The organism is Ruminiclostridium cellobioparum DSM 1351 = ATCC 15832 (assembly GCF_000621505.1).
GTDB classification, from domain to species: domain Bacteria; phylum Bacillota; class Clostridia; order Acetivibrionales; family DSM-1351; genus Ruminiclostridium; species Ruminiclostridium cellobioparum.
Genome location: NZ_KK211293.1, coordinates 141505 through 196616, shown reverse-complemented (window position 1 = coordinate 196616; position 55112 = coordinate 141505). Strand labels below are relative to the sequence as shown.

The 55112-nt window shown below is 42.4% G+C and carries 45 protein-coding genes, 1 pseudogene and 1 riboswitch; of the genes and pseudogenes, 6 read left to right on the top strand and 40 right to left on the bottom strand.

Annotated features, from left to right (window positions below; translation table 11 throughout):
• Positions 1 to 399 precede the first annotated feature (399 nt).
• The 12 genes from T344_RS0124480 to T344_RS0124420 all read right to left on the bottom strand — a co-directional run bounded on the left by T344_RS0124480 (position 400) and on the right by T344_RS0124420 (position 12200).
• Positions 400 to 789 (bottom strand): DUF5071 domain-containing protein, encoded by a 390-nt coding sequence (locus tag T344_RS0124480; protein WP_027630891.1) that lies wholly within the window; start codon positions 787 to 789, stop codon positions 400 to 402.
• Between the two features lie 331 nt (positions 790 to 1120).
• A complete protein-coding gene (locus T344_RS30100) occupies positions 1121 to 1762 on the bottom strand; it encodes a helix-turn-helix domain-containing protein (RefSeq protein ID WP_051572239.1) in 642 nt (213 codons plus the stop codon).
• 243 nt (positions 1763 to 2005) lie between these two features.
• The gene (locus T344_RS0124470; RefSeq protein WP_027630890.1) at positions 2006 to 2842 is read right to left on the bottom strand and encodes a sialate O-acetylesterase; all 837 of its coding nucleotides are present in this window, start codon (positions 2840 to 2842) and stop codon (positions 2006 to 2008) included.
• Positions 2843 to 3209: 367 nt separating this feature from the next.
• The gene (locus tag T344_RS0124465; protein ID WP_027630889.1) at positions 3210 to 3701 is read right to left on the bottom strand and encodes a pyridoxamine 5'-phosphate oxidase family protein; all 492 of its coding nucleotides are present in this window, start codon (positions 3699 to 3701) and stop codon (positions 3210 to 3212) included.
• 317 nt (positions 3702 to 4018) lie between these two features.
• Positions 4019 to 4606 (bottom strand): TlpA family protein disulfide reductase, encoded by a 588-nt coding sequence (locus T344_RS0124455; protein ID WP_027630887.1) that lies wholly within the window; start codon positions 4604 to 4606, stop codon positions 4019 to 4021.
• A gap of 11 nt (positions 4607 to 4617) precedes the next feature.
• Complete coding sequence (locus T344_RS0124450) at positions 4618 to 5283, bottom strand: cytochrome c biogenesis CcdA family protein (protein ID WP_027630886.1); 666 nt, start codon at positions 5281 to 5283, stop codon at positions 4618 to 4620.
• A gap of 63 nt (positions 5284 to 5346) precedes the next feature.
• Positions 5347 to 5631: an ArsR/SmtB family transcription factor gene (locus T344_RS0124445; RefSeq protein WP_027630885.1), complete on the bottom strand. Its 285-nt coding sequence runs from the start codon at positions 5629 to 5631 to the stop codon at positions 5347 to 5349.
• 225 nt (positions 5632 to 5856) lie between these two features.
• A complete protein-coding gene (locus tag T344_RS0124440) occupies positions 5857 to 7719 on the bottom strand; it encodes an ABC transporter transmembrane domain-containing protein (RefSeq protein ID WP_034863033.1) in 1863 nt (620 codons plus the stop codon).
• Positions 7716 to 9476: an ABC transporter ATP-binding protein gene (locus T344_RS0124435; RefSeq protein ID WP_027630883.1), complete on the bottom strand. Its 1761-nt coding sequence runs from the start codon at positions 9474 to 9476 to the stop codon at positions 7716 to 7718. The genes T344_RS0124440 and T344_RS0124435 overlap by 4 nt, the downstream gene beginning before the upstream one ends.
• A gap of 148 nt (positions 9477 to 9624) precedes the next feature.
• Entirely contained in the window at positions 9625 to 10068 is a 444-nt protein-coding gene (locus T344_RS0124430) for a MarR family winged helix-turn-helix transcriptional regulator (protein ID WP_027630882.1), read from the bottom strand.
• A 146-nt stretch (positions 10069 to 10214) separates the two neighbouring features.
• Complete coding sequence (locus T344_RS0124425) at positions 10215 to 11117, bottom strand: PHP domain-containing protein (protein ID WP_027630881.1); 903 nt, start codon at positions 11115 to 11117, stop codon at positions 10215 to 10217.
• Between the two features lie 75 nt (positions 11118 to 11192).
• The gene (locus tag T344_RS0124420; RefSeq protein ID WP_027630880.1) at positions 11193 to 12200 is read right to left on the bottom strand and encodes an ROK family protein; all 1008 of its coding nucleotides are present in this window, start codon (positions 12198 to 12200) and stop codon (positions 11193 to 11195) included.
• Positions 12201 to 12404: 204 nt separating this feature from the next.
• Here T344_RS0124420 and T344_RS0124415 point away from each other — a divergent pair, with 204 nt between their 5' ends.
• On the top strand, positions 12405 to 13247 hold the full coding sequence (locus tag T344_RS0124415) for a prenyltransferase (protein WP_027630879.1): 843 nt from the start codon (positions 12405 to 12407) through the stop codon (positions 13245 to 13247).
• 10 nt (positions 13248 to 13257) lie between these two features.
• Here the strand turns inward: T344_RS0124415 and T344_RS0124410 are convergent, their stop codons facing one another.
• From T344_RS0124410 to T344_RS0124345, 14 genes and pseudogenes are all read right to left on the bottom strand, one after another.
• Positions 13258 to 14247, bottom strand: coding sequence for a metallophosphoesterase (locus tag T344_RS0124410; protein WP_027630878.1), 990 nt, complete (start codon positions 14245 to 14247; stop codon positions 13258 to 13260).
• A 109-nt stretch (positions 14248 to 14356) separates the two neighbouring features.
• Positions 14357 to 15700, bottom strand: a complete 1344-nt coding sequence (locus tag T344_RS0124405; protein WP_027630877.1) for a nitrogenase component 1 — start codon at positions 15698 to 15700, stop codon at positions 14357 to 14359.
• Between the two features lie 105 nt (positions 15701 to 15805).
• Positions 15806 to 17326 carry a nitrogenase component 1 gene (locus tag T344_RS0124400; protein ID WP_027630876.1) on the bottom strand — a complete coding sequence of 507 codons (1521 nt, stop codon included), beginning with the start codon at positions 17324 to 17326 and terminating at the stop codon, positions 15806 to 15808.
• 293 nt (positions 17327 to 17619) lie between these two features.
• Positions 17620 to 18432, bottom strand: coding sequence for a hypothetical protein (locus T344_RS0124395; protein WP_027630875.1), 813 nt, complete (start codon positions 18430 to 18432; stop codon positions 17620 to 17622).
• Between the two features lie 315 nt (positions 18433 to 18747).
• Positions 18748 to 19929 (bottom strand): LysM peptidoglycan-binding domain-containing protein, encoded by a 1182-nt coding sequence (locus T344_RS0124390; protein ID WP_027630874.1) that lies wholly within the window; start codon positions 19927 to 19929, stop codon positions 18748 to 18750.
• A gap of 186 nt (positions 19930 to 20115) precedes the next feature.
• Positions 20116 to 23691, bottom strand: a complete 3576-nt coding sequence (locus T344_RS31795) for a PA14 domain-containing protein (RefSeq protein ID WP_027630873.1) — start codon at positions 23689 to 23691, stop codon at positions 20116 to 20118.
• Positions 23692 to 23874: 183 nt separating this feature from the next.
• Positions 23875 to 24581: pseudogene (locus T344_RS30625) on the bottom strand (ABC transporter ATP-binding protein); the annotation flags it as partial.
• Positions 24582 to 24647: 66 nt separating this feature from the next.
• Positions 24648 to 24779, bottom strand: coding sequence for a helix-turn-helix domain-containing protein (locus tag T344_RS30620; protein WP_084331334.1), 132 nt, complete (start codon positions 24777 to 24779; stop codon positions 24648 to 24650).
• Positions 24767 to 26497: an ABC transporter ATP-binding protein gene (locus T344_RS0124370; protein ID WP_027630871.1), complete on the bottom strand. Its 1731-nt coding sequence runs from the start codon at positions 26495 to 26497 to the stop codon at positions 24767 to 24769. The genes T344_RS30620 and T344_RS0124370 overlap by 13 nt, the downstream gene beginning before the upstream one ends.
• Positions 26494 to 28311: an ABC transporter ATP-binding protein gene (locus T344_RS0124365; RefSeq protein WP_027630870.1), complete on the bottom strand. Its 1818-nt coding sequence runs from the start codon at positions 28309 to 28311 to the stop codon at positions 26494 to 26496. Before T344_RS0124365 ends, T344_RS0124370 begins: the two co-directional genes overlap by 4 nt.
• 117 nt (positions 28312 to 28428) lie before the next feature.
• Entirely contained in the window at positions 28429 to 29391 is a 963-nt protein-coding gene (locus T344_RS0124360) for a helix-turn-helix domain-containing protein (RefSeq protein ID WP_027630869.1), read from the bottom strand.
• Positions 29392 to 29533: 142 nt separating this feature from the next.
• Complete coding sequence (locus T344_RS0124355; protein WP_027630868.1) at positions 29534 to 30373, bottom strand: TIGR03943 family putative permease subunit; 840 nt, start codon at positions 30371 to 30373, stop codon at positions 29534 to 29536.
• A gap of 115 nt (positions 30374 to 30488) precedes the next feature.
• Complete coding sequence (locus T344_RS0124350) at positions 30489 to 32105, bottom strand: permease (RefSeq protein ID WP_027630867.1); 1617 nt, start codon at positions 32103 to 32105, stop codon at positions 30489 to 30491.
• Positions 32106 to 32117: 12 nt separating this feature from the next.
• The gene (locus tag T344_RS0124345; protein ID WP_027630866.1) at positions 32118 to 33107 is read right to left on the bottom strand and encodes a CobW family GTP-binding protein; all 990 of its coding nucleotides are present in this window, start codon (positions 33105 to 33107) and stop codon (positions 32118 to 32120) included.
• Positions 33108 to 33421: 314 nt separating this feature from the next.
• Between T344_RS0124345 and T344_RS0124340 the strand changes: the two genes are divergently transcribed.
• The 5 genes from T344_RS0124340 to T344_RS0124320 all read left to right on the top strand — a co-directional run bounded on the left by T344_RS0124340 (position 33422) and on the right by T344_RS0124320 (position 40287).
• Positions 33422 to 33661 carry a FeoA family protein gene (locus T344_RS0124340; RefSeq protein ID WP_004623788.1) on the top strand — a complete coding sequence of 80 codons (240 nt, stop codon included), beginning with the start codon at positions 33422 to 33424 and terminating at the stop codon, positions 33659 to 33661.
• 91 nt (positions 33662 to 33752) lie between these two features.
• A complete protein-coding gene (gene feoB / locus T344_RS0124335; RefSeq protein ID WP_027630865.1) occupies positions 33753 to 35915 on the top strand; it encodes a ferrous iron transport protein B in 2163 nt (720 codons plus the stop codon).
• 164 nt (positions 35916 to 36079) lie between these two features.
• Positions 36080 to 37288, top strand: coding sequence for a YibE/F family protein (locus T344_RS0124330; RefSeq protein ID WP_027630864.1), 1209 nt, complete (start codon positions 36080 to 36082; stop codon positions 37286 to 37288).
• A 218-nt stretch (positions 37289 to 37506) separates the two neighbouring features.
• Positions 37507 to 39594, top strand: coding sequence for a ribonucleoside triphosphate reductase (locus T344_RS0124325; protein ID WP_027630863.1), 2088 nt, complete (start codon positions 37507 to 37509; stop codon positions 39592 to 39594).
• A gap of 6 nt (positions 39595 to 39600) precedes the next feature.
• Complete coding sequence (locus T344_RS0124320) at positions 39601 to 40287, top strand: anaerobic ribonucleoside-triphosphate reductase activating protein (protein WP_027630862.1); 687 nt, start codon at positions 39601 to 39603, stop codon at positions 40285 to 40287.
• Between the two features lie 18 nt (positions 40288 to 40305).
• Here the strand turns inward: T344_RS0124320 and T344_RS0124315 are convergent, their stop codons facing one another.
• The 14 genes from T344_RS0124315 to T344_RS0124250 form a co-directional block, all read right to left on the bottom strand.
• Positions 40306 to 40923 (bottom strand): ABC transporter ATP-binding protein, encoded by a 618-nt coding sequence (locus tag T344_RS0124315; protein WP_027630861.1) that lies wholly within the window; start codon positions 40921 to 40923, stop codon positions 40306 to 40308.
• Positions 40913 to 41833: an oligopeptide/dipeptide ABC transporter ATP-binding protein gene (locus T344_RS0124310; protein WP_027630860.1), complete on the bottom strand. Its 921-nt coding sequence runs from the start codon at positions 41831 to 41833 to the stop codon at positions 40913 to 40915. The genes T344_RS0124315 and T344_RS0124310 overlap by 11 nt, the downstream gene beginning before the upstream one ends.
• A 14-nt stretch (positions 41834 to 41847) precedes the next feature.
• On the bottom strand, positions 41848 to 42636 hold the full coding sequence (locus T344_RS0124305; protein ID WP_422784869.1) for an ABC transporter permease: 789 nt from the start codon (positions 42634 to 42636) through the stop codon (positions 41848 to 41850).
• 89 nt (positions 42637 to 42725) lie between these two features.
• A complete protein-coding gene (locus T344_RS0124300; protein WP_027630858.1) occupies positions 42726 to 43718 on the bottom strand; it encodes an ABC transporter permease in 993 nt (330 codons plus the stop codon).
• A 32-nt stretch (positions 43719 to 43750) separates the two neighbouring features.
• A complete protein-coding gene (locus T344_RS0124295) occupies positions 43751 to 45361 on the bottom strand; it encodes an ABC transporter substrate-binding protein (protein WP_027630857.1) in 1611 nt (536 codons plus the stop codon).
• Positions 45362 to 45525: 164 nt separating this feature from the next.
• Entirely contained in the window at positions 45526 to 45972 is a 447-nt protein-coding gene (locus T344_RS0124290; RefSeq protein WP_027630856.1) for a hypothetical protein, read from the bottom strand.
• 226 nt (positions 45973 to 46198) lie between these two features.
• Positions 46199 to 47185 (bottom strand): C40 family peptidase, encoded by a 987-nt coding sequence (locus tag T344_RS0124285; RefSeq protein WP_027630855.1) that lies wholly within the window; start codon positions 47183 to 47185, stop codon positions 46199 to 46201.
• Positions 47186 to 47320: riboswitch (cyclic di-AMP (ydaO/yuaA leader) on the bottom strand.
• Between the two features lie 169 nt (positions 47321 to 47489).
• A complete protein-coding gene (locus tag T344_RS0124280) occupies positions 47490 to 48425 on the bottom strand; it encodes a DUF2935 domain-containing protein (protein ID WP_004623815.1) in 936 nt (311 codons plus the stop codon).
• A gap of 208 nt (positions 48426 to 48633) precedes the next feature.
• Positions 48634 to 49188, bottom strand: a complete 555-nt coding sequence (locus T344_RS0124275) for a rubrerythrin family protein (protein WP_027630854.1) — start codon at positions 49186 to 49188, stop codon at positions 48634 to 48636.
• Positions 49189 to 49268: 80 nt separating this feature from the next.
• Positions 49269 to 50084, bottom strand: a complete 816-nt coding sequence (locus T344_RS0124270; protein WP_027630853.1) for a family 1 encapsulin nanocompartment shell protein — start codon at positions 50082 to 50084, stop codon at positions 49269 to 49271.
• A gap of 83 nt (positions 50085 to 50167) precedes the next feature.
• Positions 50168 to 50551 carry a demethoxyubiquinone hydroxylase family protein gene (locus tag T344_RS0124265; protein WP_027630852.1) on the bottom strand — a complete coding sequence of 128 codons (384 nt, stop codon included), beginning with the start codon at positions 50549 to 50551 and terminating at the stop codon, positions 50168 to 50170.
• A 43-nt stretch (positions 50552 to 50594) separates the two neighbouring features.
• Positions 50595 to 51446, bottom strand: a complete 852-nt coding sequence (locus tag T344_RS0124260; RefSeq protein ID WP_027630851.1) for a thiamine pyrophosphate-dependent enzyme — start codon at positions 51444 to 51446, stop codon at positions 50595 to 50597.
• A gap of 2 nt (positions 51447 to 51448) precedes the next feature.
• Positions 51449 to 53125 (bottom strand): 2-oxoacid:acceptor oxidoreductase subunit alpha, encoded by a 1677-nt coding sequence (locus T344_RS0124255; RefSeq protein ID WP_027630850.1) that lies wholly within the window; start codon positions 53123 to 53125, stop codon positions 51449 to 51451.
• Between the two features lie 251 nt (positions 53126 to 53376).
• Positions 53377 to 54972, bottom strand: coding sequence for a dockerin type I repeat-containing protein (locus T344_RS0124250; RefSeq protein WP_051572237.1), 1596 nt, complete (start codon positions 54970 to 54972; stop codon positions 53377 to 53379).
• Positions 54973 to 55112: the final 140 nt, after the last annotated feature.

Below are 55112 nucleotides of genomic sequence, written 5' to 3'. Positions count from 1 at the left end.
AAAGTATTATAATTAAAATAATACTGATTAAAATACAAATCTTTTTCCACGTCAAATTTATTATTCTATATTTAGCTAGAAGTCTCTTTTCTCCGGTCTGAGTTATACCCATAGATATCTCCAGTATATATGCTTATTTCAAATTCTATGTCTATTATCTTTCATTTTACAACTTAAGACCATATAATGGAATATAATTGCTGCATTAAGCCAATGTATCTGAGTACAGCTTATAAATATATAATTTATAGGCAGTTATATGGATAACGGTCAATTTCTCTGTGCTATTCATTCCTCACTTTTAAAACGAACAAATTAAATCATATGCTTCAACTTCAATTATATTTTACTAAGCGGAAGGATATCTAACACAAATGCCAATGTTTGATATCCTGATGCTTATTCTATTATTTTTTGTAGATATTTTTGAGCAATTTCAAAATATCCTTCTTCACTTTCAAATTGTGATGGAAAGTATGCAATTCTCTCTAACTCATCTTTTAATAAAGTTAATTGAGTATCCGTAAGCAATGGCAACATGAAAAAATATACTGAATATTCTCGTAATCCATCCGGTCTATGGATCAGATCCTTTATAAATGGGATAATTAAATCATCAAATCTAACCAATACTTTTACTAATTCCTGTGCTACTGGCCAATTAATATCTTCAAGCCATTCAAAAATGTATGGTAATACTGGTTTAATAATTTCCGGATCAGTATTTCTTATTCTCTCAACTGTTTCATAATCAAACTTATGTTTCGGAACATAATTATCATTCTCCATAATAAACTCCTAATATTTTAGAATTATAGATATTTAAAAATTAAATTAATATACAATAGTTTGCCCTTATTTTGGGAAAGTGTACCATTTCTCTATTTACTTTATTTTATATCGCCATATCCTGTTGTTGTATTAAATATATAATCCTGCAAAAGGTACAATAAAAACACAATAATCAGGGAAATTATTGTGTTTCGAGGTGATGTATCTCTCAATCAATTAACTCCTCTCTAACCAATCCTTGCGTCGCCACATATTGAATTATAAGCGGGAATGTAAATAGTGCTTGCTATACAAAGGATTCTGCAAATTGGAATTTTGTACGTTGCTTTTACTTTGATTTTTTCTTTATCAACTGCGTAACAAGAATTGAGATTAACAAGTATACCAACACCACAATAATCTCAAATATAAGACCAGTGTATGAACGAGGATACAGCATCATTGCTACATTCGCCAGTAGTCTAATAGGAAAATATGCCGCAAGCCAAAAGGCAATAACATAGAATTTGTAGTAGTATTTCTTTGCACTCTCCGACTCAGGTGCAATTTTACGATATCTATATCCAGATTCAAAGCCGATAACTGCAGCGATACTAAGCATCGTTCCAGCTAAAGAGAAAATGGCATTTTGAAGGACAAAGCAAGCAATCAACTGATGAAATAAAATCATAACATTTAGACCCGTCAGAAGAATAAATGCTAATTGTCGATGGGCTTCGGCCTTTGTTGTGATTTCGGTTTCTTTCACAGCCGGCACATCATGGTCACTTTCATAATCATCATTCAACAGGTAATCAGTTGTAACACCAAAGAGCTTGCTTAACTGTAACACATTAGATGTGTCAGGCTGTGCTGTCCCCATTTCCCAACGAGAAATTGCCTGTCTGGAAACATTCAGCTTCTCAGCCAAATCATCCTGTGACATTCCATACGTCTTTCTAAGATTTAATATTTTATCTGCTAATTTCATATGAAATCCTCCTTTGATTTGATGATTTCATTGTAGTAGAAAACTCATTTTGATGCCACCACATAAACTTTACAATTACGCAACTTGACTTTACATTGACCAAAACAGTGGAAATTCAATCTATAAACACAAAACACAGCGGCAAATTCTGATTTATTGTTATTTTTAATAAAATTCATTATAATAAAAAATTATGAGCTAATCACCTATAAAAATTGGAATTTGTCTATCAGCTCAATCACTCTACATTGTTCCTAATTTCTCCACAAACTTCTCATAAGTCATCTTACCTAATGCAAATTCCATCATTTCCAGATACATTTTTTCGCCTTTTGTATGCGGTCTATTAATGCAAATATCCAGCAATTCAATCTCATTTTTCACAGGAGTAAACACATTATTTCTCTTTGAAAATGCCTCATAATAACGTATACCAAATTTTCTCTGTGAATTTGCATTCATATGAATTCCATCTGGATTAGATGTTAGTTCTTCTGCTGTTACGAAATAACTATTTTTCTGTTCTGAAGCAAATCTTTGTAATTCATGATTTACCAATTCATATTCTATACAGTTCAATCCAAATCCTGATTTTCCCAAGAAATCACCCAAACCACCAATAATGAATGGAACTTCTGGTGCATTCAGTTCTTTTCGCAATGCCTCCACAATTACGTGTAATTTTTCATAATATGTCTGATAGCGTCCTCCATAGCTATCATTTTCCCCTTGATGCCATAAAATTCCGATAAGTTCGCTATCCTGCATTGCAAATTTTGCCTGACTGACTGCATGTTTAAAAAATGTTTTATCTGTAGCCCAATCATCCAACGAACTTCCACCTTCTGCACAAGGAATTAAACCAATCTTATCTTCTTCATTTTCCATACACCACATTGCAGCAAAAGAACCTGCAAGTCCAATACCTGAGACAGGCCTATCATAGTTAATCGGCTCTGTCATCATTTGCCATCTACCATTACGAAGCATTTGAATTCTCTCATTACAAATCATTGGTACTTCATCTATAAAGCCACGACCAGCCATATTTGACTGTCCAATCATTAAAACTGATTTCATTGTATCTCTCCTAACTTATATTGCTTAAACTTCCTCCACAAATTCCTATTTGACTAATAGCTTGTTCTTTAAATTCGAAACATATCCTTGAACCATACTCTGTACCGAAGCCAAAAGAATAGTATCAAACAAAACCAAAGAAGAAAAAAGGATTAAACATTAAAATTTAATTCTCTTCTCTTCTTTGGTGCGAATGTTCCTCAGGACAAACTCACAATCCCATATAGAATAGGATTTATCGGATTAAACAAGTGAATACTACTATAAATTATATAGAGGATGCGTTACTTGGCTATGATCATATGGCATCGCACCAATAAAAGTCTGGAAACCGTAGGATTACGCGTATCTATACAAACTTTGCTCCTTAAAAAATGCCCCCATTTTTCATATCAGTCTTATTTACAAAATCCATGTGGTATAATTTTTCCCAATGGTTGATGTTTAATGTTCCCTTTGTGAGATGGATTGCTAAAAAGCAACAACTCTCGTCCTTTTCATTATTTGCCATGTCATACCACTCTGCAAAAGCTGTGCGGAGCTTGGTTCTTATTTCAGCATTTTTCGGATCAAGCACCCAACCAAGGTTTTCAGCTACTCCATTAGCGGTAAACATCTCTAAGCATCCTGAAACCGAAACCTCCTGGTTTTGTGCGATTTGTTGCATTTTGTTTGATTTGCCATGTGTAACAACATAAAATGTGCCGTCTTCATAATAGGCGTTCACACTACGGACAACAGGGCGTGGCTTTCCGTCAGTGCCCGGGTCTCGCGCAACCGTTGCAAGTGAAATAATATTGTCTTTGCCATTGCCAAATTTTTCTTCAAGTAGTTTCAATCCTTCTTGGTACTTGCTCATTTGTTTTTCCTCCAGCATTAAATTATATATTATCCTCGTTTCTTAAACGGAATCCATAACACTGCATAAACGATGTTAGACTTGCTTTTATAATACATTTCAGAAAAAAATCCATCGGCAATTAAACCATGCTTTTTCAGCCAAAACCGAGTGCATTTCGTTGCCTTACCCATACCAACTATCATCTGCTCGTGGTTTTCTGATTCAAATCTGCAGACCACATATTCTCGTAATTTACGGTTCATTTCCAGAACTAATCCATCACTGATCAGCGGTACACCCTCATTGATCACAAAATAACCAAGTAATAATTAAATTCACCTAATTAAATCAATTCCTTTTTGTAAGGTTTTTTCATCAATAGCCCCTTGTGCTCCTGTCACAATATAGCCGTCCTTATCAATAAAGATTGTTGTAGGTATGGACGCAATACCGTATTTATCAGCCGCATCCTGCTTGGTGTCAAAATAGACAGGAAACGAAAAATCCTCGTCCTTTACATACTGTGCACCTTTTTCCTGTGTTTCACGCTGCCCGTCCACAAGATCTACCATCATAAATGTGATGTCCTGTCCAACTTCCGCATATACCTTATTGAATTCGGGCATTTCACCTTTACATGGAGGGCACCAGCTTGCCCAAAAGTTCAGTACAATAGGTTTGCCGAATAATTCTGACAGTTTCACATTATTTCCGGCCGCATCTAAAACCGTAAAATCAGGTGCTTTCATTTTTTCTGTTACCTGCTCCTGGTTGTCTTGAGACACCTGACCATTTTTTTGAGAAATGTCAATATTATTTTGCGGCGATACCCTTTGGCTGAGTATGTTGTACACACAAGCAGCCAGGACAACAAACAAGGCAAATGCTGCTATCAGGATGATTGTTTTTGTTTTCTTGTTCATAAATATGCCCCCTAAAAAGTTAAAAGTGAAAGAAAATATCCCATGTATCCGGTTGCCATAAGTATACCGATAATGATGAGCAGTCCGCCGGATATAAAATTGATGATTTTATAATTTCTCTTAATAAAATTGAATGCACCTTTCAACTGGTCAATTAATAGAGCACTTGCGACAAATGGAATCCCCAGCCCTAATGAAAAGGTAAGCAGCATGGAAATTCCTTGCAGTGATGATCCTCCCAGAGATGCCATTAGCAGAGCGGAACCCAGAAATGCCCCCACACAGGGTGTCCAGCTAATGGAAAACACAAGCCCAAAGAGCATGGATGAAAAAAATCCAAGGTTTTTAACATCAGCATTTTTATTGCTTATACGGTTTAAAAATCCTATTTTTATAACTCCTAAAAAATTCAGACCAAATATAATTACAATTAGTCCTGTTACAACATTAAGTATTGTTGTGTAATCACGTATAACTCTTCCAATAATCCCCGCAAAAGCGCCCATTGTAATAAAGACGACGGTAAACCCCAAAACAAATCCAATTGCATTCATGAGTGTTTTTCTTCCATTTACTTCATTTGCTGCAAAATACGATATGTATATAGGCAGCATGGGCAAAAGACAGGGAGATATGAATGTAATAATGCCTTCTAAAAACAAAAGAATATATTGCATACTGATATACCTTTCCAATGTACTATACCTTTACTTCTTTATAATAAAACAATAAAATTGTATCTAATTATCACAATAATATTTTCTCAGCGTTTGGATAATTTCCTCAACCCTGTGGTCGGCGATCGAATAAGTTATATTTTGGCCATTTTTAGTAAAGTCCAGTATCCCATGTGCTTTCAAGAGTGCCAGGTGCTGTGATAATGCCGACTGTGTAATATTAGGAACTTTCTCGGCAATTCTGCTGACAGTTTTGGGCTCTTTCATCAACACACACAAAATCATCAAACGGTTTTCATTTGCCAGTACTTTTAAAAGCTCTGCCAGCTGTTTGGCTTTTTTTTCCATGACCTTATCCCCTCTTTGTTTTTATGTTGCGAATTGCTTTTGTCAATGTTTACATGTCATTAATTAAGTAATTTCTAATATTCTACTATACAAATAAAGATTAATCAAGTGTAAGCCCGGAATGAAGACATTGGTTTTCCCCATTCTTTAAAGCATAAAAAAAAGAGGGTATCTTCGCTAGAAAATACTCTCTTCCAATTATCTTGCCATGCCGGCTGTGGCTGCTTATGCAGCAGGTTCAAACTGGCTGTTGTAAAGGTCGGCATAAAATCCGCCCTGCGCCAGCAGTTCCAGATGGCTGCCGCTTTCGATGATGTCCCCGTCCTTCATCACCAAAATCAAATCGGCGTTTTTTATGGTTGAAAGCCGGTGGGCAATCACAAAGGATGTGCGGCCTTGGGTCAGCTTATCCATTGCTTCCTGAATCAGCAGTTCAGTACGGGTATCCACGCTGCTGGTCGCCTCGTCCAAAATCAGCATTGGCGCATTCTGAATCATGGCTCTGGCAATAGTAACAAGCTGTTTTTGCCCCTGTGAAAGGTTGGCCTTATCATTCAACGGTGTGTCATACCCGTGCGGCAGTGTCTTGATAAAGTGGTGCAGTCCCACTGCCTTGCAGGCGGCAATTACCTGTCCGTCTGTCACGCCTTGCTTGCAATAGATGATGTTTTCCTTGATAGTGCCCTCGAAAAGCCATGTATCCTGCAACACCATACCGAACTGCTCATGCACGTTTTCACGCCGGACCTGGCTTTCGGGTATGCCATCCAACAGGATTTCACCGCTGTCCAGCTCATAGAAGCGCATAAGCAGGTTGACCATTGTGGTTTTTCCCGCGCCGGTGGGCCCCACAATTGCCACTTTCTGTCCGGCCTTGATTTTAGCCGAGAAGTCGTGAATGATAGTCTTATCCGGTGTATACCCAAACTTTACATGGCGGAATTCTACATCACCTTTTACGTTTTCCAGCCGCTTTGCTTTTTGACTCTCGTCGGACAGTTCTTCTTCATCAAAGAACTCGAATACGCGCTCACTGGCAGCAGCAGTTCTCTGCAGGTTTTGAAAGGCCTGTGCGATTTGAGACAGGGGTTGGGTGAACAGGCGGATATATATCATAAATGCGACAATCACACCGAAGCTGATGGTTCCGTTCATGGCCAGAGCTGCTCCCACCACGCAGACGGCCACATAGCCGAAGTTGCCGATAAACGCCATAAACGGCATCATCATACCCGACATAAACTGGCTTTTCCATCCGCTGTCAAACAGATTTTGATTTACATTTTCAAAAATCTTCTTGGCTTCCTTACCGCCGTTATAAGCCTTTACCACGTTATGACCGGAGTAAACCTCCTCCACATGACCATTGGCCGCACCCAAATCATTTTGCTGCCGGACGAAATATTTTTGAGATTTCATCATGATAATGCTCATGAAGACAAACCCGAAAATGCTCGATCCAATGGCGGTCAGTGCCATAATCCAGTTGTTATAAAACATCATAATGGCTGAGCCCACAAACATGGTAATGGATGTGACCAGGTTTCCGATGCTTTGATTCATGGTCATGCCAATGGTGTCCACATCGTTGGTTACACGGCTGAGAACATCACCATAGCTGACCTTGTCAAAATATTTTAAGGGCATCCTGTTGATTTTTTGGGATATGCCGGTACGCATATTTTTGCTGATTTTCTGCGTTATCGTTGCCATCATGTAGCTTTGAATAAAACTGAGAACGGTAGAACCTGCGTAAAAAGCAACCAGCATGAACGCGATGCTTTTTACTGCGGAGAAGTCTATCGTGCCAAGAAGCTGTTTGCCGTTTACCAGCGCAGGCAGCCCCTTCATGATTTCATTGGTCATTTCCTTCAACTTATCGGGTCCGACTATCTGAAGCACCGTTCCGATTGCCGCTAAAACAAGAGCGACAACCACCGCGGGCATATAATTCTTACAATAGGCAATCAACTTGCCCCAGGTTTCCTTAAAGTTTTTCGGCTTTTCTGCCACGCCGCCCATAGACCCCGGCCCCATCGGCCCTCCGGCAGGTCTGCCATGCGGTTTGTTCCTTGTTTGCGCACTCATGATACAAGTTCCTCCTCACTTAATTGGCTCATGGCAATTTGCCTGTATACCTCACAGATTTGCAGCAAATCCCTGTGTCTGCCCTTCCCCACAACCCTGCCCTCGTTCAGTACGACAATCTGGTCGGCGTCCATAATAGTACCGATACGCTGCGCCACAATCATACTGGTCACTCCGGCAGTTTCTTTTTTCAGCACACTGCGCAGAACCCGGTCGGTTTTGTAGTCCAGCGCAGAAAAGGAATCGTCGAAGATATAGATTTCCGGCTTCCGGCAGACTGCGCGGGCAATAGCGAGCCGCTGTTTTTGGCCGCCCGACACATTTGATCCGCCTTGAGAGATGTCGGCGTCATAACCACCGTCCATACGCTCCACAAAATCCGAGCCCTGTGCAATAGCAACAGCTTTTTTAACTTCATCTGCTGAATATCCACCCTGGCCGTTATCGCCGTATGCCACATTGGAGGAAACTGTACCCCTGAATATGACAGCCTTCTGCGGCACATAGCCGATTTTGTTGTGCAATGCTTCCTGCGTATATTCCCGGATATTTACACCGTCAATCAGGATTTCACCTTCGGTGGCATCAAAAAATCGGGGGACAAGATTAATGAGGGTTGACTTGCCGCTGCCTGTGGAACCGATAAAGGCAATGGTTTCACCCTGCTTTACCGTGAAATTCACATCCTTCAGCACATAGTCAGCCGCACCTGGGTATTTAAAGCTCACATGCTTGAACGTCACCTCTCCGGCCAAACCCGGAATGCCTTCTGTCCGTGTTCCATCCAATATCGTGGGTTTGGTGTCCAGCACCTCGTTGATACGTTTTGCGGAAACACTGGCGCGGGGAAGCATGATAAAAATCATGACCAGCATCATAAAGGACATGATAACCTGCATGGCATAACTGGAAAATACCACCATATTTGAGAACATTGTCAGTTTATCCGTCATCTCGGCAGCATTAATCAAGTATGCGCCTATCCAATAGATGGAGAGGGACAAACCGCTCATAATCATGCTCATGACAGGCATCATAATTGCCATGGCCCGGCTGGTGAAAAGCTGGGTAGCAGTTAATTCATCATTGGCCTGCTCAAATCTTTTTTCCTGGTAATCCTCGGCATTATAGGCCCTTACAACACGCAAGCCCGTCAGGTTTTCGCGGGTAACACGATTCATATTGTCAGTCAAGGTTTGCATCTTTTTGAATTTTGGTATGACGAATATCATCAGGAAACCAATCATTACAATCAAAATCACTACTGCAGCTCCTGTCGTCAATGTCCATTCGAAGCCCTTTCCAGCAATTTTGGTAATAGCCCATACAGCCGTAATAGGCGCTTTAATGATAAGCTGCAGCCCCATTGTAATCAACATCTGAACCTGCGTAATGTCATTGGTGGAACGGGTAATGAGGCTGTCAGTGGAAAAACGGTTAATTTCCTCCATCGAAAAAGCTTCCACCTTGTTAAAGAGCAGACTGCGAAGCTGTTTTGAAAATGTGGCGGCAATTCGTGCAGCAAAAAAACCAACAATAATGGCAGATATCAAGCTGCCAAGCGTGCAAAGCAGCATTTTGCCGCCTGCTATCCAAATGTCACTCATGGCACTGCCGGGTGTTTGCACCAGCATTGTGATTTTCGACATATAGTCCGGCGATTTTAAATCCAGCCAGACCTGTGCCACCACAAAAAACAAGCTGATGAATGCCATCAGCCATTCTCTTGGCTTGAGGTATTTAAAAATTCGAATCATGAAAAAGACTCCTCCTTGTTATCCGTGTTAATATTGAACGCTGTTAGCGTTGGAGTTTTTTTAATGCAGACATATTGCAGCCTGCATTCTTAATTTCACTTTATTTCATTTCTGATTGCCTGGGTTATTTACCCGAGACGGGCATTTTCTACTCGGTAATATCCGGCATGGTTCGCTGGGCAATTTCAAAGAACCGTTCCATAAGCCGGACAAACTCCTTTGCGTCCTTCTCTCCCATTTCGGTCAGTACACAAATCATATGGTTCCTCATTTGCTGCATAAATGTATGAATTCGTTCACGCCCCGCATCTGTGATCGTGACCAGAATATTGCGGCGGTTGGACGTATCAATCTCACGATGGATCTGCCCTTTTTTTTCAAGGGTTCCGAGAGCTACTGAAATTCGTGCCGTGCTGCTTCGCAGTGCTTCACTCAACTCAGAGGGAAGCGCAGGTGAAGCCTTTTCAAAAAGATACTTCAGAATAAAAAGCTCGCCCTTTCCTGAACGATTAAAATCTTCCATAAATTTACCGCGGGCCATCAAAGCATCTAATGCATTAACCGCTTCCTCAATAGCGTTCAATTTATTCATCTCCTTTTATGTTTTGTAGTATTAATAATTAATACTGTTAACAGTATACGCTGTTTGTTTTAATTTATCAATAGGGTTCTGAAAAAAATTTTAACTGCTCTTTTTTGAATTATCAATGCTGAAGGAGATTTCCAACAGGCCATGCATTATTTGAATAAACCGGATAAGAAGCCGCCTTGCATTTCCTCATCCGGAATTAAGCAGCCATGCTGCCCAATTGAAATTGACGGCTTGGTTTTACCATGATAATCACTGCCGCAAGTAACAAGTATATTATTATTTATTGCTGCTTTATAGAAATTAAAGGCCGCTGACGGTGAATGGTAGCTGCTGAAGGCCTCTATACCGTCAATTCCTTTTGAAATAATATCATTCAGTATTTTACCATTGTCTTTCAGGGAAGCGCCGGGATGTGCGAGAACGGCTTTTCCCCCGTTTTCATGAATGATTTCAACAATGTGCTCCAAGGTTGGGTAAACCATTTCAACATAGCAGGGTTTCCCCTGGGAATAAAAATCCCAGTAGAAATTCACATACGGATTATCACTTCTGGACTCACCGGGACGATAAGGCAGAAGTAATTTATGATTTTTATACTCATGTTTATTTAACAGTACTTCCGCAAACATTTCCCCGGTCCATCTGTCATTCCAATACATATTTTCAGTCAAAGGGGACATATCGTCTCTGCTGATGCCGAATCCGAGCTTTTGAGTGGCAAGCAGCATTTTGTAAGACACTTCAGAACTTTGTTTTGTTATATCGTTCTCGATTATTTCAAAATCAGGACTGTTATAATCGATTCCATATCCCAATACATGGAGATTGGTACCATTAAAAGTACAGTCGATCTCCACAGCGGGAATATAAGTTATTCCTGCTGCCAATGCCATGTTTTGTGCCTCCCCATTTGCTCTTACACAATTGTGGTCGGCAATTGCCATAATTTGAATATCATTATTTTTGCATTTTTTAACCAGTTCCTGGGGGCTGACTTCCCCATCATCACTATAGCAAGAGTGCAAATGCAAATCAATGGCACTTTTCACAAGACAGTCCCTCCTTTATTATTTATAGATAATCCTGTACATCAAATTCTTTATCTCCTCCATATAGCTTATAATTTATAAATTAAGGTATAGTGTATCAATCATTTTAAGAGCTATCTGTCTGATTCCGGCTTCGAAATCAGTATTTAAATCTGTTGATGTAATAATTTCCGGAAGCATGATTTTTTCTGCGGCCGACAGACTTTTTTCATGGATGATCCCAGCTATTGAATCAGCTGCTTTTTCTCCATAAAGGACAATGGTATCCGGATTGAACATACACTGAAATGCCTGTATGGTTTTTATCTTTATATTTTCCATATCTGCAGGATTGTAATCAAAGGATTCCCAGTCTATACCAAATGGGAGATATTTTATTTCTCCGGCCAAACCGTTTCTCCCCTTGTAAATATCACCGTTCAGGTGGATTCCGGCTCCAGGTGGGTATTTGCCGGGAAAGTAGAGTCCAATGACACATTTATTGCTGGGGACATTATTCTGATGGCAGTAGCCAATTACAGCCGCATTTATATCATTTTCTATGTGGGCCGGCAAATGAAATTTTTCATATATATGTCCTGAGAGGGATTGTTCCTTCAATTCTTCATAATCGCTTATGACAAGCCTTTGATTCACCTCCTCACCCGGAATACCAAAACATATTGCTTTGATTTGAGGATATTTGGAAATAAGATGTTCTATAATGGAGTCGAAGCTGTCAATACTAACGTTGGATAAATTTTGCTCGATTCTTTCTATCACCTCTCCCCTCAAATCGGTAACACAATAAAAAGCTGTATCCTGCCCCTTGTATTCATGCATAAAAATTGTCAAAGCCAGGCGGAATTTACTGTTATACCTGAATAATGCCGCCGGACGTCCGCCGTCGGAATTCAATATTGTGTCGGTATGCAGCTCGCCTGTATCCAACAAGGTATTTACCAGGGAATTTACGGTTACCACACTGAGACCTGTAATTTCGGCCAGCTGGGGTTTGGTGGCAGTACCTGCACCTTTTAGGGCACTGCGCACTTTATTTAAATTAATTTCTTTTATAATATTGCCGTTACCTTTTTGATTCATATTTAGCTCCTCTACAGTATAATAAAGGTACTTTATAAATCTAATTTATAAAGTACCTTTATTATATTTCTTTTCAAAAACATTGTCAACATTACGGGAATTCTTAATACAAATACTATTGCTTTCAATTTTAGGTTCGGTTATCATAGATATATAAGTGATTGCAAGACCTGATAGATAAGAATGTTGAGGGGATGGATTTTAATGACAATAAAAAAGCAGTATCAATCCGATATTGATAAAATTATGGTCAAACGTTATGACAACGGCGATGATTATTGGACCACTTCCGACAGACGTCTGATAAAAGGAAGTCCGTTTTCTACCCTTAACTGCGCATATATGCTGTCAGAAATGGGAATGGATGGTTCCGAACCTGTATTGAAAGAGACAGCCGACCTGATCTTAAGTTCATGGCGTGAAGACGGACGATTCAAGCTGACCCCTCAAGGTGCAATATATCCCTGCCATACTATTAATGCAGCCAGAACCCTCAGCCATTTGGGATATTCTTCTGACTGCAGGCTCAAGAAAACCTTTGAGCATCTCCTGGAAATTCAGCACAGCGACGGCGGCTGGCGGTGCAATAAGTTCAGCTTCGGCAGAGGCCCTGAGACGGAGTTTTCAAATCCTGGTCCGACGTTGGCGGCGCTGGATGCTTTTAGATTTACTCATTATTTAAACTCGGCTGAAGCTCTTGATAGAGCTGTAGAATTTCTGCTTGAGCATTGGGAAACCCGTATACCGCTCGGCCCTTGCCACTATGGAATCGGTACGCTTTTTATGCAGGTTACCTATCCGTTTTTCAGTTATAACCTTTTTTTCTATGTTTACGTTCTATCTTTTTATAACAGGGCAAAAAAGGACGGAAGATACCTCGAGGCACTGGGAGTTTTGCAATCCAGATTAAAAAGCGGCAGTATTGTAGTGGAACGGCCCAATCAGAAGCTGGCAGGGCTCACCTTCTGCAAAAAAGGGGAACCGAGTGACCTGGGGACTGAGCGTTACCACGAAATATTAAAAAACCTTGAACATAAATATGATTGAGATAATATTTTCAATCAATCAGCTTAATTTTTTCAGTGAAGCTGTCTTTGGTGTCTTCAAAAAAATTATACTTATTCTTGTAAGGTGAATATGTGACCACTTGAAGTAATCCGGATTCGGGGTGAAAATTGAGATATCTTAAATATCCGTCTCCTCCATGCGGTGCTTTTTGATAATCCGACAGTATTTCTATTACCTTTCTAGTGCTTCCATCGGTATTTATAACAGTTTTTATCCTTCTGACAGCACAATGGTTATGCCCGCATAAAATCATAATCACATTGTTGTTTTTTGAAATTATGCGGTTGAATACGTTGTGAGCAACGTAAGTCAGGGAGGAATTGCAGTTGAGATATTCGTGCATGGCTAATATGGCGGTCCGGCCGGAATATTTTTTCAGAATATTATTTGACCATTTGATGGTTTCTTCAGTAATATTTGTACTATAGTCCAGATAAAGAATAATAAAATCATGGCCGCCAAGGGTTATTAAGTCATAATGGTTGAGATTGTTACTCATGTTTCCTCCGTACCATGATTTGGCTTTAAAGCGTGATTTTCCAAAATATTTATTGTAGATTTCATAATTCAATCCATTAATTGACACGTCATGATTTCCTGCAAGGACGCCGTAAGGAACATTTGCAGTATCAAGCTTTTTAAAATTGCGGTCGACAACCTCCCACTGCCTAATATCGCTCGCAACATTTACCAGATCGCCGGTATTGATTACATAACCAAAAGAACCTTTCTTATATTCTTTGACAAGCCAGTCACCCAGGAAATCGAATATTTCAGGATAGGACTCGGCGTAATATTGCGTGTCGGTAAACCACACCATTGAAAAAGGTTTTTCATTGATTATTCTTTTTCCCTGTTCTGCTGTTTGACTATTACTTTTAACACCGCGGATATCACTTATCTGTGCAAATGTGATGTCAGAGTAATTGTTCATCATTAGGAAAACAGCCGTTAAAACAGCAAGCAACCGCCTTTTCATTTCCTCACCCACCTATAATATACTTAATTAATTGTCACTATTATTTTGAGTAATATTACTGGCGGCATACTTGAAATTAATAGAAAAATTTTTACGTTTCTTGTTGTCCTTATGCGCTTGCGCTTATTGCCACGGTAAAGATTTTTTCAATCAGGGACAGTGCACCCTTATACCCCACATACGATCTTGAAAGAACTACTTCATACGAGGACGGAAAGCCTATTTCAACTATATTACCCTTTAATTCTTTTGCGATATCCCTGTCCCAGGTAGTTCCAAAGATAATGGCGGGCTTTTCGGCTGCTGTACGCAGTGCTTCTTCAATCAGATAGCCGTCTTCCAGAAATTCAACCTCCAGATTCACATCGTGGTCAATATGTCTGAACTCTTGGCGGATTTGTTCCTTATATTCCTCGGGAGTGTTTTCAGTTATGATTTGTTTTACTGAAATAAGCCCCAGCTGCTTAACAAGAAATTTTGTGATGGATAAGCTGTAGATACTGTCGCTGACGACGGCAAACCTGGCAGGTACACCCCACCAGTATTCGGAATAGAAATCGGAGAAATCCTCCACATATTTGTAATAGCTCTCTTCCTCTTTAGTGATAAATTCTTCTGTTGATTTGGAATTCAGACCGGCGAACTTTGATACCTTGCGCAGGAATTCAGAGGTCTCCAAAGCGCCTATGGGAATGGCAGGAATATGCAGGTACGGCTGATTGTACTTGTCCTGAAGATGTTCCGCAATTCCGAGCCCTACCCAGGGCGATATTACCAGGTTGAAAGCCGCTTTGGGAATATCCAGCCATTCAGTGACACCTTTGGAGTCGTGCCCGAATAAAATATTTACCTTCAGTCCGATTCCTTTCAGGATTCGTTTGATCTCGCCCAGATCGCCGCGCCAGTACGTATTTTGATAGGGCACCTCTGTCCAGACATTTACAGTGTTTTTAATTTTATTTCCCGAATAGTCACCTATAAATTGATCTATAATAGCACGCACCACAGTTTCATGACCAACCAGGTTGTTTCCGTGAAAACCGCCGGTTTCGGCATAAACGATGGGCACACCTTTCTGCTGGAACTCACTGACGACAGAAGGTATATCATCCCCAACTATGTCCGGAATACAGCCGGTAAGCACAACAAACAGGTCGGCAGCCATGATTTTGGTGGAAGCCTGTATCAGCTCTCTCAGCCTGTTGTCTCCTCCGAATACCACTTCGTTTTCAGAAATATTTGCGCTTGGAGGCACTGCTCCGCCGCTGTAGCCTCCGCCCTGAAAACCGTTATAAAATGCAAGACTCACATACTGCTTATCGGCACAGCCGGGCCCGCAGTGGGTTATGGGTATCACCCCTGGTATGGCGGCAGCAGTATGTGTTGCTCCTATTGCGCAGCCGTAGCGCGGACGGCTTATGGAATTTGTTTTTGTATCCTCAAGTAAAGACATCTGATTTCCTCCATTTCATATAAATAATGTCTGCTATAAAATCAATCCCGTTCATAAAATAAAACTCGTGCATATAATCTGCATGTAATGTAATCTTGTATATAATCAATCCTGATAGATCAGCCGGGGGTTTCTTGCGACAATATAGGGATCTGTCTGCTCAAGCCACCACTTGGTATAGGGCAGTTTGACATGTTTTGAAAGGTCCTCATGAAACTTTCTCCGCTGCAGGATTTCCAGGATGGCATTGCCAAGATTTACAATTCCGTCATAACCTACGGCAATATGCTCATCGCCCAGCGGAGCAGCAGGTATTCCCAGCCTTGAGGCAAGAGGAGCAAGTCCGTTGTGCCGTATGAGTATAAAGTCCGGATTTACTCTTTTTAGAAGAGCATAAAATTGGTGCTGCTGTCTGTTGCTGACACTGAAATTTTCTACATCCCCGTAGTTATCCACCAAAAAGGCCAGGGAGTCCTGAGCCGGGTCTTCACTGTCATAGATGGGATCATGATGGAATACCAGGGAGCCGTTTACCTCAATCCCAAGTTCTCTCATAACGGCTATCAGACCGTGGGAATATGCGGAACCTGTGGCTACATAGCCCTTTTTACCCTTCAGTTTGAGCTTTAGAGCAGCTATGAGGGGCTTGATCCGTGCATGTTCCTTTTTTATATATCTTTCGGCCGGTTCTTCACGGTGAGTCAGCTTTGCAAGTCCCCGGAGCCATGCATCGGTGCCTGCGATTCCATAGGGCTGCGGAGCCTTTAACTCCGGCACACCGAAATTCTGCTCCAGCCCCTGGGCAAGATAGGAGGATAACGTGTTGCAGAAGCCGACTGTGGCAGCCGCCTCCGACATTTGTGCCAGATCCTCCACCGTTGCCATATCAATTACATAATTCACGCGCAAGTTCAATTCTTTCAGCATGGGGGTAAAAACGTCCGAACCCCAAAGATTGATCACATTGACCAGATCTTCCTGCTTTTTTGGATTTTTTCTCACTATATCCCTTAAAATCCCATGCTGTGTGGAATCAAATCCTGTACTCCAATGCTTTGACCTGAAACCCTCGCAGTGGAGCGGCACAACCGGAAGCCGGTGCTGCTCGGTATATTCGGCGGCTACACTGTCTATGTCGTCACCGATAATACCAGTGGAACATGAAGTTCCGATAAATACAGCTTTTGGATTGTAACGTTCAATGACATCATCCAGAGTTTGCTTAAGCTTTTCAATACCACCAAAGACCATATCCTTTTCAAGGAGGTTGGTCGATACTATTTTCAGATTTTCCACCGGCAGATTCCTCATGGCAAGTCCGTTCCTGTAAATGGAGTTGTATATGGTCTGGCTGACGGCACAACCAATTGGAGAATGTTGTATGAGCACCGCATCACGGACGTTTCCGGCCTGACACTCAACCATCTGCTCACTGCAGACCGAGCCCTGCGTAAAAGGTCCTCTCACCTCACACAGCTCACATGTTTTCCCCTTTCTTCCGGTACATTTTCTGGCATACCCCGATTCTTCGGCGAGACTGTCGGCATTGCCATCCCAGCCTATGATGGTACCAAGCCGCTGTTCGCGGCTTTCTACAGCAGTTGCAGCCAAATTGATTCTTTTCACTAAGATTCACTCCTTACATTTAAGAATAGTTTTTCCAGTAAATAAAAAGACTGTTTATAAGTACTTGATATACTCAAAACAGTCTCTGATAAATTCAGTCAACTTCATTATTGAATTTTTGCAGTTCAATAATACCAATTTACATTTTGATTTAAATTTTTGTTTAAATCTTGTAAAGTGTAATAACGTTATAATTAAAAATATATTATGCATATATATTTAATATGTTAATATTAGCATACAATATTTTTTTTGTAAATCCAAAATTTTTAATAACATTATTAACGTGAAACTCAATCAGCTGTGGGATAGCCGAATACAATCCTGTCAACCTTACTTTCTTTTATCAGTAAAACCAATGCCTGTGCTTTTACCGGTTCATCAGATTTATGCGGGTCTGCATAGACTATCATGGCTTTTTGATAATTATTATACATATCAGCCGGTTTATGGCTGGTCAAAATATGTTTTATATCGTTTAATTCATAGGTATCTTCAATCTTTTTTTCGGTATCCTTTTCCTCAGCTCCCAGGTTGTAGATATTGCGGTCTCCGAATCGGTCCGTCACTTCCTTGACAGTCATTCCCACTTTCAGGCCGCAGTCAAGTGCCTGACCATTACCTGTTAAATCAAATCTAAAGGTTGTATCGGTTTCGGAAGGCTGTTTTTTAGGTTGGTAACCTGAATAGAATTCCAATTCCATACCGGGATATTCTGCAATATGGTAATATTCAAATGTATCCGGGCCGTCGGCAGGAGAATTTATTTTGCAGGTCCGCATATGGGCCGGAAGTCCAAACGATTGCACCAGCTTTTTATATGTAATATTCAGTAAAGGTTTTTTGCCGCTGCAAATATCGGACATTGCAAAGCCCCATTTGACTGTTCCGTCAGGCGCATTTATATTCAGTAAAAGGTTCTTTTCATCATCTTCTGCATTCTCGGGAGCAGCAGCCATTTCCCGGCTGTTTGGCGGGGTGCTGTCCTTTTTGCCAATTTCAACAAATTTATTTTTTTCTTTGTCGATTCTGAAATTATCTTGTCCGCAGCCTGTCATGCCGTCTAATATAAATATTAATAAAAACAAAAATAAAAATCTTTTCAATTTCACAGCCTCATTTCAATTTGTCAGGTAATTATTATTTTCCTTAAATGTATACTAATGGAAATATTATATTATACAGGTATAAAAAAATCTATTATTTTACAAGAAAATTTGCTGCGCTCATTTTTTAGTGTTAATTGACTCTTGTAAAAGTTATAAATTCCTATACGCAAAAAAAGTACCAGCCTGAATATAAACGGCTGGCATTTTCAAAATCATATAAAATCAAATAACATATAATATAAACAATATAAATAGAAAAAATGGAGTGAATTTTTCTATTTTTTGAGTTGAGCGGGTTTGACAGGCATATTCTTAAATACCGGTTTTTTGTTCAGGGCTGTTTTCATCCTGCTTGTATGAAGCAAAATCAGGTCTGCATATGTAGTTGAATAATTTTTTGATAGCTGCCGAATATCCGCCGTCCCAGTCGCTGAAGGTACCTTCGCTGGCAAGGTTCAAACTGCTCTTGCCGGCCTGGCTGACCTTGACGGAGGCTTTGTGGGGGCCCTTGCTTCCACTGGAATGCGCATACAGGATGGTGTCTCCGGAAACCTCGTACACTATACCGATATGTCCTCCTCCATCAAAGCGTATGTAATCCCCGGGACGTACTTCTGAAAAGGTTGTTATTTTTTTGCTGCATTGGGAGGAAGTCATGTTTGCTGCACTGACTCCCCAGTGAAGTACATTGTCAGTAGGAATTTTAAACACCTTTTTGTAATATTGTACTGCCAGGCCGTTGGTAGCAGCGTTTATAACCTGTAATACAAAGCCGGAACAATCAATCCCGGACGCCTGGGGATTTGCCGATACTTTTTCCTGAAGTTTGGGATCGTCGGCAGTCAATCCAAGCTTTTGCATATTTTTATCCATTTCTTCCACAGACCATTTTCCCTTGCCGGAATCCCCTCCCCATTGATAGGGCAGCTGTATCTTCTTACTTTCCTTGCCGGACTTGTCGGTATACTTGAAATCGACATAGCTGCTGATCTTATCTTTTAGCACATCAATGTTTATTGCTCCGTTATCGCTGTTTTTCTCCTGAGCTTTGTCCTGGGTTTTGTCCTGAGTCTTGTTCTGAACTTTATGGGGCTGAGGTGAACTTTTATCAGGTGCCGGTATTTTCAGTTTTTGGCCCGGATATATACGGTTTATATCCTTAATGTTATTCAGGTTCTTAAAAGCTTCAACAGTGGTATGATATTTTTCTGCGATTTCACCAAGTGTGTCACCGCTCTTTACTGTGTATAAACTTTTACTTTCCTGAAGTTCCTTTAAAAATTGGCTTGTTGCACTGTTGCCGATGGTCTTCTGCAGTAAATTAATATCGTTGTATGCAAGAGAACCCGGGTTGGTGCGGAGCCTTTGCATAATATCAAAGGGGTTGGTCTGCTTTACAACTGTTTTGCTGGAGGAAGCAGTCTTTTGGGGCGTTTTGTTGGCTCCTTCAGCCCGGGTTTGTTCATTCTCTTTGGACTGTAAACTTGTATACATATCAAAGTCTCCTTTAATTAACGCTTTCAAATAATAAGTAATATTAAAAGGGAGTTATACAACCTATATGTTTTGCCAATGGACAAAAAGGGCGGTGTGAAATAAAAAGAAGTATAATTCTGTCTTTGACAAAATTATACTTCTGATGTTTGGGACTATATAAATTTGAATCTAATCCAGTATCAATTAAAAGACTTTAAATTCGGAGAAGCTGGCCCAACAACCGTCCTCCAGGCCTGTTACCGTTACTTTGACATATCTGATGTTACTTATGTTAAAGCTGTCTTTTTTTGTCTGTACAGCCGTGTTATTTCCTGTATTGTCTACGGCTGCCGTCCAGTTTGTGCCGTCGGCCGAAACTTCAATCCGGTACTTGTATACCTTGTTCTTTTCCCAGGTGATTTCAGTACCTGTCAGGTCCAGGTTGCTTCCAAGGTCTACCTGCCACCAGTGATTAACATTTCCGTCTGCTGCACACCACCGTGTGTCAAGGTTTCCGTCATTTCCGTTTTGAGCGGAGTTGCCGTTTTCCTCACTGTCCGAAACAGCACTCCTGCCCAGAGCTAAATTGTCTGTTGACGGCTGCTGTGTGGAAATTGTCACAGGCAGGGACTGGGGTGAACTGTTTCCGGCAGCATCATATGCCGATACTGTATAGGTATATGATGTATTTGCGGCAAGACCTGCGTCGGTATAAGTTGTGCCGGAGGTCACAGTTTGAATCAGGCTGCCGTTCCGGTATATCCTGTAACCGGCTACACCTGTGTTATCTGTGGAAGGTCTCCAGTTTAAAACCACCTGGCTGGATGAAACGGCTGAGGCACGCAGGGTGTCCGGAGTTGAAGGCGCCTGTGTATCAACATCGGTGCAATACAATTGACTCTTGGGAACAATTTGCTTTGTCTGGCTGGGGCTTGACCAGAAGAGTTTTGCCTCCGCTTCGTTGGTCTTATCAAAATATTCATATTTTATATCATATTTCTGTCCGGCTGTAAGTGTAATAGTACCGCTGCTTTCGGCAGAACTGTGTTCCCTCCAGTCGTCGATTATCCTGGTTCCGTTTATCCATAGCCTTGCACCGTCGTCAGAAACCGTAGTGAATGTGTATGTTTCCGAATACAAGGGCTGTATTTGTCCTGTCCAGCGGACAGAAAACTCATCTGCGCCCATTGAGGGTATGGGGGCATTTTTCCACCAGTTAAAGTTGATATTTTCATCCACTCTTTCCTTTATCAGGTTGGTGAAATCAATATTGTCATAGTACTCACCTTTGAGTCCGTTGCCTGTACCCAGCGGGACCTGGGGTGTGGAAGTGCGGGTTGTTGCCGCTGCACTTGAGCTCTTGTTTGAGCTGTTACCCTCAGCATCAAAGGCTGCAACCTGGTAGGTGTATGTTGTATTTGCAGCCAGGCCGGTATCTGTAAAAGTCGTTGTGTTATTTACCGTTCCTGCCAGGACACCGTTTCTGTAAATCCTGTATCCTGCAACACCTGTATTGTCTGATGAGGCATTCCAGGTCAAAGTGATTTGATTTGCAGAGACAGCCGAGGCCCTGAGCCGTTCAGGAACTGTGGGCGCCTGTGTGTCTGTGCCGGAAGTTGTTCCAGAAGAATAAAGCTGGCTTTTAGGAACGATTTGTTTTGATTGACTGGAGCTTGACCATTTAAGATTAATTTTTCCTATATCACAATTATTATAGTACTCCAGTTTTATGTCATACTTCTGTCCCGCAGTCAGATTAATGTTTCCATTATTCTCCGTTTCGCTATGGTCACACCAATTGTCGATAAGTTTTACGCCATTAACCCATAATCTGACGCCGTCGTCTGATGTTGTGTAAAATGTATATGTTTCTGAATACAGTGGTTGAATTTGTCCAGACCACCTGATGGAAAATGTCTCTTTATCTATTCTTGAGTCAGGTGAGCTATTTTTCCAGTAATTATCTACCGTGCCGTCGGTACGCGTAAATCTTAAGTCGGTTAAATCCTTATTGTTATAGTATTCGGCCTTAAGTCCGTTACCATTTCCGTACCAGTCATCGTCGCTGTTTGAACGCGGAGTTGTCACATAGGCAAACTCACTGTGATTTGAATAATTACCAGCCGCATCGTATGCTACTACCGAGTAAACATAAGTGGTGCCGGCAGATAATCCTTTATCCCTGTAGGATGTGCCGTTTGATATATCGTCAACCTCATAGCCGTTTCTGTATATTTTATAGCCTGCTATTCCCACATTATCATAAGAGGCATTCCAGTTCAAAGCAACTTCGTTGGGGACCGGAGCGGTTATTTTAAGGCTGGTGGGAGCTGTAGGAGCTTTTGTGTCAACATTGGTATTTGTGCCTCCACTGCCAAATACCTTGAATTCGGAGAAACTTGCCCAACAGCCTGATTCCAGGCCTGTAACGGTAATTCTTACATACCTGGCCGAATTTGCACTGAAGCTGTCTGTTTGAACCTGCTGCTTGCTGTAACTGTTGGTCTTATTAACTTTAAGAGTCCAGTTGTAGTTATCGGGAGAAACTTCTATTTTGTACTTATATGCCTTATTTGGCTTTTCCCATGTTACCTGTGAACCGTTGATGTTGTAGAGGGCTCCCAGATCTACAGTCCACCAGTGGTTTATGGAGCTGTCGGATGCACTCCAACGGGTTGAAGTATTTCCGTCATTACCCTTGTAGGCCGGATTTTCAGATTGCTGGCTGTCGGAAAAGGCACTTTTGTTTAATGCTATATTGCTTTGAGCGGCATCGGTTGAAAAAATAGTTGCCCTGTCGGCTGTAATATTAGTTCCTTTGGATTTGCTGTTTTTAGTTCCTGTAACGCGCACCTTCAGTGTATGCTGGCCCGGTTTCAAAACAGGACTTGTGTATACTAAAACATTGTCCGCTCTCTTGGAAGAGTAAAAATCAACATTGGTTTCCCGTCCGTTGTCGATTGAAACAGCGGCAATACCGTGATTATTCGAGGTTGCTCCATAAAGCTTTATCTGTGTGCCTTCAAATTTTACCTTATAATAAGCATTGCGGCTCGAGGACCAGTGATTATCCTCCAGATATGCATTTGCCTGGGTTCCGTAATTCCATTTTCCGCTGTAATTAAACTGGCCCAAGCCATTGCCTTTAGTATTGTCATTGATGCTGGTGCTTCCGTCATCATCAATGATAATGGCACCGGCACCTTCGTTAATTTCGGCATTCTTTCCCAGTACTTCGGCTATAAATTTTATCAATACTATTGTTTGATTTTTCTTGTTGCTTGTCAGAACACTGTTTTTGATTTCAAAACCGTTAACCTTTATTTTATTGTTGTCAAGATTCATAATCAGAGTAATGTTACCGTCTGTTATTGTAACAATGTGTGTTTTGCTGTTCCAGTTGACATTTGCCCCAAGGCCTTCCTGAACAGGTTTTACGGGTAATACAAAATTTTTGTATTTAATGGTATCCCCATCGTTGACAGAGTACTCCCGGCCGTTGATAAAAATTGATGTGGACCCATCCTTGTACTTTTGTTTTAACTTTAATATCTGATTAATAATTTCCTGGATATATTGCTGATCATAGTAATCATAGTTCCTGTCATCTCTGCTGTAGTTATTAAGTATTGCCTGTAATGCGTTTATGGCATTTTCATACTCGTCGTTATAATTATTAAACTTTTTGTCATTGCCATTTCCGTTACCATTAGTGGCAAAAACCGCTGTTGATGACAATAACAGCACGCATGCCAATAAGATACACAAAAATTTCTTCATAATTTTTAACCTCCAAATAAAATAAAAAAATATAATTCAGACTTAAATTTAAATCCTGTTGATTTTATTATATTCTATTTTCACTGTTAAATAATGGAGGTTAATTAAATATAATACTATTGTAAGTTTTTTGTAATAGTACTTACATTTTACATCGGGCAAAAAAGTGATGAAACCCGGATTTTATGCAATACTCCAGCCTTCGGCCTGCTTTCTTATGGCATGGAACCGGCTATATATGCCATCTTCTGTCAAAAGCTGCTCATGTGTTCCCTGTTGAACTATTCTGCCTCCGTCCAGTGCCAGAATCTGATCGGCATTCTCTATGGTCGCCAACCTATGAGCTATGACTATGATGGTTTTCCCATGGGTTAAAGCACTGATGGCCTCCTGGATATAATGCTCATTTTCGGGATCTACACTTGCAGTTGCTTCGTCCAGTATGACAACAGGTGCATTTTTCAGGATTGCGCGGGCGATGGAGATACGCTGCTTTTCACCTCCCGACAGGGTCGAGCCTCCTTCGCCCACCATGGTATTATAACCATCCGGCAAATTAGTAATGAAGTCATGACAACGTGCCTTCCTGGCAGCTTCGATAACTTCCTCCATGGCAGCGTCAGGTTTTCCGAATTTGATATTATTAACAATTCGGTGTCTCCGATGGATACGCTCCCCGAGTCCGCATCATAGAATCTTGCAATGAGGCTGCAGATGGTGGTTTTACCGCTTCCGGACGGCCCAACTATTGCGGTTGTCGTATTTTGGGGTACGTTAAAGGTGACGTTATCAAGTATGGTACGTTTATCATAGGAAAATCTGACGTCCTTCATTTCAATGCTAAAATTCTTAACTTCAATGTCTTTTCCCTTGCTGTCAATAAATTTTGCCTGCCATTCTTATGATAGTACCTTTCACTGTTCTTCACTACTCCATAAAGGAGATAAGCCCTCCATTCAGACAATTGATTTCCGGTAATCTGCCGGAGTTGTTCCAATAACCGATTTGAAAGCGGCAGAAAATTTGCTGGCATTTTCGTAGCCCATTTGCATGGCTATTGAAGTAACACTGTCCTTTAAATTTCCCATCCCACCGACTGGGACTGAATTGTCCATAATTTCTTAAACAGACCGCTTTTCTCAATCAATGTTTCAAAGGTGCCTTTCTCCGACACTCTTCCAGCGTCCATTACAATAATATGGTCTGCGTTTTTAATGGTTTTTAATCTGTGGGCAATAACAATGACTGTCCTGCCTGCAATCAGTTCTCCTATTGCCTTCTGGACCTCCACTTCGTTTTCGGGATCCAGTGAAGCGGTTGCCTCGTCCAGAAGGATGACCGGAGCATTTTTCAGCATGGCACGGGCTATGGAAATACGCTGCTTTTCTCCTCCGGACAGAGTGCAGCCCCCTTCCCCTACCATTGTGTCAAAGCCCTTCGGCAGCTTCATTATAAAATCGTAGCAGCAGGCTTTCCTGGCGGCGGCAATGACCTCCTCCTGGGAGGCATTCTCCTTGCCGAACCGGATATTATTGCCTATGGTATCCTGAAACAGATAGACATCCTGGAATACCATGGATATTTTCTGCATCAGCCTTTCAGGGTCCATGGAAGCTTCGTCAACACCTCCAAAGGTGACTTTTCCGCTGCCGGGGTCATAAAATCTTGCGCAAAGCTTGAGCACAGTACTTTTACCGCTGCCCGACGGACCGACCAGAGCTGTCATTGTCCCCTGCTTCATGGCAAGTGACACATTGTGGAGGACATCCTTTTCTCCATATCCGAAAGAGACATTCTGGAAAACAATATCGGTGCCTCCCCGGGGAAAGTTTGTCCCTCCCATTTCTGGCTCGTTCATCAGGTTGAGAATCCTTTCACCGGCCCTCTCGTCATAGCGGAGTTCTGCAAATTTCATAAGAGCCGAGCTGAGAGGATCGTATACACGTGAACCGATTACGAGAAACATTACAAAGGTCAGCAGATCAAGTTCACCGCCTATCAGAAGATAGGAACCGGTCAGTATCATCAGAGTGAGCCCTGCGCGGATCAAGGTAATTGTCAAAAGCAGAACGGGACCGGACAGCGCTTCAAAACGGATACTCTCTTTCATCTGTTTGCGGAAGGAAGCTTCGAGACGTTCAAACTTTTCACCTGTCATGTTATAGGCCTTCATCACGCGGATTCCCAGAAGATATTCCTGCAAACGGTTTCCTGCATCCAGCTTTGACTTCATCTGCCTGTCGGCCATACGCTTGTTGACCCTGGTATTGAGCCAGAGAATCACTATTGCCGCAGGCAGGGCAATAAACATTGCCAAAGACATCTGCCAATTGATAAAAAGCAGTGAAACGAATGCCAGTACCGGCATGACAAGTGCACCGAAAAGCTGCGGTACTATATGGGATACTCCGGTCTCAACCAGTGTAAAGTCCCCCATCATCATATTTGCGAGATCGCCGGGGTCACGTGAGGTTATGTATCCCAGCGGCAGCTTTCTGAGATGTTCGGCAAGATTTGCCCTGCCTGAGGCCGAAATGTCGTAGGCATCCCGGTAACTGTGGCGGTAGGCAGGTTTTTCGGCAAAGAACATAATTATCATATATGCGAAAAGTGTGCCGATAATTATCCAGAGCCTGCCTCTATCAAGGCCTTTCCCAGGATAAGCAAATGAATCGAAAATTATTCTTACTGTTTCTATTGAAAGCATAAAAGGGATTACGTTCACAATATTGGACAGGAGTGTGAAACCTATGGGCTTTATTAATTTTCCGGGCTGTCCTACGGTAATATTACGGAATATTTTCATGCCTTGACACCTCCGATGTTTAATGACCACTCATAGGCGCTGTTATAGGCATTCCACATGCGCCTGTAAAGACCGTCCTTTTCCACCAGTTCGGAATGAACACCCGTCTGGTTGATCCTGCCGTTCTCCAGGACTATTATCTGGTTTGCATTTTTAATGGAAGAGAGCCTGTGAGCTATCATAATTACTGTTTTATCCTTGATAAGCTCTTTAAGAGCTATCTGCATCCTATATTCATTTTCCGGATCGGCAAAAGCCGTGGCTTCATCCAATACGAGAATGGGTGCATTTTTTAATATTGCTCTTGCTACTGAAACACGTTGTTCCTCACCGCCTGAAAGAAATACTCCGCCTTCTCCTATCAGGGTGTTATAACCGTCGGGAAGACTCTGAATGAACTCATGGCACTGGGCGGCTCTGGCAGCTGCGTATACCTGCTCGTCGGTGGCAGCTGGATTTCCTACCCTGATATTTTCAAACAATGTATCATAAAACAGGAAGGTATCCTGAAAAACAAAGGATACGGTGTTCATTAACTCTTCGGTGGGAATATCCTTGATATTTACACCGCCGATTTTGATTTCGCCCTCGGTTACATCCCAGAACCTGGGAATAAGATTTGCTACAGTGGATTTACCGCCTCCGGAAGGCCCTACAAGAGCCGTGATCTGTCCCGCTTTTGCCGTAAAGCTGATATTTGACAAAGCTTCCACCCGTGTTGTCTCCGCCTTGTTCTCATAGGCAAAGCTCACATTTTCAAACACGATGTCATGCCCCCTGGGTCTTTTGGGAGAAGACGCCTCCTTTATTGGTTCCTGGCTGTAAATGGCATCCAGGCGGCTCACTCCCTCGAATATTTCTCTTGTTCCGGAGGCCAGCATTGTAAACTTGTAAAGCGGTGCTGACGCACCGGGCACCATGATGATAAAGAAAAGGTAGACCAGCGCAAAGGCCATGTTGCTCGGATCTTTACTGAGCGTTAAAAGTCCCACCGGCAGTATGAAGGTCAGAAAGGAATTTAAAACCACCGTGAAAACAGCCATGCCGTTTTCGAATTTATCGCAATAATTCACTGCCCAGTTTCTATATTCATACAAATCATCATTGAAACGCTTGAAGGAATGAACAGTCTGTCCGAAAATCTTTACAACGGGAATACCCCTGACATACTGTATGGCAGAAGCATGTATCCTTTCGAGAGAATCAAAATATGCCTTCATAGTCCCCTGTGCTTTCTTTCCGAACATCATGGTCATCTGCAGGCCTGTTCCGAGAAAAAATGCAATAATAACTGTAAGAGCCATCCAGCCGTTCAATCTGAAGAATATTATAAACATTATGACAACCGTTGCAGCTGCGTTAACCAGATCAGGAATGGTATGTGCCACAAACAGCTCCACCCTGTCCACATCCTGCTCAAGATTCTTTTTGACTGTACCCGTTGCCGTATTGTTTAAAAATCCAAGGGGAAGCTTGCCTATATGTCTTGCCAGACCCATTTTTATACCGTATAAAATCCTGAAGGCTGCAACATGGGAGAATATAATGGAAGCATATAGGATCAGCAGGCCTCCGATGAGGCCCAGAAATGCTATCCATCCCCAATGTGTCATATAGTCCCTGTTGACTGCAGAGAGATTTCCCGCATTCTTCAAAAGCTCTTCAAGTATCCTGTAAACTGATAAAAACGGAACCAGCATGCAGGCTGCACTGATTGATGACAATATTCCTGAAACTATCAGCAGGCCTTTTTTTTCGCCCGCTATTTGAAAAAGACGTGACAGGCCTGTTTTTTGCTTTTTATGTTGTTCCATAAAGTACTCCTTTCAAAATATATGGTGGTTAGTGTATGCTAACCACCATATATTATAAATCCTGCGCTTCATTTTCTCTGCTCCGGTTGGGTCAAATATGCTCCAAAAAGACAAGAATCAGCTTGCAGTGTTGTTTCTGTATTCCAAAGGACTCATTCCGATGACTTCCTTAAATGCGGCTGCAAATTTGCTGGAATTCACATATCCCACTTTTCCTGCAATTGAGGATATGCTCTCTCCGCTCCGGCGCAGCATTGCGGCAGCGGCTTGCATCCTGTAGGAACGGATAAAGGCATAGACGGAGGTTCCGAATACCCCCTTAAAGCACAGCTTCATTGCCGTCAGGGGAATATCAAAGCGTACGGACAGCTCCTCCAATGTATAATGGTATTCAAGATTTGATACCATATATTCTTTGATCGCTTTTATGCTGTCAACCTGACTTTTTTGAAAATACCGGCGCCGTTCAAGAATGACAGACACGTCCACAACACTGAGAAATAACAGCAGCTCCAGTACCTTCAGCTTGAAATACCCTTTCTTTATCTTATCTGGTACTTTATACAGCTCTGAAAAAATATGCTCCACCGAATCGGTAGCCCGCATTATAAAACACCGGTTATTGGCACACAACCTGTCACGCAGGTCGTACAGATCAATGGAAATATCGCTCAAGACCCGTGAAATTGAACGGGCTGCCTCGGGAAGCTCTATCACCACTGAAACGCCATGGTAATGCTCCAGGGGAAAGCAGGAATTTCTTGCCTTGACTCCCAGCATATTTACCGAAAGGTCCCCTTCCTCCAGATAGACGCAGGAGCCGTCGCAGAAATCGCATTCAAAGCGGCCCTGCCTGCAGTGATTGATTTCCATTATGTCTTCGCAGGTGTGTGTATTATGAAAACAGTCGTCGGTATGAAAATCGTTATATATGAGTTCTACGCCCGGAAAAACCTGATAACAGGTCATTATGCCGTCTCCATAATCACCGGACATTTTGTATACCGAGCAATCCCCGGATTGGGATACCAGTGATATTTCCGAACTGTAGTAATCTTTTTCCCTGGTAAGGATACTCATGTTGACCTCCCTATATTTTCATCCCCTTGGCATATACTGAAATTCCAGTCGTTACCCTGTGGTTAGCAATAACTAACTACTGTTTAATATTATCATCCCTGTGAATCATTGTCAATCGGGGTGCTGTCAACAGGATATACTGTCAATATGGATATACATAGTCGTATTCAGGTTTTTGGGCATTGGAAACATTATCTGCGATTATTATTGCAGTCTGCTCCCCTTTATAATCGATGATTTTAATAGTTCCCTCGACTTTCACCCAGCTGTCCTGTTTTAATTCCGGTGCATTTTTATACCTGCACAGCAAGCCGACAGGCTGCAAATCGGCAGTACAGCAGGCCATCATAAGGCGGGCCGGATAAAATTCATTTTTGGAAAGCTCCTTGCCTTTTAACACAAAGCCTATGACCTGAATTTTCTTTCCCTGGTACTTTTGCTTATTGTCATAAAGCTCCTGCAGCCATTTGACAAAATTATTGTCATCCATAACTATGGTGTCGCCATCCAGCTTTAATTGGGATGAATATACATCATCGTCCGGCTGCTCCTGTGTTAAAGGAATGCTTGTATCCTGGGCCTGCCATGTACTGTCTGTGTCGGCAGCGGCCGCATTTGAAGCATTGTTTACATTTATACCGGTACCGGCTTGCTGGGATAAATTAACATCGCCCAGGGCTATTGATTTTGTGTCCAGAGGTTTTGCCTGGATGACAAATGCCGATACCAGCGGTATCAGAAAGAACAGGTAAATACCGATATTGGCCTTTCTTTGGGGCTTTAAGACATCGGGTATATAAAAAAGGGCAATTACCACCAGTGCCGCAATACCGAATTTAACATATGGAATTATACGTGGATTTACATATAACAGCGCTTTCCCCGTTGCGATAATCATTGAAAAGAAAAACGCAAACCCCAGCAGAATTACCAGTTTAAAAAGTGCTTCTATATTTATTTTATTTGATCTGACTATTAGCATATTAACCTCCCAAGCCATTATTATGGCTTTGAGCCGCAATAGCGGCCACAAAACTGTAATGAAATTTGTTCTCTCCTCATCCGCTATAAGGCGAATAAGGGAGGTTAAATGGCTGTCATAAACCGAAGAACACTATTGAAAAAAATGACAGGATTATAAATGTAAAACTGAATATCAGAAAAACGAGCTTGGCTACAAATCTTTTTTTAAAATTACCAAGAAGCATTAAAACATTTTTAATATCTATCATTGGCCCCAGTACCATAAAGCCCATGACCGATGCCATGGGAAACTGGTTGACAAAGGTTCTGGCAATAAAGGCATCCGAGGTGGAGCAGACCGACAGTACAAATGCCGAAAGCAGCATAATGATTATTGAAGCTGCCGCCCCTCCGCCTATCTTTAATAGTATATCCTTTGGCAGAAAGGTTTGAACAAGACTTGATAAAAATGCCCCCACGATAATAAAACGTCCCACTTCAAAAAATTCCGAACCGGCATGCTTGAATACAGCCTCAATTTTCGAAGCGGGTTTTTTTGAAGCACCGGTGTTGCAGTAGCCGCATTTGCAGTTAACTGCAGCAAGTCTGTTTAAGGTTATTTGTTTTTCTTCGGGAAAAATCCAGAAGGTCAGCCCCACTATCACTGAAATAATAATTCCAAGAATAACTCTGTAAATTGCGACCGATGGCTGCCCGGGAAATGCATAAAAGGTGGATGCTATGGAAAGCGGACTCATAAGAGGAGCTGCCAGCATAAAGGCCACAACGGTCGGAACCGGAACCCCTTTTTTCTCCAGCCTTGCCGCAACAGGGACAACAGCACAGTCACACACCGGAAAAAGCAAACCCGCAAAAATTGCTGCAACAAAACCCAGCCCCATTTTCTCAGGAAACAGTTTGACAATTGTTTCATTTGATATTAAAACCTGGATTACGGAGGATGCTATTACACCGAACAGTATAAAGGGAAAAGCCTGTATGAGTATGCTTATAAATATGGTGTTCAGTGCTTGAAATCTTGAAAGGTTAATATTTATCAATTCAAAGTTGGCCGCCTTCAGAACCGATACCGACAAATAACAAAGCACAAGCAGGCAGAATGTAAAGAATGCCACATCTGAGAGCTTTAGCTGTTTAGTCTGTTTTTCAATATATAATCCTTCGTTTCCTTCCTGGGCACCTGGTCCGGTATCACCGGCAGTTCTTGCAATTTTGGCGGTGGGATTGACAGTTTTCAGGAGCTTTTCCACAGCCTTAAGCCGGCTTTTGGTAAAATCCGATGAATTATTTACAACAATCACATCTGAGCTGGCAATCTGTTCTGTCAGGATTGCTCCCATATTATCGATGAAAACTTCAAAAGTCTGGGCATCAATGGTATGCACAATATTATGTATGACACAATTTTTTTGTATTACCGGTTTCTGCAGATCCTCCAGCAGCTTTTCGGTACTTTCCGTGCCGTTATGCTCGATTATTATGCTGTGAGGCCGGTATTTTTTAAGAATATCTTCAATTAATTTAAGTACTGATTTTTTTGTTCTTTCCCATTTGATTATATGTACATTGCTATTGCATTCAAAAGCGTTGTCAATTTCCGATTCTCCCTGTTCACACTGGATTATGACAACTTTTTCATCGGATAAATCCAGGTTGTCCAGCAGACCGTTTATGTATATAGTTTTACCTGACCCCAAAAAACCGGTTATGATGTACAGTTGAGTTTTCATGATTATCTCCGCTTATGTATTGATATTGAAAAGGCTGTCGAGTTCCTTCCTGTTCAGTTCCCTTCCGATGACACACAATCTTCCCGTGTAGTCGGCTCCCGAGTCCTTTATTTCAAATTCCCCCGGGACATAATCGAATTGCACCCAATTGCTCCTGTCCGATTGAATGATTCCCTTTGCTCTTAAAATATTGCCGTAGCGTCCGGTGCTGCCCAGGTTCTCCAGTATTTTTCTCAAAGTGGCAGCATCATATGTTTTAGGTGTTTCGGCCCCCCATACTTCAAAGAACTCATCCGCATTATGATGGGTATGCTGTGTTCCTTTACAGCCGCATTTACAGCCTTCCGGGTGAACATGTCTTTTCAGGACAACCTTTTTTATTTGCTGTTCCAGAGCTGCTGACCCATTCTGCTCGGCAGCCGATATAATCTGTCCGGCATTGAGTTCTTCCCAGGGTGTGGTAATTATATTTGCTTTGGAATTCAATTTACCGATCTCACCTGTAAATTTCACAAGTTTATCAGCCTCAGCCTTCTGTGACCGGCTGAGAATAATTGTTTTTGCATGCTTTATCTGATTCTCATAAAATTCCCCGAAATTCAGGATATACATTTTATATTTAAGGATATCAACTACTGTGATCACCATATTTATGGTTAACAGGTCTTTTGAGCTCAAGCTGTCACAGGCCTTTAAAATATCCGAAAGCTTGCCTACACCCGAAGGTTCGATGATTATTCTGTCAGGCTTGTACTTATGCAGGACTTCCTCGATGGATTTTCCGAAATCACCAACCAGGGTACAACATATACACCCGGAGTTTATTTCCTTGACTTCTATTCCCGACTCTTTTAATATACTTCCGTCTATTCCAATTTCTCCGAACTCGTTTTCAATGATTACCAGCTTTTCATCATGCAGTTTTTCTGCCATAAGCTTTTTTATCAGTGTAGTTTTTCCTGAACCTAAAAAGCCCGATATAATATCTACTTTTGTCTTCATTTTACCTCCTGCGAACGTTGATCTCACTAATCGGGACAACAGCTGCTTTTACTATTCTATGACAGCCTGTACGGACAATATGCGATATGGTGCATATGCTCTGTTTGATTATGAATGTTAATAAATGCGAATGATTCCCATAAGCATATATATTAATATAAATTATTTCTATCAATTTTTCAAGAAAATATTTTTTATTCGAATTGTAACTCTTTAAATTCATAATACATAAGTTAGTGTAGGGAAACTTTTTTGTTCACAGCTAACGGAGATTATATAAACCATATACATAATCAAGTGTTGGAGGTTCAGTTATGGGAGAAAAATATATTCAGTTAAATTCCCTGCCTTTAGGGAAAAAAGGTAAAGTAAAAGTACTTACGTCGGAAGGAACCATCCGCAGAAGGATGTTGGATTTGGGACTGATTGCAGATACCGAAGTTGAAGCGCTTCAAAAAAGTCCGTCGGGTGATCCAGTGGCCTATCATATAAGAGGGGCTGTCATAGCTCTTCGCTCTGAGGAAGCATCACAAATATTTATTGAAGCTCTCTAGTCAGACCTGCGGTTTAATTTTTCCACGGGCGGCTAAAACTCTGCCCGTGGCTAAAATATTTTTCAAAAATATAAATGAGGAGGTTAATTCAATGGGTTTAACAAGCCAATCCACGGGGACGGGGGTATTGACAGATGTACTGGCAAGTGAAATTTACATCAGCCGTACACATCCTGATGATAAAGTGATTGCCCTTGCAGGTAATCCCAATGTTGGAAAAAGCACTGTGTTCAACAGCCTGACCGGTCTTAACCAGCATACGGGCAACTGGCCGGGAAAAACAGTTACCAATGCACAGGGAAAATACAGGCATAAAGATAAAAACTTCATAATGGTGGACATTCCCGGTACATATTCTTTAATGGCAAATTCGGCCGAAGAAGAGATTGCAAGGGATTTTGTCTGTTTTGGAATGCCCGATGCAACAGTTGTTGTAGCAGATGCCACCTGTCTTGAGAGAAACCTGAATCTGATATTGCAAACACTGGAAATAACCGATAGGGTTGTAGTATGTGTAAACCTTATTGATGAAGCAAAAAGAAAGAAAATCCACATTAAATATGACAGGCTTTCAAAGCTCCTGGGCGTACCTGTCATACCAACTAATGCCCGAAGCAATAAAGGCCTTGATGAATTGATGGATGCTGTATACGATGTGGCAAACAGGCGTATGGCCACAAATCCCATTCAAATTACTTATGACGCAGTAATTGAAGAAGCTGTAAGTATGATCCAGCCTAAAATATGGGAATTGGTTGACGGTAAAATAAACAACCGCTGGGTAGCATTCAAGCTGCTGGACGGAGATACAACCCTGCTGAAAACATTGGACAAATATCTTGGTTTCGACCTGATGGGAAATTCAGAATTACAGGAATTGCTTGCGGAGGCAAGAAAATACATGACTGAAAACGGCATCGGACCGGACCGGTTAAGGGATAAAATTGTATCCAGGCTTGTCGGCACTGCCGAAGAAATAAGCAGCAAGTCCGTTACTTTTGAAAATAAGCAATACAACCGTACCGACAGAAATATAGACCGTATTCTCACATCAAGAATTTTTGGCATCCCAATCATGCTGGGCATGCTGGCCATAGTATTCTGGATCACCATAGCAGGTGCAAATGTGCCCTCGGGACTGCTTTCGGACATGTTTTTCCGGATTGAGGCAAAGCTCACAGAATTCTTTATGTGGGCAGGTTCGCCAGATTGGCTGCATGGGATTCTGGTCCTTGGTATATACCGGACGCTTGCCTGGGTTGTATCCGTTATGCTGCCTCCCATGGCTATATTCTTTCCCCTGTTCACTCTTTTGGAGGATTTGGGTTACCTGCCCAGAGTTGCTTTTAATCTTGATAATTTCTTTAAAAAAGCATGTGCGCATGGAAAGCAGGCTTTGACCATGTGCATGGGATTTGGCTGTAATGCCGCCGGTGTAATAGGCTGCAGAATTATTGATTCTCCCAGGGAAAGGTTAATCGCCATCATCACAAATGTATTCGTACCCTGTAACGGCCGGTTTCCCACCCTTATAGCCATAGGTACTATTTTTATAGGCGGGACATTCGGTGGCGCTTTTGAATCGGTGGCCTCCACCCTGGCTCTTACAGGAGTTGTTTTGATAGGAATATTTATGACCCTGCTTGTATCCAGGATATTATCGAAAACCATACTGAAAGGCCTTCCCTCCTCCTTCACACTGGAGCTGCCCCCATACAGGAAGCCGCAGGTGGGACGTATTATTGTACGCTCCATACTGGACAGGACTCTTTTTGTTCTGGGCCGTGCAGTTGTCATTGCGGCACCTGCCGGCCTGGTTATATGGCTGATGGCTAATATCAGCATAGGAGATTTGAGCCTCCTGTCACACGCCGCCGTCTTTCTTGACCCCTTTGCCAGGCTGCTGGGAATGGACGGATATATACTGATGGCCTTTGTACTTGGCCTTCCGGCCAATGAAATTGTTATACCCATCCTTATAATGAGCTATATGGCCTCGGGTTCCATGCTGGAGCTTGAGCAGTTATCCGATCTGAAACAACTTTTTGTTGCCAACGGTTGGACCTGGCTTACTGGTGTTTGTGTAATGCTGTTTTCTCTCATGCACTTCCCCTGCGGTACAACTCTATGGACCATACGGAAGGAAAGCCGGAGCTGGAGGTGGACACTGGCCTCCTTTGCCATACCCACCGCAGCCGGTATTATAGTATGCTTTGCTGTTGCCGGTGCGGCAAGGCTGTTGGGTCTGGTATAGATTAAGAATTAGTTTAGTAAACAATGTTGATTATATATTTTCGAAAAATTAAGGAAATAATTTCTGAAAACAAATATAAGTACTATAAAAAAACAGCAAATTCATATGTTAATAAAAAGTTTCTTAATTAACGTGTTGTGCAATAAAATACAAAGGAGATCAGTATGAAAAGCTTTTTAAAAACCGTTGCTTATTTGATTTTTATATTTTTATCCATACTGTTTATATATTATGGAAACAGATATGTATGCCATAATCAGTATAATAAGGGAATTAACTATGAAAGAGAGGAAGAATTGAATTACCTGGTTTTTGCAGAGGTGAAAACCATTGATAAAATCATAAAAGACACATCCGATCCCTCCAGCCAGAGAATATATTTTAAAGCTGAAATATTCGGGGATAAAAACTATAATAATAATTTAGTAATTGGAACACAAATTCTGGATGATACAGATAAGAATGTTGCACAAGTCTCCCCCGGGGACAAGGTGGTGCTGCTGCCCATGGATGACGATTTGATTTTTCAGTATTATTACCGTTTTGATAAAATCGTCATTTTAGGAGTTGTTTTTGCAGCATTGGTAATAGTGTTGGGTGGAATAAAAGGAATAAAAACAATCCTTGCACTTGCTATGACATGCCTGTCAATATTTTTTGTATTCATACCGGCTATCGGCAGAGGTTATAATATTTATTTTTCATCCTGCATTATATGTCTGTACATTATTATCACCACTTTTATAATTGTCTACGGCTATAACAGGAAAAGTATGGTAGCAGCCATAAGCTGCCTCACGGGGGTGGTGTTTTCAGTAATAATCACTTTTTTAATGGACAGCTGGATGAAGCTGACAGGATATATCAATGATGAAACCTATATGTTGGGAAATATATTCGGTATTAAGGATCTTGATGTGAAAGCCATTATATTTTCAATGATCACCATAGGTGCAATGGGTGCAATCATGGATGTGTCAATGTCAATAACCACCTCCTTATATGAAATCAAGTCAAGTAAAACAAATGCCACTGCAATGTCTCTTTTAAAGTCAGGAATCTCCATAGGCAGGGATATAATGGGCACGATGACAAATACGCTCATACTTGCCTATATCGGCAGTTCACTGATTGTTGTTCTGATTTATGCGGGTTCCAATTATTCTTTGTTGAGTCTGGTGAACAAGGAGGAATTAATATTTGAGTTCCTGCAGTCACTTGTAGGCAGTTTGAGTATTTTACTGACAATTCCCATTACTGCTGTCATATCCTCAGTCTTTTTTACAGATGTGAATAAATACCCTGAAGGACGAAGCAAGCTGAGAAAACTTCCGGAAGGATCAGGCCGTTCTGAAAAAATTCAACATTATTGAACCGTTAAAACAATTTCCAAAAGGCGGCCGTGTCATAAGCACCCGGTGTATGATTTTTTCTCCATTTCCACCTATTGACTTTTTTAAAATACATGCAATAATATATGTTGTGTTTAAAATTCAATCCATATACAATATATAGTATATGGATTGAATTCCGAGCATAACATAAAGTAAGGATAAATATCAATCCATTTGCAAAGGAGATAAAAACAGCTATGATAAAGCGGATTGTTAAAAGGGATCGATCTACTGTCCCCTTTAAAAAAGAAAAAATAACTATTGCAATATTCAAGGCTGCCAATGCCGTTGGAGGCAATGATTTTTCCATAGCCGAAGCCTTGAGCTCGGAAGTGGTCAGGATTGCCGGACAGAAATACTCTGAAGGAATTGCAGAGGTGGAAGGCATCCAGGATATTGTTGAGAAGGTTCTTATTGAGGCAGGCCATGCGAAAACGGCAAAGGCTTACATACTTTACCGCGAGAAAAGGCGTTCGGCCAGGGAGACAAATGCTTTGATAGGTGCAACAATCAATATGTTTTCAGAATACCTTAACGACAGGGACTGGCAGATAAATGAAAATGCCAATACACAGAAATCCATAAACGGACTGAATAACTACGTACGGGAAGCTTTTACAAAAAACTACTGGCTCCATGAGATTTATCCGGATGATATCAGACAGGCACATTTGTCAGGAGATATACATTTGCATGACCTGGGATTTTTCGGGCCTTACTGTGCCGGCTGGGATCTCCGTCAAATACTGATGAACGGCTTTGGAGGTGTCGGCGGAAAAGTCGAATCAAAACCGCCGAAACACCTTCGTTCCTTTCTGGGACAGATAGTAAACTCCACGTTCACCACACAGGGCGAAACCGCCGGTGCACAGGCCTGGTCATCTATTGATACCTATTGCGCTCCTTTTATACGGTATGACCGGCTGGATTATAAAGCAGTAAAGCAGGCATTGCAGGAATTTATATTTAATTTGAATGTTCCAACCAGGGTTGGTTTCCAGTGCCCTTTTTCAAACCTGACCTTTGATATTATCCCCCCAGGAACTTTAAAGGAAGAAAGTGTAATTATAGGCGGGAAGCTCCTGCCGGAAAAATACGGTGATTTTCAGGAAGAAATGAACATATTCAACATGGCCTTCTGTGATGTCATGATGGAGGGGGATTCAAAGGGCAGAGTTTTTACCTTCCCCATTCCTACCATAAACGTAACAAAGGACTTTGACTGGGACAGTCCTGTAACAGGAAAGTTCATGGAAATAACCTGCAAGTACGGTATCCCCTATTTCTCAAACTATATTAATTCCGATTTATCACCGGAGGATGCACTTTCCATGTGCTGCCGTCTGAGACTTGATACCTCCGAACTGCGAAAAAGGGGCGGCGGTCTTTTCGGCTCAAACCCGCTTACGGGTTCTATCGGCGTTGTAACCATTAATCTTCCCCGCCTTGCATATATATCAAAAAGTGAGTCGGAATTTTTCACACGTCTGTGGCAGCAGATAAATCTGGCCAAAAACAGTCTTGAAATCAAGAGAAAAGTTATCGAGGAACAGACAGCCAAAAGCTTATACCCGTATTCCGCCAACTATTTGAAAGATGTTAAACAAAGAACAGATTTCTATTGGTTTAACCATTTCAATACCATAGGTATAATTGGAATGAATGAAGCCTGCCTGAACCTGCTGGGTAACGGGTCAGACCTGACAACACCTCAGGGTCAGGAGTTTGCAGTCAAAACTCTTAATTATATGAGGAGCCTTATTAAGGAAATACAGGAGGAGACGGGACACTATTACAATCTGGAGGCGACTCCGGCCGAGGGCACCAGCTACCGTCTTGCAAAAAAGGATAAGGAACGGTATCCGGACATTATAACCGCAGGTGACGCAGTTCCCTATTACACCAATTCCAGCCAGCTGCCCGTTGGCTGCACCGACGATATTTTTGAAACACTGGAACTCCAGGATGAGCTGCAGTCCTTGTATACAGGAGGTACCGTCCTTCACCTGTATCTGGGTGAGGAAATAAAAGATACGGGTTCTGCCAAAAATCTGATAAGGAAGATATTTACCAATTATAAATTGCCGTATATTTCGTTGACTCCGACTTTTTCCATATGCAATAACCATGGGTACCTCACGGGAGAGCAGTTCTTCTGTCCTGAATGCGGTGAGGAAACCGAAGTCTGGAGCCGAGTAGTGGGATATCTCAGACCTGTAAAAAATTATAATGAAGGAAAACGTGAGGAATACAGATTAAGGAAGAAATATGTCATAAAGGAGTAATGGGATATGATGATCGCAGGTATGGTCAAGAGTTCGCTGGTGGATTATCCGGGCATGGTCTCCTGCGTATTGTTTACGCCCGGCTGCAATTTCGACTGTTTTTACTGCCATAACCGTTCCATACTGGAGGGAACTCATGAGGTACTTTCAACCGGATATGTCGAGAGTTTCCTTCGCAGGCGGGCAGGCTTACTGGACGGGGTTGTTATTACAGGCGGCGAACCCACTTTACAGCCCGGCCTGATTCCGTTCATAAGAAAAATTAAAAAATCAGGGTACAAAATAAAGCTGGATACAAACGGTTCTTCCCCCCCAACCGTTAAACAAATACTTGATAATGGGCTCTGCGATTATTTTGCTGTGGATTACAAAGCCCCTGCCGCCAAATATGAAGAGATCTGCGGCAGCGGTGCCGGCGCCGGGACTGTAAAGGAAACAATACAGCTGCTGGTGGACGCCGGGGTTGATTTTGAGGTCAGGACCACCGTCATTCCCCAGCTTGGAAAGGAAGACCTGATAAGTATGTCCAGGGAGCTTCCGGTAGTTCCCAAATATGTCCTGAACCGCTATAGGCTCCCTGAAAATTATAAGGAATGTGACAGTTCAAGGATCATGGAAAAACCCTATTTCCAGGAAGAAATCAAGTCATTTTCTGAACTGATTAAAGAATATCAACCCAATACCGTTTGTTAGCGGAATTTAATGACAAAATCATGTTCTCCCAGCAGCATTGTCCCGAAGGCATACCACTCTGTCGCAGAGACGTTCAATCAGACGGTTTTCATGACTTACCACCAAAACGCCCATGTTATTTTGTTTGGCGTATTCCAGCACCACATGCCATATTTGCGCCTGAGTGATTGCATCCAGCATGGTTGTCATCTCATCTGCAATGAGAAACCTGGTTTGCCGGGTCAGTGCGCGGGCTACGCAAAATCTTTGCAATTCGCCGCCTGAAAGCTCGTTGGGCCATCTTTTCATCCAGGACTCCTCTATTCCCAGAGACCTGTACAGGGAATCGTCCTGACAGCCGCTTTCCCTAAGTATCCTGTGCATCTGCCAGCGCGGGTTTACAGCTTTTTCAGGATGCTGGAAAACCAGTTGCACAGGATTAAAGCCTTTTGAGGGAAAACTCCGGCTGTCCAATTCCACAGAGCCTCCAAGAGGCCGCTCATATCCGGCGAGAATTTTTGCCAGGGTTGATTTGCCGCATCCGCTGGGACCTGTTAAACCCAGAATTTCTCCCTGATTGAGTTCAATATTGAAATCTTTGAGTATCCAATCCCCTTTTCCATATCTGAAACTTATATTTTCAGCTCTAAGTTGCATTATGACACCTCACTTTTCCCTTGCGAATTTCACGGATTTCAGGTGTGCTGCATTTACACTCCTGTGAGCTTTGTGAACATCTGGGTTCAAAGAGACAGCCTTCCTTGAGATGCCCACTGTGTGACGGCTGGAAGCCTTCAACAGGCTGAAATTCATTTTGGGGCAAGGCATTCCACAGAGCCCTGGTATACGGGTGTCTCAGCGCCTCACCACTTCCTTTGAAATCTGCTGTGGGAGCTATCTCCACCGTAGTTCCCGAATAAAAAACAGCAATATTATCAGCCACACTCAGGGCTGTGCCTATGTCATGAGTTATAAGCATCACCGCGCAGCCGTCATCGGCCAGCTCCCTCAAATGTCCCAGGGTTTCCCTTACTATTTGGGGGTGCAGGCCGGGTGTAGGCTCGTCTGCAATTATCAGTCTTGCCCCGCCGACAACTGCCGACGCAACCAGGGCTCTCCTTGCCATCCCGCCGGAGAGCTGAAAGGGATATTGGTTCTCTGCCTTTTCGTCCAGTGAATACCTTCTAAATATACTTTTTTGCTTTTCACGGGGATTGCCGCTGCCGGCTGAACAGCGGACCTGCTCTCCGATCTTCATTAACGGGTCGAGAAAATTAACCGATTGTGGTATCAAGGTTATATCTGCCCCCCGCAGTTTCTTTTGTATCTCGGGTGTAAGTTCCGCCCCTTTGTACAGCATGGAGCCCGATACCATGGCATTCTTGGGGAGTATGCCCAGTATTGCATGTGCAAGGAGGCTTTTTCCCGAACCGCTGGATCCCACAACAGCCAATATTTCACCTGCATCAATTTTAATACTGAGATTCGAAATGACCTGCAGGTTCCTCTGCTTCAAACCTGCCTGATATTGAATAAATGAAATTGAAAGATTGTTAACTTTCAGCATATAAGCCGCCTCCTTTAATCATGTGCATGGTGGGGATCAATAAGCAGGCGGAGATTCTCACCTATTATGTCAAAAGCCCTCACTATTATCAATAGTGAGAGTCCCGGAAAGAATGCCAGCCACCACATACCTGTCGAAAGATACTTCATCGCCTCTGACAAAATAACGCCTATTGCCGGTTTGTGCGGTGAAAGGCCAAAGCCCAGAAAGGTTATTGAGGCCTCATGAAGTATGGCATGAGGAAATAACAGCACAAAACCCACAAAAAATTGTGGCACCAGATGCGGGAGTATATGGTGGAAGGCTGTCCACCAGCGGCTTTTTCCCATATGTCTTGAAATTTGAACAAATTCAGCCGATCTTAACTGCAGTACTTCTGCACGTATGACCCTGGTAAGACTGGTCCAATGGGTAAATGCCACTCCTATGATTACTCCCTTTGCTCCGCCTCCAAGTGTGAATGCAATAAGTATCAGGGCCACGAGATGAGGCATTCCCAGAAAAAGATCCACAATCCAGGTAATGACCCTGTCAACTGTCTTTCCCATGGTTGCCGCACTCATACCAAGCACCAGAGCTATAACCACACTGACGGCCGAGGCTATCAAACCTATATAAATACTTAAGGATAACCCCTTCACCGTGCGGGTGAACATATCCCTTCCCAGCCAATCGGTGCCGAAAAAATGTTCAAGGGACGGACCAAGGTTTTTTTCATCAAAATGCGTGGCTATTTTTTCATTGTCCAGAAGCAGGCTTGCCATTATAACTGCGGCCAGGACAAGCACAGAGGATGCGATCATAAGCAAAGTACGCTGTCTTCTGTTGAGCCCGGGAATAAATTTAAAGAATTTACTGTTCCGGCTATCACGTGTAACTGCAGAAATCTCACTCATATTGCATTTCCCTCCTTGATCCTTGGATCTACAAGTTTATATATAATATCTGCAATCAGGTTCCCGGTGAATACAAATATGGCGCTGAAAAGCACCAATCCAAGAAGAAGCGGCAAGTCACCCCTCAGACCGGCCTGAACCGTGGCCTGTCCCAACCCCGGATACGAAAATACCTGTTCGGCCAGTACAGATCCGCCAAAAAGCTCGCTGAGAGAAGCAAACTGCAGCGTTATTGCGGGTAATGCTATATTGCGGAGTCCGTGCCTCCACAGTAGTTTCAGGCCTGCTTCGCCCTTGGCCCGTGCAAATAGAATATAATCACTCTCAAGAACATCAATAAGCTTCTGTCTGGTATGAAGTGCTATATTGGCCACCCCAATGATACTAAGTGTCAATGCCGGTAAAATAATATGATTAATTCTGTTGGCCAATGTGACATTTTCTTTCAGGACTCCGGCAGGCACTCCCATTCCAACGGGAAACCAACCGAGCCAGACGGAAAATATTATGAGCAGCAGCAACCCCAGCCAGAATGTAGGTGTGGATGCAAGCGTAAGGCAATACCATTTGATAAGCTTGTCAAGCCAGCTTCCGCGCAGCATGGCAGCAGCTATTCCCATTAAGAATCCCAGAATCCCCGACAATGCCCATGCTATTCCCATCAACGCCAGCGATGCCTGGAAACGTTCTTTGATTACATCGGTGACAGGTGCCCTGTATATCATTGAGGTGCCCATATCTCCCTGCAACAGGGACTTCCCCCATAATACAAATCTTTCAGCCGGGGACTTGTCCAGCCCCCAATGTTCAGCTATTTTGGCTCTCTGCTCGGGACTCACTTTGGCCATATCCGCTCCCACATAAGCCTGCACCGGATCGACCGGAGAGTGGCTCACAAGCACGAAAGACAGCAGGCACAAGGCAGCCAGCAGCGATATTATTCTGATACTTTTTCCTATAATAAATTTAAAAAGACTTGCTTGCACCATACTTGAAACTCCTTTGTCAAACTGTAATTCCACTAGTTCTCCCAGTGCCACTCTTCAATATTGTCGGTGAGAGGCCAGCCGTGTCCATGGGGATGAATCTTTTGTTTTCCGATGTTGAGCTTTTCTTTTACCAGATACAAATGATCAAGATTTACAAGCCATGCCCAGGGAGCATCTCCATTTGTACCAAAGCCTGTGCTTCCGTCCCATTGAGCCTTCTTCCAATATTGGAGAGCATCTGCTTCACTTATTGAGGACATGGCCTTATTAAGATATTCATCTACCTTTGGATTCATATAAAAGCCGGAATTGTAATAATCCACTCCCCTGTATTTGCTGCTGTACAGATTATACATTTCAATAGGGTCCTGACTTCCCCAGCCAAACATTATGGCATTTGAGTACATGAGTTTTTCCATATCATCCCAGCTCTTGCCCTCAACATTTATTTTTATTCCGATTGATTTCACCCTGTCGGCAACTGCTATGGCAAGAGACTGGCGTATTTGATCCCCCGACGGATAGATCAGATTGAACTCCGCTTTTAGAGCTCCTTTTTCCAGGGTGCCGTCACCGTCGGAATCCTTCCAGCCGCCCTCCGATAATATTTGTTTTGCACCTGCTTCATCCGCATCCTTGATTACAGTGTCGGGATTCCACCACGGCATTTTATCGCATACACTGTAGGCCGGAGAGCCGTACCCGTTTAAAATCCCGTCAACAAGACTGCTGCGGTCAACATAAAAATTTATTGCTTTTCTTATTGCTATGTCCGAAGTTACTTCATTACCGATTGGGTAACCGTCTTTTGTTTTTTCGCCCGGTTTTATATAGGGGAACAATATGCCGCGGTTATCGACACTTTCAACCGCTTGCAGCTTCATACCCGTGACCTTTTGCCCGGCATAGGAAGGAACGATTGCCGCAACATCCACTTCACCCGCTTGAGCAGCGGCAAAGGCGGCTTCCTCACTTAAATACAGAAATGTTATTTTTTTGAAGAAAGGTTTCTTTCCATAGTATTGGGGATTTGCCTCCACTATTAACTGCTGGCCCTTATCCCATTGAACAAATTTAAAAGGTCCCGAACCCAGCGGTTTTTGTGAGTAATCGCTGCCGTATGCATGTTTTGGAACAATCCCCGTATTGACCAGTATATTTATAAAGGTTGACTGGGGATTTTTAAGTGTAAACTTAACTGTGTATTCATCCAGGGCCGTAACACTTTTCAATATATTCAGATCGACTACCGAAGCGCTTTTGGCTGTTGTTTCATATGTAAAGACCACGTCTTCTGCCGTCAAAGGCTTGCCGTCCGAAAACCTGACATCCCTGCGCAGGTTGACCGTCCACTCAAGTCCGTCATTGCTCACCGTATAATCTGTTGCCAGATCGTTTACTATTTTCATGTCGCTGTCCCTTTTCAGGATAGTGCTTTGAAACAGCGGTGAACCGTATCTTCCCCAGCCTGTGGTCGGGTCAAAGCCCCCGTCGGGTTCACTGCCTATGGCCATAATCAATTCATCCCGTTCTGTATCCGCTTTCATATTTTTTTCAGGTTCACTATTTGAACAGCCTGAAAAAAACAGCATGGTGAAAATCAGGGATAAAGCAGTTATTGTTACTGTAAATCTTTTTAGCATTATTTATAGCCTCCTCGAAATTTTAATAGCCTGTATTATAAAAATTGGGGTGTGGTTTTTTTGAATCTCTCCTTCCGGGCAAAAATAAAACCATGAAAAAGAGCTATTTCATATAGCTTCCCTTCATGGTTTATTTGTAAGTTATTCGTATTGTTAAAAAAAAATTAAATGTATTTAATGCAAGTCTTCATGACTTTTTTCTGTGTGAGTATAACACAGGTAATATTATACGTCAATACAAAATCTTCTCTCAGGTTATCACGCTGACAATATCTGCTGACCATATTTATTATATCCTTTTTATAACTTATAATTTCACACATTCTATTCCCGGGGTACAGCACTTTTTTTGGCTTCCCTGCCTGGCTGCGCTTTACCTTTGGCAAAACCGCAATGGTCTCCTCGGGGTTATCCGGGCTGAAGGAATACGCCATAACGCTGATATTTTTCGGGTTAAACAGCACCATACTCGTACCTGTGCCTCCGGTGGACTGGTGATGCGCTATGAGTCTGCCTCCGGAGGTTGCACCGGCAGGAGTGGTATATTCCGCCGTCACAATGACCCTGCCCTGGGTGTCTTTATCTCCCTTTAAAAGATTTTTTACCGGCAAGTTTGAATTGACCTCAATATCAAAACGGCATTTATAAATGTATTATAGTGATTTTCAGGGCAATTAACAGGTATTAAATTTTAAATGGGTTCGCTATTTTTAGAAGTTTTAATGAATCAGGAAGAGTTGTGTCTGCCGCTGGGTAAAATATAAGCCGCAAATCAGAAACAACTGATTTGCAGCTTTATAAAAATTTAATCAATGCATAATAAAATTCAAAATAAATTTACTTGATAACTCTTTTAGCACCAATATAAGTACCTCTGTATTCCGATAGTTTTTGTATCCGTACTGCACCATTTGAGGATGATGCATGGATAAAGCTGTCTCCGCCTATATAGATTCCTGCATGATCTATTCTGCCTGACGCTTTGCGCGAGGATGCATCAAAAAACAGTATGTCTCCTGCTTCCAGCTGGCTCTTTGACACCTTTATTCCGTTTGAATACATAGCTTCTGCCGATCTGTTCAGGTTAATTCCGAACTTTTTGAAAACATAACCGATAAACCCTGAGCAGTCAAAACCGGTTTGAGGGGTATTTCCGCCGTATAAGTACCTGACACCGTTGAATTGCTTTGCATATGATATGATCTGTTCATTGATCGAAGGTGCTTCCTCAACTGCCGCATCTGCTGCTGCCAAAGCCGCGGTATTTACAGAACGTGATACTTTGTCGGCAGTTTTTAATGCAATTGCTGAAGCACTTGTAGTTGTGGCGGATTTGACTGCAGCGGCTTTAACGGAAGCCGTTTGAACCGGAGAGTTGGCTACAAAATTGGAGGCTACATACCCAATCTTTGTTCCGATTTTAACTTTGTTCCACCCGTTTGCAGTATCAAGAATAACCACACCTGTGTTCTTATTGAGAGTAGTTATTTTTTTAGTACTGGTACCAGGGCCTGTTCTGAAATTAACTCCATTTGCATTTATGGTTCCATTTGCAGATATTAATTTCAAATAGTCATCGCTTACCCAGCCTGTCTTTTGGTTATAAGACACCTTGTACCAGCCATTGGACTTATCAATGACCGTTACATCCGAGTTGGTCAGTTTTGAAATTATTGAAGCTGATGTTGTGGGATTCTTTCTTAAATTTACATCGGTGCCTGCAATTTTCCCGGGTACTGTAGCCGCCATCGCAATTGAGGATACAAATGCGAGAGAAATACCTAAAAAACAGCCTGCCAGTACCTTGTTTACCTTGTTTGTCATTAGTCCTCCTATAGTGTGCTTCCGAAGTTAGCTGCCGGGTTCGGGTAATAGGATCACCCTACCATATAAATGGATTAACCCCCTGTTTCCTGGTTCCTCCGTACCTCAATATTGAGGATTCAGCAAATTTTTGTTTCCTGTTTCAGCTTGCTATAAAAGTTTGATGGCATCGCCTCCTTTCGCAGATATTATTTATGAAATGAGTTAACAATTAGTTAACATAATTCATAATACTACAATATTCGATATTATTGAACCCTTTAATGGGGTGTGGGATAAATTGGATGGAATAAAGAATACACTTTTATTTGTTTATTGGTTTTACTTCGAATTGTTTTAGCAGCCTGAGAAAATGATTTGCCTCACGCAGGGTATGATCACCTAAAAGCGGAATGATTATGGATTTTATTTTGCACTCAAGCAGACCCTTTGTACCCTGCTCCTTGAAGTCGCGTATTCTTTGCACTGCATTCAAGCTGTCTTCGGTTACTTTTTCAAGAGGAATGGTCATATCCACCGCAGCCTTTGCCTCCGTTGTCAACTGATCGAACTCATTTCCGAAGTCATGGGCGGTATTAATAAGCTGGTCCTCAGTGGGGTCAAGCAGTCCCCTGATAAATTTTGAGTGCTCTGCCATTATCCTGTTCCAGAACAGCTCCTGCTGCAGAGCTTCTTTTTCAATGCTCATTTCTTCCCTGCTTTGAAGCTGCTGAACCATCTGTACATACAACCTGGCTTCCCGCATGATATGGTCAATTAACAGAGGGTAATTGAGGGTGAACATTTTACAGGACAGAACATTGCTCAGGATAGTTTCCTTAAAGGTTATCAATGCTTTTATCAGACCGATGGCCCTATTATTAACAGAAACAACCCTTTGTTCCAGAAACGGATTTATTGTGACGGTTTCTCCACCCATTAGGTTAATCTCTGCCTGGGTTATATTTATTGGTATTCTAACTCCGGAATAGTACGAAGATACTGTTTCGGCATCAAGTGTATAGGGTGTAAAGACTTCACCGGAATGGATGACCGATTGACTGACAATGCCGTTGGATATTGAAACAACATCAATTAAGAGCCTGTCGAATTCCATTCTGAATTCATCGGCTTTTCTGGTGAAACTGTTATCTCTTGTTGTAAAGCCTGCTTCGAGGAAAAAAGAATGTTCTTTCATAATCCTGGCGAAAAAAAGATGCAACTCCAGAGATTGGCGGACAAAATCAAAACTTGACAGCATAAAAAACAACCTTTCATAAACTTCACTATATTAGCATATTATGTTAACAAAATTTTGATTGTTACAATTTTGTACAATCTCTCTTAATATAAAAAAGAGGCATATGATACTGAGACAATTCCAATATATTTTTCACATATATTTTCAATTGTTTCAGTTTTCATATGTCTCTTATACTATATAAATACTATAAAATAGTTTTCAAAAATCAAAACTCCACGTATAATTCCTTTTTTGCTTCGCATACAGGACATTTGTCGGGAGCCTCATCAAGAATGGTGTGACCGCAAACCGGACAGATATGTACCGATTTCAGCTGGATATCCCTGCCCTCTTTTACTGCGTCCTGCGCCTGCTTGAAAAGCTGTGCATGAATTTTTTCGGCCTCCAGGGCAAAATGGAATGAACGCTGCGCTCCGGTTTCGTTCTGGAATTGTGCAGCATTGAGATAAACGGGATACATTTGCTCTACCTCATGCAACTCACCATTTATACCTCCCTGAAGATTGTCGTAGGTTTTTCCGTTACCGAATACAGCTCCTGCCGTTACAGTGGCATCGGCTGTGTTTCCCCCGATTTCCCTGAAATGGTTTGTGGCGTGTACCCTTTCTGCATAGGAAATGGCTTCAAACAGCTTTGCAACATTGGGATAGCCTTCTTTCCTGGCTATGTCACCCCAGGCCAGATAGCGCATGTGAGCCATGCTTTCTCCTCCATAAGCCGAGTGCAGAAAATCGGATGTCATTGCATTTTTTACAGACATTTTATAAATCCTCCCTATCAATTTAATTTATTAAATAATAAGAACTGCTTATTTATCCTTCATGATAATGATTAACACTTTTATTCGAATACAACGATTGCTTTCCTTCGCTTTATTCTAAGTAATGCCGTTTCCAATATTCTGAAGCTGTGATTTAAATCCTTCTGCTCCAGATAGGCTGTTGAAATGTCCTGTCCGATCACCAGATCCATGTTTCTGGGTTCGGAGCACACGAGAGCTGCCCTGCCCTTTCCAAGGACCGGACTTTTATATACGCGGCCCTCCAGCAGTTTAATGACCCTGTCTATTTCCAGCAGGCCTGTTCCTTCCTGTATCCGCTGCATCTGCATATAGAGATCGGGGCTGACAGTCAGGGAATAGGCGCCGTAAATGGCTTCCGAAGCCAGCAGTTCAATTGCAGCTGCCACATCTGTAAATGCATTTTCACCTGCCGACCAGTCCTTCCTTTTTAATTTGTTTGTTCCTGCAGCTGTAAAAAGTCCCTCATAACCTGCGGCCTCATTTCCGAAGAAAATGAGTTTATCCTCCTTCAAGGCACAGGCCTGGGCCGAATCCATGGCTTTGGAGAGATCAGCCGGATAGCCTGACTTCTCATGGATTTCAATGTCTCTGCCCAGCAGTGTAAAGTCATCATATATGACCGGAAGCTCCGAGAACTTCCTTCCCTTCGTGGTAATGAAGCCATCGTCAGCTTCTTCAGTGACATTGTCGGCATCATCTATATTTATGCTGCCGACACCTGGACCAACAGGGCCGAAAATATGCAGAAAACGCCTGCCGGTCAAAACACTGCGGGCAGCTTTAACGACCGCTTTATCGATCTGTTCCCAGAGTTCCCCCGAAACAGGAGAACCTTCTCTTGATAGATAATTCATATACTCCACCTCCTGATTTATTAACATTTACTCATTTATTTACTTACTAACTCATTTATTCATCTGCTTACTTCTTACATTACTTATCCATTATCCTTTTCATTTAACAGACTTCCTATGGTTAATGGAGAGGCAGAAGGAGTATTTGGCTCTGCCGGCGGCTGTGAAATACCCAGATCCTCCAGCATTTCCCTGACTTCTGATTCCCCCTCCGCAAATAATTCCGCCTCCCGGGGATCAAGTATCCTCAAAAGCGTCATCAACTCTCCCACATGGGCCTTTTCTTCATCGCGTATGTCGCTGATGATTTTTTTTGCAATTTCATTGTCGGTGGCCTGGACATGTGCATCATAAACATAAATGGCTTCCAGTTCTCCGGCTATATCCAGACGTATTGCCTGGATCAGTTCCTCTTTTGTCAATTTCCGGTCTACATTTCCCTGAAAGGGATTTGCAAAAGCTGGCATAAGTTTAACCTCCTGAATTTAAATTTTAATATTATTAATATGATCAAATAAAGTCTTTTAAATACCCTTTGATCTTGTCCAAAGGTGTTGTTTTATCAATAAGCGGTTTATCACCATTAAGAAAATCGAATTTTTCGGTAAAGGTCTGCTTTTCGTTTTTATACAATATACCTATGGGAATACGGTCACCCCATTCCATGGACCTTTCCATGGCCTTTAATCTGTCTGTGGCGTCATATCCGTCCTCTATCCTGTAAACCCGTTTGCTGTACCACTGGAATGTATTTATTTTATTAAAGCTTACACAGGGCTGGAGGATATCCACAAGAGCATAGCCTTTATATTTGATGGCTTCCACCATTATGGAAGTAAGGTGCTCCCTGTCTCCGCTGAAGGCTCTGGCAACAAAGCCGGCGCCCAGGGCCAGTGCCACCAGAAGCGGATTCATGGGCTCATTCATTGAGCCTGCCGTCTGTATTCCGGTTATATGGCCGACACCTGTTGTAGGAGAAGCCTGGCCTTTTGTCAGGCCATAAATTTGATTGTCATGTACAAAATGTGTTATATCCACATTTCTTCTGATATTGTGCAGGAAGTGGTTTCCGCCTTCTCCGTAGGAATCGCCGTCACCTGTATTCACCACTACTGTGAGGTCCTTGTTTACAATTTTAGCTGCCACGGCAGGCGGCAGGGATCTTCCGTGAAGGCCGCAAAAGCCGTTTGTGTTAATGTACTGGGGAGTTTTTGCGGCCTGGCCGATTCCTCCTACCACCAATACTTCATGGGGCTTTTTCCCTGTCTGCTCCAATGCCGCCTTAAGACATTCAATTATGTTCAAATCACCACAGCCTGGACACCATGCTGTTTCTGAAATACAATATTTTACATCGCACATAGTTATTCATTCCCCCTGATTTTCTCAATTATAAATCCGGAACTCATGGGTCTGCCGTCATATTTAAGTACATTGCTGTCGCAGAATATTCCGGTGACCTCTGAAACTATAGAGGCCAGCTGTCCTGTTGCGTTCTGCTCCACATTTATTATCCTTTTGGCCTTTTTGGCTTTCTCAACCAGCAACCTGGTGGGCAAAGGCCAGATATCTCCGAATACAAGAGCTCCATATTTTGTATCAGAATTGCTGTTCAGCATGTTTACCGCTTCGGTTACCGGTCCCCAGGTTGAGCCCCAGGCAAGCAGCAGTACATCACAATCGGCAGCACCGGTAAATTCAGGCTCAAGAAGTTCCTCCTCCAAATGTTGAAGCTTTCGGAGCCTCTTTTCCACCATCTGGTTTCTGACCTGGGCAGATTCTGTTATATGACCCGATTCATCATGCTCATCACTGTCCACCAGCACAGCTGCTCCAGGATTTTTCCCCGGAATTATTCTCGGTGAAATTCCGGTTGGGGTGATTTCATATCTTTTATAGGGTTTGGCTTCATCAAACTGATAGCCGGATATGTAATTATTTCTTTCAACCCGCTCAAAATCAAAAGGTTTTACTGTTACAGTGGTATCGGCCAGATACTGGTCACTGAGGAGAATGACCGGAAGCTGGTATTTATCGGCCAGGTTGAAAGCTCTGATAGTCTGATAAAAAGCATCTTCGGGGTTTCTCAGAGCTATTACCATCCGGGGAAATTCACCCTGTGATGCCGAAATGACAAATTTAAGGTCACTCTGCTCGGTCCTTGTAGGAAGCCCAGTGGTGGGTCCGGGACGCTGCACCTCGGCAATTACCAGAGGGACCTCCAGCATACCTGACAGGCCCAGAGCCTCGACCTTAAGTGCAAAGCCTCCGCCCGAAGTACCGGTCATTGCCCTTGCACCGGCATAGGAAGCACCTATTGCCATATTGATTGCAGCAATTTCATCTTCGGCCTGCTCCACAACTATTTCGGCATCCAGCATTTTTGATGCCAGGTAATCCATTATGCTGGTAGAGGGTGTCATGGGATAGGCTGAATAAAATTTACAGCCGGCTGCCAATGCACCCAGTGCAACAGCCTCATTTCCATTGATTATTATATTGTTATCCTGTGCTGCCGTAATAACCTCATGTCTCCTTGCAGTCAGCTTTCTTCCATCCTGAACAGCTTTGAAATTCAATGCTGCAAGTTGGGCGTTAAAGAAAGCATTAAGAACGGCTTCTGTTTCCCGTTCATCAATTCCAAGCAGCTCCAAAACCGCACCGACAGCCACACTTCCCATTGTTCTGGTATTTCCCGTACCCGAAGCGGTTTGTTTAAGGGGCAGTCTGATACATCTCAAATCCTGGTTTATTATTTCTTCATCGCAAATAATAAAACCGTCGGCTTTTAAATTTTCAGCATGATATTCGACAGTTTCACCATTCATGGCAATAATGCCGTCCAATTCCTCTGAATGGGACAATAGTTTCTCACTGCCGAAACGTATCTGAATAAAATTATGTCCGCCTCTTACTCTTGACATGTAATCTCTGATTGTGAATACTTCAAAACCCTGTCTTTTCAGAATTCTTTCAAATATGGCCGAGAGAGTTTCAATGCCCTGCCCTGCCGCACCTCCGATTAAAATGTTATAATTCACAACTCCACCTCTTTTTGTTTAATATATAAATGCTTTACCTAATGTAGAACTATTTACGAAATTCACAGCTTAGGTTTATAAATACCACTTTAAATTTGCCGGTAAACATGAAATTATATTTAATTTACCAATTTTGTAGAACACTTTAAGAAAAATTCCAGGAAGGAATCCGAAAAAAAGTGGTACGAGCCCTTTGGTTAATTGTTCAAAAGACGCTCATACCACTTGCTTGCAGTATTAAAATCAAAGATTTACGGCACTGCCATTTCAAAGGCAACACAGTAATTGGGCTGTGCAATTCCGGTGGTACTTCCTTTAAAGGTATCGGAATCCTTAAGCAGTCCCCACCTAACAGTTCCGTTTGTCCTTTTTGTTCCGCCTGTGTTATTTGCATAACCTACCTTGACACCTGAAGACGGAAGATCACTGGCACATGTGATTTTTACAGCATTACCGGATATTTCAACCGAACTGATTGTAATACGTCCGCTGGCTGTACTCACTTCAAAACCTTTTCCGTTTCTCCACTCCGTCAGGGTGCTTTGATTTGGAGCAGGCAGGGTTGTATCCCATACTAGCGGTGCTACAGGTACATGGAAATTGACTGTGATGACCCTTCCGCTTTTGCTTACATTTGTGGGCTGGAGCGGCTGCCAGTCTTTGCCCAGTACTACCTTTTCATAATATATCTCACCCAATTTTTCACCCAGCTGCTGGTAACCGCTTGCTACCAGATGAACTCCGTCACTGTAGTAAGGGTACTGGTATTTGGGACCGGTACAGATGATATCTCCCGGATGGTCCAATCCAACTCTCCACTGCTGCAGAGTTCCCGCCGAAGTCCCGCTGTTGCTCGGGTATGCATGCTGCTGTGAAACAAACAGAGGAATGCTTTGAGTTTGTCCGGTTATTGCCCTGATATCCTGATTGTAGTCCGACCACAGCTTATACAGGTCGTTTCCGTAGGTAGGACTTCCGGAATCGGTTTCACCGTGAGTGATAATTATTGCACCCACTCCGTAGGTTTTTCCTTCAGCGGCTGCCAGCCGCTTGATTGCATTTACTTCGAAAATGGAAGCAGCATAGGCACGGCCCACAGAACCCGTATCTGCAGCGCCTTTCTTTATTGCAACCATTCCCTGCCCCGATTCGCCGACAACCGTATGTGCCGTTATGTAATCCTTGCTGAAATTTGACTGAACCAGAGCTGTTATTTGATTGGCCATAACGGTATGAGGAGTTTCACCGTAAATATTTCCCGGGTAAGGTCCCGGATAACCCGTAGCATAACTGCGTATGGGTTCCACCAGCGGCACCATCCTGAGTGAAGTACTGTTTGGATTGAAAGGAGGCACCGTCGTGTTTCCAAGGGAAAGCTTGAGATTGTGATAGGGCTGGTTGGTGGTCACGGCAGGATTGGCCTGTGCACCCACCGAAAGGCTCTGCCCCGTTCCGATGACCCCTGCCCAGTTCCAGGGAATGTTTACCGGATTGGACTGGTCAACAGGGAATTTGTCTATCAGCCCCAGCAAAAACTGTTTAAGCAGGCTGAGATCGATTGCTGTTACCGAATCCTTTCCATCCAGATCGGCAATTATCTCTCCATCCGTTACCGGAAAGGAATCAATAGTTTTCAGCAAATACATTTTAAACAGTGAAAAATCAAGTGCATCAATACTTCCATCTCCATTTACATCACCGTATTTGTAATTTGCGGCTGCATTAGCCTCTGAAGCATATGTGATTCCAGAAGTGAGAAAAAATGAAATTGCCAAAACTAAAACCAATAGAATGAGAAGACTCCTTCCGGAGGCTTTTTTACCCGGGCTGTCAATTATTTTACGCATATTAACCTCCTAAGCCATGTTATGGCTTTGAGCCGCTTAGCGGCAACAAAATGTAATGAAAACTTATATCCTTTATCGCAATGTGGCGAATAAAGGAGGTTAATTGGCCATGTGCGCTTTCAAAGTATTGCTAAAATACT

What these genes read in the sequence shown, in the direction of transcription:
- T344_RS0124420 (WP_027630880.1), bottom strand. Translation starts at nt 12,200, where the DNA reads ATGAATCAAAAAGGTAACGGCAATATTATAAAAGAAATTAATTTAAAT.
- T344_RS0124295 (WP_027630857.1), bottom strand. Translation starts at nt 45,361, where the DNA reads ATGCTAAAAAGATTTACAGTAACAATAACTGCTTTATCCCTGATTTTC.
- T344_RS0124365 (WP_027630870.1), bottom strand. Translation starts at nt 28,311, where the DNA reads ATGGAACAACATAAAAAGCAAAAAACAGGCCTGTCACGTCTTTTTCAA.
- T344_RS0124465 (WP_027630889.1), bottom strand. Translation starts at nt 3,701, where the DNA reads ATGAGCAAGTACCAAGAAGGATTGAAACTACTTGAAGAAAAATTTGGC.
- T344_RS0124250 (WP_051572237.1), bottom strand. Translation starts at nt 54,972, where the DNA reads ATGCGTAAAATAATTGACAGCCCGGGTAAAAAAGCCTCCGGAAGGAGT.
- T344_RS0124300 (WP_027630858.1), bottom strand. Translation starts at nt 43,718, where the DNA reads ATGGTGCAAGCAAGTCTTTTTAAATTTATTATAGGAAAAAGTATCAGA.
- T344_RS0124390 (WP_027630874.1), bottom strand. Translation starts at nt 19,929, where the DNA reads ATGTATACAAGTTTACAGTCCAAAGAGAATGAACAAACCCGGGCTGAA.
- T344_RS0124260 (WP_027630851.1), bottom strand. Translation starts at nt 51,446, where the DNA reads ATGTGCGATGTAAAATATTGTATTTCAGAAACAGCATGGTGTCCAGGC.
- T344_RS0124360 (WP_027630869.1), bottom strand. Translation starts at nt 29,391, where the DNA reads ATGAGTATCCTTACCAGGGAAAAAGATTACTACAGTTCGGAAATATCA.
- T344_RS0124285 (WP_027630855.1), bottom strand. Translation starts at nt 47,185, where the DNA reads ATGACAAACAAGGTAAACAAGGTACTGGCAGGCTGTTTTTTAGGTATT.
- T344_RS0124345 (WP_027630866.1), bottom strand. Translation starts at nt 33,107, where the DNA reads ATGAAGACAAAAGTAGATATTATATCGGGCTTTTTAGGTTCAGGAAAA.
- T344_RS0124445 (WP_027630885.1), bottom strand. Translation starts at nt 5,631, where the DNA reads ATGGAAAAAAAAGCCAAACAGCTGGCAGAGCTTTTAAAAGTACTGGCA.
- T344_RS0124440 (WP_034863033.1), bottom strand. Translation starts at nt 7,719, where the DNA reads ATGAGTGCGCAAACAAGGAACAAACCGCATGGCAGACCTGCCGGAGGG.
- T344_RS0124480 (WP_027630891.1), bottom strand. Translation starts at nt 789, where the DNA reads ATGGAGAATGATAATTATGTTCCGAAACATAAGTTTGATTATGAAACA.
- T344_RS0124315 (WP_027630861.1), bottom strand. Translation starts at nt 40,923, where the DNA reads ATGCAACTTAGAGCTGAAAATATAAGTTTCAGATATGGAAAAGGGGAT.
- T344_RS0124370 (WP_027630871.1), bottom strand. Translation starts at nt 26,497, where the DNA reads ATGAAAATATTCCGTAATATTACCGTAGGACAGCCCGGAAAATTAATA.
- T344_RS0124340 (WP_004623788.1), top strand. Translation starts at nt 33,422, where the DNA reads ATGGGAGAAAAATATATTCAGTTAAATTCCCTGCCTTTAGGGAAAAAA.
- T344_RS0124275 (WP_027630854.1), bottom strand. Translation starts at nt 49,188, where the DNA reads ATGTCTGTAAAAAATGCAATGACATCCGATTTTCTGCACTCGGCTTAT.
- T344_RS30620 (WP_084331334.1), bottom strand. Translation starts at nt 24,779, where the DNA reads ATGGGAAATTTAAAGGACAGTGTTACTTCAATAGCCATGCAAATGGGC.
- T344_RS0124410 (WP_027630878.1), bottom strand. Translation starts at nt 14,247, where the DNA reads ATGAAAAGGCGGTTGCTTGCTGTTTTAACGGCTGTTTTCCTAATGATG.
- T344_RS0124330 (WP_027630864.1), top strand. Translation starts at nt 36,080, where the DNA reads ATGAAAAGCTTTTTAAAAACCGTTGCTTATTTGATTTTTATATTTTTA.
- T344_RS0124470 (WP_027630890.1), bottom strand. Translation starts at nt 2,842, where the DNA reads ATGAAATCAGTTTTAATGATTGGACAGTCAAATATGGCTGGTCGTGGC.
- T344_RS0124305 (WP_422784869.1), bottom strand. Translation starts at nt 42,636, where the DNA reads ATGATCGCATCCTCTGTGCTTGTCCTGGCCGCAGTTATAATGGCAAGC.
- T344_RS0124455 (WP_027630887.1), bottom strand. Translation starts at nt 4,606, where the DNA reads ATGAACAAGAAAACAAAAACAATCATCCTGATAGCAGCATTTGCCTTG.
- T344_RS0124280 (WP_004623815.1), bottom strand. Translation starts at nt 48,425, where the DNA reads ATGCTGTCAAGTTTTGATTTTGTCCGCCAATCTCTGGAGTTGCATCTT.
- T344_RS0124405 (WP_027630877.1), bottom strand. Translation starts at nt 15,700, where the DNA reads ATGTCTTTACTTGAGGATACAAAAACAAATTCCATAAGCCGTCCGCGC.
- T344_RS0124270 (WP_027630853.1), bottom strand. Translation starts at nt 50,084, where the DNA reads ATGAATTATCTATCAAGAGAAGGTTCTCCTGTTTCGGGGGAACTCTGG.
- T344_RS0124435 (WP_027630883.1), bottom strand. Translation starts at nt 9,476, where the DNA reads ATGATTCGAATTTTTAAATACCTCAAGCCAAGAGAATGGCTGATGGCA.
- T344_RS30100 (WP_051572239.1), bottom strand. Translation starts at nt 1,762, where the DNA reads ATGAAATTAGCAGATAAAATATTAAATCTTAGAAAGACGTATGGAATG.
- T344_RS0124310 (WP_027630860.1), bottom strand. Translation starts at nt 41,833, where the DNA reads ATGCTGAAAGTTAACAATCTTTCAATTTCATTTATTCAATATCAGGCA.
- T344_RS0124350 (WP_027630867.1), bottom strand. Translation starts at nt 32,105, where the DNA reads ATGAAAACTCAACTGTACATCATAACCGGTTTTTTGGGGTCAGGTAAA.
- T344_RS31795 (WP_027630873.1), bottom strand. Translation starts at nt 23,691, where the DNA reads ATGAAGAAATTTTTGTGTATCTTATTGGCATGCGTGCTGTTATTGTCA.
- T344_RS0124450 (WP_027630886.1), bottom strand. Translation starts at nt 5,283, where the DNA reads ATGCAATATATTCTTTTGTTTTTAGAAGGCATTATTACATTCATATCT.
- T344_RS0124320 (WP_027630862.1), top strand. Translation starts at nt 39,601, where the DNA reads ATGATGATCGCAGGTATGGTCAAGAGTTCGCTGGTGGATTATCCGGGC.
- T344_RS0124415 (WP_027630879.1), top strand. Translation starts at nt 12,405, where the DNA reads ATGACAATAAAAAAGCAGTATCAATCCGATATTGATAAAATTATGGTC.
- T344_RS0124355 (WP_027630868.1), bottom strand. Translation starts at nt 30,373, where the DNA reads ATGCTAATAGTCAGATCAAATAAAATAAATATAGAAGCACTTTTTAAA.
- T344_RS0124265 (WP_027630852.1), bottom strand. Translation starts at nt 50,551, where the DNA reads ATGCCAGCTTTTGCAAATCCCTTTCAGGGAAATGTAGACCGGAAATTG.
- feoB (WP_027630865.1), top strand. Translation starts at nt 33,753, where the DNA reads ATGGGTTTAACAAGCCAATCCACGGGGACGGGGGTATTGACAGATGTA.
- T344_RS0124325 (WP_027630863.1), top strand. Translation starts at nt 37,507, where the DNA reads ATGATAAAGCGGATTGTTAAAAGGGATCGATCTACTGTCCCCTTTAAA.
- T344_RS0124430 (WP_027630882.1), bottom strand. Translation starts at nt 10,068, where the DNA reads ATGAATAAATTGAACGCTATTGAGGAAGCGGTTAATGCATTAGATGCT.